50 protein-coding genes (1 of these 50 running past the window's edge) are annotated in these 57671 nt (G+C 70.6%); 41 read left to right on the plus strand and 9 right to left on the minus strand.

Annotation, left to right across the window (positions count from 1 at the left end; all coding sequences use genetic code 11):
- Window positions 1-348: 348 nt before the first annotated feature.
- A complete protein-coding gene (locus tag KIP79_RS33420; protein WP_250214248.1) occupies window positions 349-1905 on the minus strand; it encodes a glycoside hydrolase family 10-like protein in 1557 nt (518 codons plus the stop codon).
- Window positions 1906-2062: 157 nt separating this feature from the next.
- Entirely contained in the window at window positions 2063-4180 is a 2118-nt protein-coding gene (locus tag KIP79_RS33425) for an elongation factor G-like protein EF-G2 (RefSeq protein WP_214108964.1), read from the minus strand.
- A 197-nt stretch (window positions 4181-4377) separates the two neighbouring features.
- Here KIP79_RS33425 and pgsA point away from each other — a divergent pair, with 197 nt between their 5' ends.
- The 17 genes from pgsA (at window position 4378) to KIP79_RS33510 (ending at window position 21114) form a co-directional block, all read left to right on the plus strand.
- The gene (gene pgsA / locus KIP79_RS33430; protein WP_214108965.1) at window positions 4378-4977 is read left to right on the plus strand and encodes a phosphatidylinositol phosphate synthase; all 600 of its coding nucleotides are present in this window, start codon (window positions 4378-4380) and stop codon (window positions 4975-4977) included.
- Window positions 4974-5885, plus strand: a complete 912-nt coding sequence (locus KIP79_RS33435; RefSeq protein ID WP_214108966.1) for a phosphatidylinositol mannoside acyltransferase — start codon at window positions 4974-4976, stop codon at window positions 5883-5885. The genes pgsA and KIP79_RS33435 overlap by 4 nt, the downstream gene beginning before the upstream one ends.
- Window positions 5882-7012, plus strand: a complete 1131-nt coding sequence (locus tag KIP79_RS33440; protein WP_214108967.1) for a glycosyltransferase family 4 protein — start codon at window positions 5882-5884, stop codon at window positions 7010-7012. Before KIP79_RS33435 ends, KIP79_RS33440 begins: the two co-directional genes overlap by 4 nt.
- Entirely contained in the window at window positions 7009-7536 is a 528-nt protein-coding gene (locus KIP79_RS33445) for a LemA family protein (protein WP_214108968.1), read from the plus strand. Before KIP79_RS33440 ends, KIP79_RS33445 begins: the two co-directional genes overlap by 4 nt.
- An 87-nt stretch (window positions 7537-7623) precedes the next feature.
- A complete protein-coding gene (locus KIP79_RS33450) occupies window positions 7624-8628 on the plus strand; it encodes a DUF3048 domain-containing protein (RefSeq protein ID WP_214108969.1) in 1005 nt (334 codons plus the stop codon).
- Window positions 8629-8740: 112 nt separating this feature from the next.
- Window positions 8741-9631 (plus strand): pyridoxal 5'-phosphate synthase lyase subunit PdxS, encoded by an 891-nt coding sequence (gene pdxS, locus KIP79_RS33455; protein ID WP_214108970.1) that lies wholly within the window; start codon window positions 8741-8743, stop codon window positions 9629-9631.
- Window positions 9625-10206, plus strand: a complete 582-nt coding sequence (gene pdxT / locus KIP79_RS33460; RefSeq protein ID WP_443611868.1) for a pyridoxal 5'-phosphate synthase glutaminase subunit PdxT — start codon at window positions 9625-9627, stop codon at window positions 10204-10206. The genes pdxS and pdxT overlap by 7 nt, the downstream gene beginning before the upstream one ends.
- 3 nt (window positions 10207-10209) lie before the next feature.
- A complete protein-coding gene (locus KIP79_RS33465) occupies window positions 10210-10989 on the plus strand; it encodes a YebC/PmpR family DNA-binding transcriptional regulator (RefSeq protein ID WP_214108971.1) in 780 nt (259 codons plus the stop codon).
- 54 nt (window positions 10990-11043) lie between these two features.
- Complete coding sequence (locus KIP79_RS33470) at window positions 11044-12198, plus strand: GNAT family N-acetyltransferase (RefSeq protein ID WP_308170029.1); 1155 nt, start codon at window positions 11044-11046, stop codon at window positions 12196-12198.
- 104 nt (window positions 12199-12302) lie between these two features.
- Window positions 12303-12851 carry a crossover junction endodeoxyribonuclease RuvC gene (gene ruvC, locus KIP79_RS33475; RefSeq protein WP_214109017.1) on the plus strand — a complete coding sequence of 183 codons (549 nt, stop codon included), beginning with the start codon at window positions 12303-12305 and terminating at the stop codon, window positions 12849-12851.
- Window positions 12848-13462 carry a Holliday junction branch migration protein RuvA gene (gene ruvA, locus KIP79_RS33480; RefSeq protein WP_214108972.1) on the plus strand — a complete coding sequence of 205 codons (615 nt, stop codon included), beginning with the start codon at window positions 12848-12850 and terminating at the stop codon, window positions 13460-13462. Before ruvC ends, ruvA begins: the two co-directional genes overlap by 4 nt.
- A 37-nt stretch (window positions 13463-13499) precedes the next feature.
- Complete coding sequence (ruvB, locus tag KIP79_RS33485; protein WP_214108973.1) at window positions 13500-14537, plus strand: Holliday junction branch migration DNA helicase RuvB; 1038 nt, start codon at window positions 13500-13502, stop codon at window positions 14535-14537.
- Between the two features lie 268 nt (window positions 14538-14805).
- The gene (gene yajC, locus KIP79_RS33490; protein WP_214108974.1) at window positions 14806-15174 is read left to right on the plus strand and encodes a preprotein translocase subunit YajC; all 369 of its coding nucleotides are present in this window, start codon (window positions 14806-14808) and stop codon (window positions 15172-15174) included.
- A 96-nt stretch (window positions 15175-15270) separates the two neighbouring features.
- Window positions 15271-16938: a protein translocase subunit SecD gene (gene secD / locus KIP79_RS33495; protein ID WP_308170030.1), complete on the plus strand. Its 1668-nt coding sequence runs from the start codon at window positions 15271-15273 to the stop codon at window positions 16936-16938.
- Window positions 16938-17972 carry a protein translocase subunit SecF gene (secF, locus tag KIP79_RS33500; protein ID WP_214108975.1) on the plus strand — a complete coding sequence of 345 codons (1035 nt, stop codon included), beginning with the start codon at window positions 16938-16940 and terminating at the stop codon, window positions 17970-17972. The genes secD and secF overlap by 1 nt, the downstream gene beginning before the upstream one ends.
- 89 nt (window positions 17973-18061) lie before the next feature.
- Window positions 18062-18568, plus strand: a complete 507-nt coding sequence (locus tag KIP79_RS33505) for an adenine phosphoribosyltransferase (protein ID WP_214108976.1) — start codon at window positions 18062-18064, stop codon at window positions 18566-18568.
- A gap of 365 nt (window positions 18569-18933) precedes the next feature.
- A complete protein-coding gene (locus KIP79_RS33510) occupies window positions 18934-21114 on the plus strand; it encodes a RelA/SpoT family protein (RefSeq protein ID WP_250214263.1) in 2181 nt (726 codons plus the stop codon).
- Between the two features lie 51 nt (window positions 21115-21165).
- Here KIP79_RS33510 and KIP79_RS33515 read toward each other — a convergent pair whose 3' ends face one another.
- Window positions 21166-22389 (minus strand): DUF349 domain-containing protein, encoded by a 1224-nt coding sequence (locus KIP79_RS33515; protein ID WP_214108977.1) that lies wholly within the window; start codon window positions 22387-22389, stop codon window positions 21166-21168.
- A gap of 59 nt (window positions 22390-22448) precedes the next feature.
- On the minus strand, window positions 22449-23279 hold the full coding sequence (locus KIP79_RS33520) for a peptidylprolyl isomerase (protein ID WP_308170031.1): 831 nt from the start codon (window positions 23277-23279) through the stop codon (window positions 22449-22451).
- A 145-nt stretch (window positions 23280-23424) separates the two neighbouring features.
- On the opposite strand from KIP79_RS33520, the gene KIP79_RS33525 reads away from it, so the two are divergent.
- The 3 genes from KIP79_RS33525 to aspS are packed head-to-tail and all read left to right on the plus strand — an operon-like array spanning window position 23425 to window position 27137.
- Window positions 23425-24114, plus strand: a complete 690-nt coding sequence (locus tag KIP79_RS33525) for an MBL fold metallo-hydrolase (protein ID WP_214108978.1) — start codon at window positions 23425-23427, stop codon at window positions 24112-24114.
- Window positions 24115-24138: 24 nt separating this feature from the next.
- Complete coding sequence (gene hisS / locus KIP79_RS33530) at window positions 24139-25395, plus strand: histidine--tRNA ligase (protein WP_214108979.1); 1257 nt, start codon at window positions 24139-24141, stop codon at window positions 25393-25395.
- Entirely contained in the window at window positions 25392-27137 is a 1746-nt protein-coding gene (gene aspS, locus KIP79_RS33535; RefSeq protein WP_214108980.1) for an aspartate--tRNA ligase, read from the plus strand. The genes hisS and aspS overlap by 4 nt, the downstream gene beginning before the upstream one ends.
- A gap of 39 nt (window positions 27138-27176) precedes the next feature.
- On the opposite strand, the gene KIP79_RS33540 is transcribed toward aspS, so the two are convergent.
- From KIP79_RS33540 to KIP79_RS49765, 3 genes are all read right to left on the minus strand, one after another.
- Complete coding sequence (locus tag KIP79_RS33540) at window positions 27177-27986, minus strand: SAM-dependent methyltransferase (RefSeq protein ID WP_214108981.1); 810 nt, start codon at window positions 27984-27986, stop codon at window positions 27177-27179.
- A gap of 110 nt (window positions 27987-28096) precedes the next feature.
- Window positions 28097-29302: a cytochrome P450 family protein gene (locus KIP79_RS47645; RefSeq protein WP_214108982.1), complete on the minus strand. Its 1206-nt coding sequence runs from the start codon at window positions 29300-29302 to the stop codon at window positions 28097-28099.
- A 68-nt stretch (window positions 29303-29370) separates the two neighbouring features.
- Complete coding sequence (locus KIP79_RS49765; protein ID WP_308170032.1) at window positions 29371-30243, minus strand: peptidylprolyl isomerase; 873 nt, start codon at window positions 30241-30243, stop codon at window positions 29371-29373.
- Window positions 30244-30353: 110 nt separating this feature from the next.
- Between KIP79_RS49765 and KIP79_RS33555 the strand changes: the two genes are divergently transcribed.
- A complete protein-coding gene (locus KIP79_RS33555) occupies window positions 30354-33608 on the plus strand; it encodes a S41 family peptidase (RefSeq protein ID WP_250214249.1) in 3255 nt (1084 codons plus the stop codon).
- A gap of 26 nt (window positions 33609-33634) precedes the next feature.
- Here the strand turns inward: KIP79_RS33555 and KIP79_RS33560 are convergent, their stop codons facing one another.
- The gene (locus KIP79_RS33560) at window positions 33635-35734 is read right to left on the minus strand and encodes an MMPL family transporter (RefSeq protein WP_214108984.1); all 2100 of its coding nucleotides are present in this window, start codon (window positions 35732-35734) and stop codon (window positions 33635-33637) included.
- A 127-nt stretch (window positions 35735-35861) separates the two neighbouring features.
- Between KIP79_RS33560 and KIP79_RS33565 the strand changes: the two genes are divergently transcribed.
- The 20 genes from KIP79_RS33565 to KIP79_RS33660 all read left to right on the plus strand — a co-directional run bounded on the left by KIP79_RS33565 (window position 35862) and on the right by KIP79_RS33660 (window position 57548).
- Window positions 35862-36308, plus strand: coding sequence for a DUF2231 domain-containing protein (locus KIP79_RS33565; RefSeq protein ID WP_214108985.1), 447 nt, complete (start codon window positions 35862-35864; stop codon window positions 36306-36308).
- Between the two features lie 74 nt (window positions 36309-36382).
- Window positions 36383-37621: a replication-associated recombination protein A gene (locus KIP79_RS33570; RefSeq protein ID WP_214109022.1), complete on the plus strand. Its 1239-nt coding sequence runs from the start codon at window positions 36383-36385 to the stop codon at window positions 37619-37621.
- A gap of 71 nt (window positions 37622-37692) precedes the next feature.
- On the plus strand, window positions 37693-38070 hold the full coding sequence (locus KIP79_RS33575) for a DUF948 domain-containing protein (protein WP_214108986.1): 378 nt from the start codon (window positions 37693-37695) through the stop codon (window positions 38068-38070).
- Entirely contained in the window at window positions 38067-38315 is a 249-nt protein-coding gene (locus KIP79_RS33580) for a hypothetical protein (protein ID WP_214108987.1), read from the plus strand. The genes KIP79_RS33575 and KIP79_RS33580 overlap by 4 nt, the downstream gene beginning before the upstream one ends.
- Window position 38316: 1 nt before the next feature.
- Window positions 38317-40989: an alanine--tRNA ligase gene (alaS, locus tag KIP79_RS33585; protein WP_214109023.1), complete on the plus strand. Its 2673-nt coding sequence runs from the start codon at window positions 38317-38319 to the stop codon at window positions 40987-40989.
- 25 nt (window positions 40990-41014) lie between these two features.
- Window positions 41015-41503, plus strand: coding sequence for a Holliday junction resolvase RuvX (gene ruvX / locus KIP79_RS33590; RefSeq protein ID WP_214108988.1), 489 nt, complete (start codon window positions 41015-41017; stop codon window positions 41501-41503).
- Window positions 41500-42645 (plus strand): endolytic transglycosylase MltG, encoded by a 1146-nt coding sequence (gene mltG / locus KIP79_RS33595; RefSeq protein ID WP_308170034.1) that lies wholly within the window; start codon window positions 41500-41502, stop codon window positions 42643-42645. The genes ruvX and mltG (KIP79_RS33595) overlap by 4 nt, the downstream gene beginning before the upstream one ends.
- 144 nt (window positions 42646-42789) lie before the next feature.
- A complete protein-coding gene (gene mltG, locus KIP79_RS33600; protein ID WP_250214250.1) occupies window positions 42790-43938 on the plus strand; it encodes an endolytic transglycosylase MltG in 1149 nt (382 codons plus the stop codon).
- A gap of 25 nt (window positions 43939-43963) precedes the next feature.
- Entirely contained in the window at window positions 43964-44785 is an 822-nt protein-coding gene (locus KIP79_RS33605; RefSeq protein ID WP_214108990.1) for a shikimate dehydrogenase, read from the plus strand.
- A 325-nt stretch (window positions 44786-45110) separates the two neighbouring features.
- Complete coding sequence (gene infC, locus KIP79_RS33610) at window positions 45111-45794, plus strand: translation initiation factor IF-3 (RefSeq protein WP_308170035.1); 684 nt, start codon at window positions 45111-45113, stop codon at window positions 45792-45794.
- Window positions 45795-45928: 134 nt separating this feature from the next.
- Window positions 45929-46123 carry a 50S ribosomal protein L35 gene (rpmI, locus tag KIP79_RS33615; RefSeq protein WP_214108991.1) on the plus strand — a complete coding sequence of 65 codons (195 nt, stop codon included), beginning with the start codon at window positions 45929-45931 and terminating at the stop codon, window positions 46121-46123.
- A 21-nt stretch (window positions 46124-46144) separates the two neighbouring features.
- Window positions 46145-46525, plus strand: coding sequence for a 50S ribosomal protein L20 (gene rplT / locus KIP79_RS33620; RefSeq protein WP_214108992.1), 381 nt, complete (start codon window positions 46145-46147; stop codon window positions 46523-46525).
- Between the two features lie 75 nt (window positions 46526-46600).
- Window positions 46601-47398: a TrmH family RNA methyltransferase gene (locus KIP79_RS33625; protein WP_214108993.1), complete on the plus strand. Its 798-nt coding sequence runs from the start codon at window positions 46601-46603 to the stop codon at window positions 47396-47398.
- A 95-nt stretch (window positions 47399-47493) separates the two neighbouring features.
- The gene (locus KIP79_RS33630; protein ID WP_372453731.1) at window positions 47494-48603 is read left to right on the plus strand and encodes a sensor histidine kinase; all 1110 of its coding nucleotides are present in this window, start codon (window positions 47494-47496) and stop codon (window positions 48601-48603) included.
- 90 nt (window positions 48604-48693) lie between these two features.
- Complete coding sequence (gene pheS, locus KIP79_RS33635; protein ID WP_250214252.1) at window positions 48694-49791, plus strand: phenylalanine--tRNA ligase subunit alpha; 1098 nt, start codon at window positions 48694-48696, stop codon at window positions 49789-49791.
- The gene (locus tag KIP79_RS33640; protein ID WP_214108995.1) at window positions 49791-52343 is read left to right on the plus strand and encodes a phenylalanine--tRNA ligase subunit beta; all 2553 of its coding nucleotides are present in this window, start codon (window positions 49791-49793) and stop codon (window positions 52341-52343) included. The genes pheS and KIP79_RS33640 overlap by 1 nt, the downstream gene beginning before the upstream one ends.
- Window positions 52344-52522: 179 nt before the next feature.
- Window positions 52523-54487 (plus strand): ATP-binding protein, encoded by a 1965-nt coding sequence (locus KIP79_RS33645; protein WP_214108996.1) that lies wholly within the window; start codon window positions 52523-52525, stop codon window positions 54485-54487.
- Between the two features lie 42 nt (window positions 54488-54529).
- Complete coding sequence (locus tag KIP79_RS33650; protein ID WP_214108997.1) at window positions 54530-55243, plus strand: GntR family transcriptional regulator; 714 nt, start codon at window positions 54530-54532, stop codon at window positions 55241-55243.
- A gap of 42 nt (window positions 55244-55285) precedes the next feature.
- Window positions 55286-56143 carry a phosphotransferase family protein gene (locus tag KIP79_RS33655; RefSeq protein WP_214108998.1) on the plus strand — a complete coding sequence of 286 codons (858 nt, stop codon included), beginning with the start codon at window positions 55286-55288 and terminating at the stop codon, window positions 56141-56143.
- A gap of 76 nt (window positions 56144-56219) precedes the next feature.
- Window positions 56220-57548: an MFS transporter gene (locus tag KIP79_RS33660; protein WP_308170036.1), complete on the plus strand. Its 1329-nt coding sequence runs from the start codon at window positions 56220-56222 to the stop codon at window positions 57546-57548.
- Window positions 57549-57618: 70 nt separating this feature from the next.
- Here KIP79_RS33660 and KIP79_RS33665 read toward each other — a convergent pair whose 3' ends face one another.
- Window positions 57619-57671 carry the 3' portion of a hypothetical protein gene (locus KIP79_RS33665; RefSeq protein WP_214108999.1) on the minus strand. 229 nt of this gene lie beyond the right edge of the window, so only the last 53 of its 282 coding nucleotides appear in the window; its start codon lies off the right edge, out of view — the gene reads right to left on this strand; its stop codon occupies window positions 57619-57621.

Raw genomic sequence — 57671 nt, forward strand, 5'->3', positions numbered from 1 at the left:
GGCGGAAGCCGGCCCCGGACCCGGAGGGTCAAATGGGTGGGTGGGCGGGAGGTCACCGGCGACTGACCCTCCCAGCGGGGTCGGGTCCGGACCTGGAGGGGTCAAAGGGCTGGGTGGGTGCGAGCACACGGCAACCAGGACTTCCGCGTGCCGGACCGCCACCGCGCCCACCCCGGCGGAGCCGAACCCCCGACCGGAGGTCGAACAAGGGTGGGTGGGCGCGAGCACACGGCAACCAGGACTTTCGCGTGCCGGACCGCCACCGCCCACCCCGGCGGAGCCGGGCCCCCGACCGGAGGTCGAACAAGGGTGGGTGGGTGGGAGTTCCCCGGCAACCAATTTGTGTCTTTAGGGCAGCTTGGTGTTCGTGGAGGCGGGGGTGCTTTCGTTGCCGAGGCGGTCGAGGGCGGTTACGTGGAAGATGCCGTCTTTTTTGATGGGGAAGGATGGCTTGTTGGCGGCTGGGACGATTGTGACCAGGTTTTCGGCTCCGGCGGTGGCGCAGGAGTCGGGGGTGTTGGTGCGGTAGATGGCGTAGTTGCGGGCGCCGGGTTGGGGGTTCCAGACCAGGGTGTTGCCGGACTTCTTCACGCCGGTGGGGGCGGGAAGTTTGGCTGTGGGCATGTCCTCGATCAAGGGGAGCAGGGCCGGGGTGGGGTAGTGCTCGGTGGTGATGCGGTCCATGACGCCGAGGGGGTTGGCGCGGACGTTTTTCGCGCTGAAGTAGACGTCGCCTTGGACTTCGGGATATTTCCGGTTCAGGGCGAGGTGAGCGGGGAGTTCGCCGGGTTTGGTCCAGGCGTCGGCGGTGCCGACCTGGTAGAGGGCCTGACCGATGTAGAGGTCCACTCCGGTGCCGCGGACCGCTTTGGCCCACCAGGGAACCAGGACCTTGTAGTCGGCGACCGCCAGGCCGCGAGGCCAGTAGAGCTGCGGAATGAGGTAGTCAACCGTCCGGGCCTTGATCCACGCCAACGGATCCGCATAAATCTGGTCATAGGCGGACATGCCGTTCGTGTTGGACCCGGCCGGGTCCTGGGCCTTGTTCCGCCAGATGCCGAACGGGCTGATCCCGAACTTCACATGAGGCCGAACCCCGTGCACCGCCTTGGACACCTGGGCGACCAGCTTGTTGACATTCTCCCGCCGCCAGTTGGCCAGGCTCTTCCCGTCGCCGTACTTCCGGAAGGCGGCCTGGTCGTTGAACGGCTTCCCCTGCCCCGGATACGGATAGAAGTAGTCGTCGAAGTGGACCCCGTCCACGTCGTACCGCTTCACCACATCGGTGACCACCCGCGTGACGTGGTCACGCACCGACGGCAGCCCCGGGTTGTAGTAGAGCCGCCCCTCATGCCGGACCGTCCACCCCGGATGCACCCGAGCCGGATGATCCGCCGGCAACTTCGACACATCATCGGTGTACGCCGCCCGGTACGGATTGAACCACGCGTGGAACTCCAGCCCCCGCCGATGCGCCTCAGCGACCAGGAACGGCAGCGGATCCCACCCGGGGTCCTTGCCCGCCGTCCCCGTCAGATACTGCGACCACGGCTCCAGCGACGACCGGTAGATCGCATCCGAGGCCGGCCGAACCTGCACGAACACCGCGTTCAGGTTCCGCCGCACGGCGGTGTCGAGCAGTTGCACGTACTCCGCCCGCTGCCGCTCCGGCGACAGCCCCGCCTTGGACGGCCAGTCGATGTTCATCGTTGTCGCGATCCACATGCCGCGCAGCTGCCGCTTGGGCACGTCCACGGTGCACGCCTTCCCGGTGACGGTGCTCTCGGTGTTCCCCCCTTGGGAAGTGACCGCGGCAACCGGCTCCTCCGTCCCCGGCCCCACCACGTATGCCACGGTGGCCGCGGTCGCGGCCACCGTCACCGTGGCGATCACCCGACGTTTCATTGAGCCTCCCGTGCGCATGGCTCCCCAGTTTCACATGGGCGAACGCATGCTTTGGCCCAATAAAAGAAATCGGTTTGTGATACGCATGTGACGAAAGACACGAGCGGGAAATTCCCACCCGCCGGCCGTGCGAAACGGCCGGCGGCCGGAATCGCCGCTAGTCAGCGGCGTTGGTCACCTTGCCGGCGAGATGCGAGGGCAACGGCTCATACCGGAGGAAACCCCGGTGGAACGACCCCGTCCCGTGCGACATCGAACGTAGATCTATCGCGTACCGGGTGATTTCCAGCTCGGGCACCTCCGCCCTGACCAGGGTACGGCCGGTGCCCACCGGCTCGGTGCCGAGCACCCGCCCGCGCCGGGAGGACAGGTCCGACATGACCGCCCCGACGTACTCGTCGGCCACCAGCACCGACACCTCGTCCACCGGCTCGAGCAGCAGCGCGGGCACCTTGGCGGCGGCCTCGCGGAGCGCCAGCTGCCCGGCGATCTGGAAGGCCATGTCGGAGGAGTCCACCGAGTGGGCCTTGCCGTCGTACAGGGTGACCCTGATGTCCACCATCGGGTAACCGGCCACCACACCGCGGTCCATCTGGGCGCGCACGCCCTTCTCCACCGACGGGATGAACTGGCGCGGCACTACGCCGCCCACGATCTTGTCCACGAACTCGAACCCGCCGCCGGAGGGCAGCGGCTCCACCTCGACGTGGCAGATCGCGTACTGCCCGTGCCCGCCGGTCTGCTTCACGTTGCGGCCCATGCCCTGGGCCCTGCCGCCGAAGGTCTCCCGGAGCGGCACCCGCAGTTCGACCTTCTCCACCTCCACGCCGTGCCGCCGGGACAGCCGGTCCAGCAGCACGTCCGAGTGCGCCTCGCCCATGCACCAGAGCACCAGCTGCCGGGTCTCGGCGTTGTTCTCCAGCCGCAGCGTCGGGTCCTCGGCCACCAGCCGGGCCAGCGCCTGCGACAGCTTGTCCTCGTCGGCCTTGGACTTGGCCCGGATCGCCACCGGCAGCAGCGGGTCGGGCATCTCCCAGGGCGTCATGAGCAGCGGGCGGTCCTTGTCGGAGAGGGTGTCCCCGGTCTCGGCGTGGGACAGCTTGGCCACCACGCAGATGTCCCCTGCCACGCACTTGGCCACCGGCCGCTGGGTCTTGCCGAGCGGCGAGGTGAGTGCGCCGATGCGCTCGTCCACGTCGTGCTCGTGGTCCTGGATGTGCCCGGAGACGTGCACGGTCATATCCGGGCGGAGCGTGCCGGAGAAGACCCGGACCAGGCTGATCCGTCCCACGTACGGGTCGCTGGTGGTCTTCACCACCTCCGCGACCAGCGGTCCGTCCGGGTCGCAGACCGGTACGGTGACCGGCCTGCCGTCCAGTGTGGTGATCTCGGGCAGCCGGTGCTCCGGCGGCGAGGGGAAGCCCTGGGTGATCACTTCGAGCAGTTCGAGCAGCCCCACCCCGGGCGCGGTGGCCAGCACCGGGTAGAAGCTGCCCCGCGCGATGGCCTTCTCCAGGTCGTCGATGAGCACCTTGGCGTCGATCTGTTCGCCTTCGAGGTACCGGTCCATCAGGGACTCGTCCTCGCTCTCCTGGATGATGCCCTCGATCAGCTCACCCCGGTACTGCTCGACCAGCTCCAGCTGGTCCGCGCTGGGCTCCCGCTCGGCCCGGCTGCCGCCCGAGTAGTCGAAGAAGCGCTGGGACAGCAGCCCCAGCAGGCCGGTGCCGTCCACCGGCAGGTAGAGGGGGGCGACGCCGTCGCCGAAGGCGTCCTGGCAGGCGGTGAGCACCTCGTCGAAGTTGGCCCGCTGGTGGTCGATCTTGGTGATCACCACGGCGCGCGGCATGGCGACCCCGGCGCACTCCTCCCAGAGCATGCGGGTGACGCCGTCGATGCCCTCGGCCGCCGAGACCACGAACAGGGCGGCGTCGGCCGCGCGCAGCCCGGCCCGCAGGTCGCCGACGAAGTCCGCGTAGCCGGGGGTGTCCAGTAGGTTGATCTTGATGCCGTTGTGGGCCACGGGGGCCAGCGAGAGGTTCACCGAACGCTGCTGCCGTACCTCGATCTCGTCGAAGTCGCTGACCGTGGTGCCGTCCTCGACCCGGCCGGGCCGCTGGATGGTGCCCGTGGCCGCCAGCAGCGCCTCGACCAAGGTTGTCTTGCCCGCTCCCGAGTGGCCGACCAGCACGACATTACGCACCATGTCCGGCCGGTCGGCCGTGGGTGCCCTGCCCGCGGCTCCCGAGGTTCCTCCGACTGATTTCTCCGCCACATCGCCTCCCAGAGTTTTGAGAGAGAGTGGCCTCCCAGGCCGCAGGGACCCGAGCGGCCACCCACTAGGCCGCTTCGCGCCCGTCCGCACCCCCGGTACTTAAGGCGCGTGTTACCCACCCTTAACCCATGTGCCGCAGATCACAAGACCCAGACAACGATTGTTGGTCCTGGTGCTTGCCCTAGGATCGAACCGCGATGTTGAACGTTCTCCGCCCCGCGATCGCCCGAGTCATGACCCCGCTGGGCCGGGTGCTGGCCCGGCACGGAGTCTCGCCGAATGTGATCACCGCTGTCGGCACGCTCGGCACGGTCGCCGCGGCCCTGTGGTTCTATCCGCGCGGGCAGTTGGTCTGGGGCACTCTGGTCATCACCTTCTTCGTCTTCGCCGACATGCTGGACGGGGTGCTCGCCCGCCTCACCGGCACCGGTTCCACCTGGGGGGCCTTCCTGGACTCGACCCTGGACCGGCTCGGCGACGCAGGCATCTTCTCCGGACTTATCGTCTATTTCATCCTGTTTGACCAGTTTATCCTCGCCGGTGTCGGCCTCTACTGCCTGGTCTCCGGTGCGCTCGTCTCGTACGCCAAGGCCCGCGCGGAAGGGCTCGGCCTCACCGCCAACGTGGGCATCGCCGAGCGCGGCGAACGGCTGCTGATCGCCCTGGTGGCCGCCTTCCTGGACGGCCTGGGCGTGCCGTACGTGCTGGCCGTGGCGCTCTGGGCGCTGGCGGTGGCCAGCACGATCACGGTGATCCAGCGCATGGTCACCGTCTACCGGCAGGCGGTGACCCAATGAGCTTTACCGACCGAGTGGTGGCCGGGCTGTACGCGGTGGCCTGGACCCTGGTGAAACTGCTGCCCGAACGGGTCGCCGCCGCGATCTTCCAGGCCATCGCCGACGTCATGTGGCGGCGCAGGGGCAAGTCCGTGCTCCGCCTGGAGTCCAACCTGGCCCGGGTGGTCGGCCGCGACAAGTCCGATCCGTACGTCCGGGACCTGGCCCGTCAGGGCCTGCGCTCCTACTTCCGGTACTGGATGGAGATCTTCCGCCTGCCCGCCATGGACCCCCGCAGGGTCGTCGAGGGCACCCACGTCGCCGGCGAGGAGCACATCTTCGACACCGTCGCGGCCGGGCGCGGCGTGGTGATCGCCCTGCCGCACATGGGCAACTGGGACGCCGCCGGAGTCTGGCTGATCGGCCGGGGCCACCCGTTCACCACGGTCATGGAGCGGCTCAAACCCGAGTCGCTCTTCGAGCGCTTCGCCGCCTTCCGCCAGGGCATCGGCATGGAGGTGCTGCCCCTCACCGCCCGGGGCGGCGGCACCGCGCACGCCTTCGGCACCCTGGCCCAGCGGCTCCGCGCGGGCAAGGTGGTCTGCCTGCCCGCCGAGCGCGACCTGAACTCCACCGGGGTGGCGGTCGACTTCTTCGGCGCCAAGACCCGGATGGTGGCCGGGCCCGCGCTGCTGGCGATCCAGACCGGGGCCGCTCTGGTGCCCGCCGTCATGTGGTTCGAGGGGAGAGAATGGGGGCTCCGGCTCCATGAGGAGATCCCCGTTCCCGCCGAGGGATCCAGACAGGAGAAGGTCGCCGTGATGACCCAGCAGCTGGCGAACGTCTTCGAGAAGGGCATCGCCGAGCACCCCGAGGACTGGCACATGCTGCAACGCCTCTGGCTGGACGACCTGGAACCGCGGTCGTGAGGATCGGCATCGTCTGCCCGTACATGTGGGATGTGCCGGGCGGTGTGCAGGCGCACGTGCGCGACCTGGCCGAGGCGCTGATCGACGACGGCCACAAGGTGTCGGTGATCGCCCCCGCGGGGGACGACGCCCCCCTGCCGCCCTACGTGGTGTCGGCCGGGCGTGCGGTGCCGGTGCCGTACAACGGGTCGGTGGCCCGGCTGACCTTCGGGTTCCTGTCGGCGAGCCGGGTCCGCAAGTGGATCAAAGAGGGCCGGTTCGACGTGCTGCACGTGCACGAGCCCGCCGTGCCGTCGCTGGGCGTGCTGGCCGTCTGGGTGGCGCGCGGGCCCATCGTGGCCACCTTCCACGCCTCCTACCAGCGGTCCAGGGCCATGTCGGTGGCCGCCCCCATGCTGCAGAGCGCGCTGGAGAAGATCACCGGCCGGATCGCGGTCTCCGACGCGGCCCGCAAGACCCTGGTGGAGCACCTGGGCGGCGACGCCGTGCTCATCCCGAACGGCGTCACGGTCAGCCGGTACGCCGAGGCCGAGCCGCTCCCCGGCTGGGGCCCGGACGGCAACGTGCTCGGCTTCCTGGGACGCATGGACGAGCCGCGCAAGGGCCTGCCGGTGCTGCTGGAGGCCTTCGCCAAGCTCGCCCCGGAACGCCCCGAGCTGCGGCTGCTGGTGGCCGGGCCCGGCGACGCCGACGAGGTCTACCAGCGGGTGCCCCGCGAACTGCACGCCCGGGTGGGGCTGCTCGGCCTGGTCAGCGAGGCCGACAAGGTGCGCGCCTACCACTCGGTGGACATCTTCTGCGCGCCCAACCTGGGCGGGGAGAGCTTCGGCATCGTGCTCACCGAGGCCATGTCGGCCGGGGCTCCCATCCTGGCCAGCGACATCCCCGCCTTCCGCCGGGTGCTCGGCGAAGGCCAGGCCGGGGCGCTGTTCGCCACCGGCGACCCCGGCGCGCTGGCCCGCGAGGCCGCCCGCCTGCTGGACGACCCCGCGCTGCGCGCCAAGCTCTCCACCGAGGCCCGGCTGGCCGTCCGCAAGTACGACTGGTCCACGGTCGCCCGGGACGTGGTGCGGGTGTACGAGACCGTGGCCGGCGCCCCCGTCGGGGTGGAGGACGTAGCGTTGTGAACACCACCGTGGTCCTGATCGCGGGCGCGATCGTGCTGCTGCTGGCCGTCTACATCTCCTGGCGGGCGGGCAGGCTGGACCGGCTGCACATCCGCCTGGAGACCGCCCAGGCCGCGCTGGACGCCGCGCTGCTGCGCCGCTCGGCGGTCTGCCTGGAACTGGCCGGGTCCCGGCTGCTCGACCCGGCCACCTCGCTGGTGCTGGCCGCCGCCGCCCACGAGGCCCGTACGGCGGGCCCCGACGAGCGGGAGCACGCCGAGAGCGACCTGTCCGGGACCCTGCGCGCGGTGGTCGACCAGGAACGTTTCCGGGAGAAGGTACACGCCCCCGAACTCCTCGACGAGCTGGACAGCGCGGTGGCCAAGGTCGTCTACTCGCGCCGCTTCTACAACACGGCGGTGGCCGTCACCCGCGTCGCCCAGCGCCGCTGGCTGGCCCGTACGCTCCGGCTGGCCGGGCACACCGACTACCCGAGCTTCTTCGAGATCGACGACGCCCCCCCGAAGGCTTTGGCCGCCGAATAGGATTTACCGGCGGATAACACACTTCGGTCGATTTCCCGGCCGACCCCGGTAAGCTCTTGCCCGTTTCATATCGGGAGGAGTAGTTCAGTGCGGGCAAATCGGGTCATCGGCGTCGCTCTGGCTTCGGGACTGGCGCTTCTGGCCGCGGCCTGCTCCTCCAAGGGCGAGGACCCCGGCAGTCAGCCACAGGCCGCCAGCGTGAGCGAGTCGCCCACCCCGCCGCCGGAACACCCCTTCACCGGCATGCCCGTCGCCGCCCGGCGCCCGGTGCTGGCCGTCAAGATCGAGAACACCTCGGCGGGGAAGCCGCAGATCGGGGTGGACAAGGCCGACATCGTCTACGTCGAGCAGGTCGAGGGCGGCCTCACCCGGCTGATGGCCATCTTCTCCACCCGGCTGCCCAAGGAGGTCGGCCCGGTCCGCTCGGCCCGCATCTCCGACCTGCACATCCTGCCGATGTTCGGCAAACCGGCGCTGGCCTACTCCGGGGTCCAGAGCAAGATGATCCCGTTCGTCCGGGAGGCGTCGCTGTTCGACGTGTCCGACAGCGCGGCGCCGGGGGCCTACTTCCGCTACCCGGGCAGGTACGCGCCGTACAACCTGGTGGCCACGCCGCGCAAGCTCCTCCAGCAGGCGCCCAAGGCGTCCAAGGCCACCGACATCGGGTTCGTGTTCTCCGACGAACCCCCGGCGGGCGGGGTGCCCAAGAAGACCTTCAGCGTGAAATATCCGGCGGCGCGCTTCGCCTTCGGCTGGAGCGAGGCCAAGAAGCGCTGGCTGATCTGGCAGGACGGGGCCAAGGACATGGCGGCCGGGGGCGGCCAGCTGGGCGCCGCCACCGTGGTCATCCAGTACACCAAGACCGAGCGCTCCCAGTTCCACGACTTCACCGGCAGCTACACTCCGCTGGTGCACTCCACCGGCAAGGGCACCGGCATCGTGCTCAGGGACGGCCAGGCCTATAAGGTCAACTGGGAGCGGGAGTCGGAGGAGGAAGGGACCACCTTCACCACGCCGACCGGCGAGCGCATGACCTTCGCCCGCGGGCCCGTCTGGGTGGTGCTCGCCTCGCGCAAGCCTGTCCAGCCCTAGTACATCCTGTCCATGTTTGGCAAGGGGCTCTGACAGGGTGGAGCGTCGGAGTCGCCCGAGCGCACGGCCTACCATGGGGGAGAACCGTCTATTTCCCCTGCGAGGTATAGCCATGTCCAGTCCTTCTGTTGGAACCCCCCGGGTCAAGCGCGGCATGGCCGAGATGCTCAAGGGTGGCGTGATCATGGACGTCGTCACCCCCGAGCAGGCGAAGATCGCCGAAGACGCCGGGGCGGTCGCGGTGATGGCGCTGGAGCGGGTGCCCGCCGACATCCGCGCGCAGGGTGGCGTGTCCCGGATGAGCGACCCCGACATGATCGACGGGATCATCTCCGCGGTGTCCATCCCCGTGATGGCCAAGGCCCGGATCGGGCATTTCGTCGAGGCCCAGGTGCTGATGTCGCTGGGCGTCGACTACATCGACGAGTCCGAGGTGCTGACCCCGGCCGACTACGCCAACCACATCGACAAGTGGAAGTTCACCGTGCCGTTCGTGTGCGGGGCCACCAACCTGGGCGAGGCGCTGCGCCGCATCAACGAGGGCGCCGCCATGATCCGCTCCAAGGGCGAGGCCGGCACCGGCGACGTCTCCAACGCGGTCACCCACATGCGCACCATCCGGGCCGAGATCAAGCGCCTCACCTCGCTGCCCGAGGACGAGCTGTACGTCGCCGCCAAGGAACTCCAGGCGCCGTACGAGCTGGTCGCCGAGGTGGCCAAGACCGGCAAGCTGCCGGTGGTGCTGTTCACCGCGGGCGGCATCGCCACCCCCGCCGACGCCGCCATGATGATGCAGCTGGGCGCCGAGGGCGTGTTCGTCGGCTCCGGCATCTTCAAGTCCGGCAACCCGGCCGAGCGGGCCGCCGCCATCGTCAAGGCCACCACCTTCCACGACGACCCCGACGTGATCGCCAAGGTCTCCCGCGGCCTGGGCGAGGCCATGGTCGGCATCAACGTCGACGACATCCCGGCCCCGCACCGGCTGGCCGAGCGCGGCTGGTGACCCGGGTGAAGGTCGGCGTACTGGCCCTCCAGGGGGACGTGCGGGAACACGTGCGCGCCCTGGCCGAGGCCGGGGCGGAAGGCGTCGCGGTGCGCCGCCCCGAGGAGCTGGCGGCGGTGCACGCCCTGGTCATCCCGGGCGGCGAGTCCACCACCATGTGGAAGCTGGCCACCGCCTTCGACCTGCTCGAACCGCTCCGGCTGCGGATCAAGGAGGGCCTCCCCGCGTACGGCTCCTGCGCCGGGATGATCATGCTGGCGGACCGCATCGAGGGCGGCGTCGAGGGGCAGGAGACCCTGGGCGGCATCGACATGGTGGTCCGGCGGAACGCCTTCGGCCGCCAGGTCGACTCCTTCGAGGCCGATCTCGACTTCGCGGGCCGCCCGGTCCGGGCGGTCTTCATCCGGGCGCCCTGGGTCGAATCGGTCGGACACGATGTCGAAGTGCTGGCCCGCGCTGGCGATAGGATCGTCGCCGTCCGACAGGGCCCGCTGCTCGCGACATCCTTCCATCCGGAGCTCACGGGTGACGCGCGGGTTCATTCGTATTTCGTTGAGATGGTAAGGGAGCTCTAGGCGATGTCCGGCCACTCCAAATGGGCGACGACGAAGCACAAGAAGGCCGCGCTCGACTCCAAGCGCGGCAAGCTCTTCGCCAAGCTCATCAAGAACATCGAGGTCGCCGCCCGGACGGGCGGCCCTGACCCGGACGGCAACCCCACCCTCTACGACGCCATCACCAAGGCCAAGAAGAGCTCCGTCCCCAACGACAACATCGAGCGCGCCCGCAAGCGCGGCGGCGGCCTGGAGGCCGGCGGCGCCGACTGGCAGACCATCATGTACGAGGGGTACGGGCCGAACGGCGTCGCCGTGCTCATCGAGTGCCTCACCGACAACCGCAACCGGGCGGCCTCGGAGGTCCGGGTGGCGCTGACCCGCAACGGCGGCTCGCTGGCCGACCCCAACTCGGTGTCGTACATGTTCAACCGCAAGGGCGTCGTCCTGGTGCCCAAGCTGGTCTCCGAGACCAAGACCGGGCGGGTCGAGCTGACCGAGGACCAGGTGCTCGAAGTGGTCCTGGAGGTGGGCGCCGAAGAGGTCAACGACCTCGGCGAGTCCTTCGAGATCGTCTCCGAGGCCGGCGACCTGGTGCCGGTGCGCAAGGCGCTCCAGGACGCCGGGATCGACTACGACTCGGCGGAGAGCAGCTTCCTGCCCAGCATCAGCGTGCCGGTCGACGAGGAGGGCGCCCGCAAGGTGTTCCGCCTGATCGAGGCGCTGGAGGACTCCGACGACGTGCAGAACGTCTGGGCGAACGTGGACGTCTCCGACGAGATCCTGGAAAAGCTGGACGCCTGACGCATTGATTATTGACTGGCCTTCGCTCCCGAGCGCTGCCTAAGGTGGTCGGCTGTGGAGATTCGCGATCTGACCGTTGACGATCTGGACGCCGTGCGGGATGCCAGGACCCGGGCGTTCGGGCCGCTCTCCCCGGCCACGGCCGCCGTCTGGCGGCGCATGGTGGAGCCGTTCCTGGCCGAGGGCAGGGTCCTCGGCATCTTCGACGGGCCACGGCTGACCGGGACCGCGCGGATCAATCCGTACCGGCAGTGGTGGCACGGCCGGGAGCTGTCCATGGGCGGGGTGGCCAGCGTCACCGTCCTGCCCGAGGACCGGGGGCGCGGGGTGGGGCGGCAGCTCATGCTGGCCGCCATCGACCGCGCCGTCGAGCTCGGCCACCTGGTCTCCGCGCTCTACCCGGCCACCACCCACCTGTACCGGCGGCTGGGCTGGGAGCACGCGGGCGCGCAGCTGATCGCCACGCTGCCCGCCGAGGCCGTGCGCACCATCGGGGTCACCGAGCCGGTCAAACTCCGCCGGATGGGCCCCGACGACGCGGCCGAACTGCTCGCCGTCGCCGCGCGGGTGCACACCGCCACCCGCGCCAGCGGCCCGCTCGGCTGGGACGAGCGCACCACCCGGCTCTGGCTGGAGGACGAGGACGACTTCTGCTACCTGGCCGAGGACGGGTTCGTGGTCTACCGCTGGGACGGCCAGGACATCGAGATCGACAACCTGGTGGCGGGCTCCGAGGCGACCGCCCGCGCGCTCTGGTCCCTGGTCGGCAGTTCGGCCACCATCGCCAAGAAGATCACGGCCTGTGTGGCGCCCGACGACCCGATCTTCTGGATGCTCCGCGAGCGTGGCAAGAGCGACGACGTGCGGGCGGTGCGGTGGATGTTCCGCCTGCTCGACCTGGTCAAGGCGGTCGAGGGGCGCGGCTATCCCGCCGCCGTCACCGCCGCCGCCGTGGTCCAGGTCCAGGATCCCGAGCGGCCGGCTAACACCGGCGGCTGGCGCATCGAGGTCACGGGCGGCGCCGGGACCGCCATCCCCACCGCCTCGGCGGACGGTCCCCGGCTGAGCATCAACGGCATGTCCGCGCTGTACGCGGGGGTGCCGTCCGCCACCCTGCGGCGCTCGGGCGCCATGACCGGGCCCGATCTGTACGACGAGGTGTTGGACGCGGCTTTCGCGGCCCGGCCTTACATGATCGACTACTTCTGATTCCCGGCGCCGGCCGTGTCGGGCGTGCCTTCCGCGGTGGGGAGGAGTAGAGTGCGGGCCGAACAGATGTTCGGTTGTCGTTTGTTGGGGGGTCCGTGCTCAACGTGCGCAGGGTGCTGGGGGTCGACCCCGGGCTGACCCGGTGTGGCCTCGGGGCCGTGGAAGGGCGGCCGGGGTCTCCGCTCAGCCTGGTCGCCGTCGGGGTGGTCCGCACCCCCGCCGACGACGACATCGGCGCGCGGCTGGTCGCCGTCGAGACCGGCATCGAACGCTGGCTCGACGAGGTCCGCCCCGACGCCGTCGCCGTCGAACGGGTCTTCGCCCAGCACAACGTCCGCACCGTGATGGGCACCGCCCAGGCCGCCGCCGTCGCCATCGTCTGCGCCGCCCGCCGTGGGCTGCCGGTCGCCCTGCACACCCCCTCCGAGGTCAAGGCCGCCATCACCGGCAGCGGCACCGCCGACAAGAAGCAGGTCGGCGCCATGGTCACCCGTCTGCTCCGCCTCGACGCCATGCCCAAGCCCGCCGACGCCGCCGACGCCCTGGCCCTGGCCATCTGCCACGTCTGGCGCGGCGCCGCGCAGAGCCGCCTCGCCGAAGCCCTCGCCCGCGCCGGCGCGGCCACGACCGCCCAGCGGAAGGCCGGATCATGATCGCAACCGTCTCGGGCCTGGTCACCGCGCTCACCCCCACCTCGGCCGTGATCGAGGTCGGCGGCGTCGGCATTCTGGTCCACTGCACGCCCGGCACCCTGGGCGCCCTCCGCGTCGGCGAACCCGCCCGCCTGGCGACCTCCCTCGTCGTCCGGGAGGACTCCCTCACCCTCTACGGCTTCGCCACCGACGACGAGCGCACCGTTTTCGAACTCCTCCAGGGCGCCAGCGGCATCGGCCCCCGCATCGCCCTCGCCATGCTGGCCGTGCACACCCCCAACGCGCTCCGCGTGGCCGTCGCCTCCGCCGACCTCAAAGCCCTCACCCTGGTCCCCGGCATCGGCCAGAAGGGCGCCCAGCGCATCGTCCTCGAACTCAAAGACAAACTCGGCACCCCCGAGCAGATCCTCACCCCCGCCCTGAACGGCCACTCGGCCCCCTGGCGCGACCAGGTCCACTCCGGCCTCGTCGGCCTCGGCTACTCCACCCGCGACGCCGACGAGGCGATCGCCCTCATCACCCCCGAAGCCGACACCGCCCTGGCCGCCGGCCGGCAACCCCAGATCGCCGCCCTCCTCAAATCGGCCCTCCGCGTCCTCAGCGTCAGGTGACGGGGGAGAATCACCGTGAATCTTTCAAGGGGACGTCGTGGGGTTTGAGCGGGAGATCGTGTCGGCCGAGGCCGACGGCGACGAGCAAGTGGTGGAAGCCGCGCTGCGGCCCAAGCGGCTGGAGGAGTTCATCGGGCAGGCGCGGGTCAGGGAGCAGCTCTCGCTGGTCCTGCAGAGCGCGCTGTTGCGGAACCGGCCGCCTGACCATGTGCTGATGAGCGGGCCGCCCGGGCTGGGGAAGACCACGCTGGCGATGATCATCGCGGCGGAGCTGGGGGCTCCGCTCCGGGTCACCTCGGGGCCCGCGCTGGAGCGGGCGGGGGATCTGGCGGCCATCCTGAGCACGCTCGCCGAGGGCGAGGTGCTGTTCATCGACGAGATCCACCGGATGGCCAGACCCGCCGAGGAGATGCTTTACCTGGCGATGGAGGACTTCCGGGTGGACATCGTGGTCGGCAAGGGCCCGGGGGCCACCGCGATCCCGCTGGACATCGCGCCGTTCACCCTGGTCGGGGCCACCACCAGGGCCGGACTGCTGCCCGCGCCGCTGCGGGACCGGTTCGGGTTCGTCGCGCACATGGACTTCTACGACGACAGGGAACTGGAGCAGGTGCTCTACCGGTCGGCCCGGCTGCTGGCGATGGACCTGCCCGTCGAGGGCGCCGAGGAGATCGCTCGCCGGTCCAGGGGCACCCCGCGCATCGCCAACCGCCTGCTGCGCCGCGTCCGCGACTTCTCCGACGTGCGCGCCGAGGGCCTGATCACCCGGGACATCGCCGCCGCCGCGCTCAACCTCTACGAGGTCGACGCGGAAGGCCTGGACCGTCTGGACCGCGCCGTCCTTACCGCCCTGCTCCGCAAGTTCGGCGGCGGCCCGGTGGGCCTGTCCACTCTGGCCGTGGCCGTGGGGGAGGAGCCGGAAACCGTCGAGGTGGTGGCGGAACCCTTCCTGGTGCGCCAGGGGCTGCTGGCCCGCACCCCCCGAGGGCGGGTCGCCACAGCGGCGGCGTGGACGCACTTCGGTCTCATCCCACCCCCAGGCGCATTCGGCGCTTTACCCGACGACTCCGAATAGTTTTACGAACGTGACCTTCCCAGGAGGCCCCGTGGTGGGCGAAAGCCGTACACGCATGCCATAGGGTGTGCTACGGATCACAGATCGGTTGCAACGGGCGTGAACCAGGAACTTTCCCGCGTGCCTATGCGTGGGTTCGTTGCCGGGCTTCGAACCGCTCGCCTACACTGCGTGGCTTGGCTGGCTGTGTAGGCTGACGTGCTAAGAGCGGCCACCTGTGTGACCTCCGGCGATTGGGCCGGTCATCTCGTATACGAAGGAGAGCCCCGTGAACGGGCTTGGGCAGTTCCTCCCGATCATTCTGCTGATCGTGGTGTTCTACTTCCTGTTGATCCGTCCGCAGCGCAAGCGGCAGCAGGAACAGATCGCGATGCAGAATTCGCTCGCCGTCGGCTCCCGCGTCATGACCACGACCGGTCTGTTCGCCACTGTCGTCGGTTTCGCCGACGACGACGTGCTGCTGGAGGTGGCGCCCGGCGTGGAGACCCGCTGGGCCAAGGCCGCGATCGGCCGCGTGATCACCCCTGTCGACGACGCCGACGACGCCGCCGAGGACCCGGGTGACGAGGCCGATGACGCCGAGGACGCCACCGCCGACGCCCCTGAGAAGGGGGATTCGAGCACCAAAAAGTCCTGACCACCTTTGAACACCCCTTGACGGAAAGACTGACCACCAGTGGCCCCACCGACAAGTAGCCAGATCAAGCCAGGACGCACCCTCCTGGTCCTTCTGGTGATCATCCTCGCCATGGGCGCGGCGACGTTCCTGCAGAAGGCGTTCATCCCCAAGTTCGGCCTCGACCTGGCCGGCGGCACGACGGTGACCCTGTCGCCGAAGACGCTGGACAACACGGCGCCGTCCGATGAGAGCCTCAACCGGGCCGTCAACATCATCCGGGACCGTGTCAACGGCACCGGCATCTCCGACGCCCAGGTCGCCAGGGCGGGCTCCAACATCCTGATCCAGATCCCTGGGGCGGGTCAGGAAGAGGCCCTGAAGCTGGTGTCCACCACCGCCGAACTCCGCTTCCGTCAGGTGCTGGCCGTCGGTCCCGCCCAGGACCAGCCCGCCGCGCTGCCCAGCGAGGCCCCCAGCGGCGCCCCGTCGAGCTCCCCGGCCGCCAGCAGCGAGCCCTCGGCCAGCAGTTCGCCCGCCGGCCGTACCGTCGCCAAGGCGCTGGCCAACCCGTCACCGAGCGGTGAGCCCAGCGCGCAGGCCAGCCCGGAGCCCAGCGCGTCGGCCACCTCCGCGGGGTCCGACGCCCTGACGCCCAGCAGCCCGGCCCCCAACACGGGCAACGAGGACCCGCTGGCCGGTCAGGACCTCTCCGGCATCGACCCGCAGGTGATCACCGAGTTCCGCGCCCTGAAGTGCTCGGCCACCAACTTCGGCCAGGGCGTCCAGGACGACCCGGACAAGCAGTACGCGGCCTGTGACACCAGCGGCCAGGTGAAGTACATCCTGGACAAGGCCTCCGTGCGTGGCACCGAGCTGGCCGGGGCCTCCGCCGGCACCGACTCGACCACCGGTGAGTGGATCGTCCAGGTCGACTTCAAGAGCGCGGGCGCCAGCCAGTTCGCCGACATCACCCGCCGCATCACCAGCCTGCCCGCGCCGCGCAACCAGCTGGCCACGGTGCTGGACGGCGCGGTCATCGTGGCCCCGACCATCAACGAGGCCATCCCCGGCGGCAAGGCCCGCATCTCCGGCGGCTTCACCCAGACCTCCGCCACCCAGCTGGCCGACCAGCTCAAGTACGGCGCGCTGCCGCTGAAGTTCGTCACCAGCTCGGTCGTCTCGGTCTCCTCGACCCTCGGCGCCGACCAGCTGCGCGGCGGCCTGATCTCCGGCGCCATCGGCCTGGCGATCGTCATGATCTACCTGCTGCTCTACTACCGCGGCCTGGGTCTGGTCGGCATCGCCAGCCTCGGGGTGGCCACCGTGTTCACCTACCTGTCGGTGGCCGTGCTGAGCGAGAACGCCGGGTTCCGGCTCTCGCTGCCGCACATCATCGGTCTGGTGGTCTCCATCGGCATCACCGCCGACTCCTTCATCGTCTTCTTCGAACGCATCAGGGACGAGATGAAGGAGGGCCGCCGCTCGCTGCGGACCGCGGTCGAGGTGGCCTGGAAGCGGGCCCGCCGGACCATCATGGTGGCCGACGCGGTCATGCTCATCGCGGCCATCGTGCTGTACTTCCTCGCCGTCGGTGACGTGGCGGGCTTCGCGTTCGCGATGGGCCTGACCACGGTGGTCGACGTCGTGGTGGTGTTCCTGTTCACCAAGCCGCTGATGTCGCTGGTGGCGCGCACCAAGTTCTTCGCCAAGGGGCACAAGCTGTCCGGTCTGGACGCCGAGCGCATGGCCCGTTCCGAGACCCAGACCCTGCAGGAGGCGTGATGTCCGGGGTCGTCAGCCGCCTCTATCGCGGCGACATCAACATCGACTTCGTCGGCAAGCGGAAGCTCTGGTACGGCCTGTCGGCCTTCCTGCTGATCGTGTCGATCGCCGGCCTGCTGTTCAAGGGCCTCAACCTGGGCGTGGAGTTCAAGGGCGGTTCGGTCTTCGACTTCACCCGCACCACCAACTCCACCGTCCAGGAGGTCCGGGAGACCATCCAGGACACCGGGGTGCACCAGGTCATCGTGCAGGAGGCCGGCCCCAACTGGCGGGTCACCACCGAGAGCCTGCAGGGCGCCGAGGTGACCAAGGTCCAGCAGGCCGTCGCCGACAAGTTCGGGGTGGACCGGGAGCAGGTGAGCACGCAGGTGATCGGTGCCACCTGGGGTGGCGAGGTCTCCAACAAGGCCATCATCGGCCTGATCGTGTTCATGATCGCGATCATGCTCTATCTGAGCATGGCGTTCGAGTGGCAGATGGCCCTGGCGGCCATCGTGGCCCTCATCCACGACCTGGTGATCACCGCCGGTGTGTACGCCTGGTCGGGCTTCGAGGTCACCCCGGCCACCATGCTGGGCTTCCTCACCATCCTCGGCTACTCGCTGTACGACGCGGTCGTGGTCTTCGACATGATCAAGGAGGTCACCGCGAAACTCGGCACGTCCGCGCGGATGACCTACACGCAGGCGGCCAACAACGCGCTCAGCCACACCCTGATCCGGTCGCTGAACACCTCCCTGGTGGCCATCCTGCCGGTGGCGGCGATCCTGTTCATCGGGACCACGCTGCTCGGCGCGGGCACCCTGAAGGACCTGTCGCTGGCGCTGTTCGTCGGCATGCTGGTCGGCACGTACTCCTCGATCTGTGTGGCCACGCCGATCCTGGTGTCGCTCAAGGAGCGCGAGCCGCAGTGGCAGGCCCTCGCCCGCCGGGTGGCCCAGCGTGAGGCCTCGGAGGCCAAGCAGGGTGCCAAGCAGCAGCCCAGGGCCAAGAAGGAGCCGGTCGGGGCCAGCAACGACAAGCCCAAGAAGTAACGGCGAGCCCGGAAAACAGGGCGGGCACCCCGCGTCCGGAACGGGACGCGGGGTGCTGCTTGTTTCAAGAGTGCTTTAAGGTAGGCGACGTGACCGACTGGATCTCGCTGATCAGGGATGTGCCGGACTATCCGAAGCCCGGCATCCTGTTCAAGGACATCACGCCTCTGCTGGCCGAGCCGAAGGCGTTCACCACCGTGGTGGACGGGCTGGCCGCCGGTCTGGCCTTCGACAAGGTGGTCGGGATCGAGGCGCGCGGGTTCATCCTGGCCGCCCCGGTAGCGATCAGGAACGCCGCGGGATTCGTGCCGGTGCGTAAGAAAGGCAAACTGCCTGCCGAGACGTTTGAGGCGTCCTACGATCTGGAGTACGGCTCCGCCACCATCGAGGTGCACACCGATGCCTTCGCGCCCGGCGACCGGGTGCTGATCGTGGACGACGTGCTCGCCACCGGCGGCACGGCGGCCGCCACCGTGGAGCTGGTCCGGCGGACGGGCGCGCAGGTGGTGGCGGTCTCGTTCCTGATGGAGCTGTCCTTCCTCTCCGGCCGGGAGAGGCTGCCCGGGCTGGACGTCCGGTCCCTGGTAACCGTGTGACCATGAGCCATACCCCGGCACGGATACACTGAGGACCTGGACTCGAGGTGTAAGGAGTCTGCGTGTCCCGTGAAGCGGCCGCCCCCGGCGGCGTGACCTCCGAAGCGCCCCCGGCGGGCCCGGAGCCCACGTCGGCGGACGCGAGCGCGCCGCCCGCGGGCGTGCGGGCGACCGAGCGCCCAGCCGACCCGGCCGCCAAACCGGCCGAACGACAGCCTGACCGACAGGCCGAACGACAGAACGCGAAACCAGCCGCCAGAACCGAGCCGCCCAGAGCCGCGACCCGGTCCGAGGCGGGCCCCGACACTCGGCCCGCTCCGGCCGTCCGGCGCAGGCTGGCCCGGTTCGGCGGGCAGTGGGGGGCGATGAATCCGGTTCTGGAACCGCTGTTCAAAACGGTGCGGGCCAGCCATCCCAAGGCTGACCTGCGCCTGATCGAGCGCGCCTACGACGTGGCCGCGTTCCACCACCGCGACCAGAAGCGCAAGAGCGGCGACCCGTACATCACCCACCCGCTCGCGGTGGCCACCATCCTGGCCGAGTTGGGCACCGACGACGAGACGCTCTGCGCCGCCCTGCTGCACGACACGGTGGAGGACACCGCCTACAGTCTGGACGAATTGCGCGCCGACTTCGGCGAGAACATCGGCCTGCTGGTGGACGGTGTGACCAAGCTGGACAAGGTCAAGTTCGGCGACGCCGCGCAGGCCGAGACGGTCCGGAAGATGGTCGTGGCGATGTCCCGGGACATCCGGGTGCTGGTCATCAAGCTCGCTGACCGGCTGCACAACATGCGCACCATGCGTTACATGCCCGAGCACAAGCGGCAGCAGAAGTCCCGGGAGACCCTGGAGATCTTCGCGCCGCTGGCCCACCGGCTGGGCATGAACACCATCAAGTGGGAGCTGGAGGACCTCGCGTTCGCCATGCTCTACCCGAAGCGGTACGACGAGATCGCCCGCATGGTCTCCGAGCGCGCCCCCCGGCGGGACGTCTTCCTCCAGGAGGTCATCGAGAACGTCGGGGCCGACCTGCGCGAATCCAAGATCCGGGCGACCGTCAAGGGTCGCCCGAAGCACTATTACTCGATCTACCAGAAGATGATCGCCCGGGGCGTGGCCTTCGACGACATCTACGACCTGGTGGGCATCCGGGTGCTGGTCGACACGGTCCGGGACTGCTATGCGGCGCTGGGAACGATCCACGCGCGATGGAACCCGGTGCCCGGCCGGTTCAAGGACTACATCGCGATGCCCAAGTTCAACATGTACCAGTCGCTGCACACCACGGTGATCGGCCCCGAGGGCAAGCCGGTCGAGCTGCAGATCCGCACCCGCGCCATGCACAACCGCGCCGAGTACGGGGTGGCCGCGCACTGGAAGTACAAGGAGGAGATGACCGCCGCCGGCTCGGCCAAGGTCAAAGAGGTCAACGACATGGCCTGGCTCCGGCAGTTGCTGGACTGGCAGAAGGAGACCTCCGACCCGGGCGAGTTCCTGGAGTCCCTCCGCTTCGACCTGTCGGTCTCGGAGGTGTTCGTCTTCACCCCGCGCGGCCAGGTCGTCGCCCTCCCCGACGGCGCCACCCCCGTCGACTTCGCGTACGCGGTGCACACCGAGGTCGGCCACCGATGTATCGGCGCCCGCGTGAACGGGCGGCTGGTGCCGCTGGAGTCCCGGCTGGGCAACGGCGACACCGTTGAAATCTTCACCTCCAAGTCGCCCGACGCGGGCCCGTCCCGGGACTGGCTGAAGTTCGTCAAGAGCGGCCGGGCCCGGAACAAGATCCGGCAGTGGTTCTCCAAGGAGCGCAGGGAGACCGCGATCGAGGCCGGCAAGGAGGCCATCGGCCGGGCCATGCGCAAGCAGGGCCTGCCGTTGCAGCGCCTGATGTCCGGCGAGGCGCTGCTGGCGCTGGCCCGCGACCTGCGCTACCCGGACGTCTCCGCGCTGTACGCGGCCGTCGGCGAGGGCCACATCGCGGCCCAGAGCGTCGTTCAGAAGCTCGTACAGGCCCTGGGCGGCGTGGAGGGTGCGGAAGAGGACATCGCCGAGGCCGCGGTCGTCACGCGGCTCAAGGGGCGTCCCAGGGCCAATTCTCACGCGGGCGTCAACGTGGCGGGGGATCCGGACGTCTGGGTCCGGCTCTCGCGCTGCTGCACGCCGGTGCCGGGGGACGAGATCATCGGTTTCGTGACCCGCGGCCACGGCGTCTCGGTGCACCGGGTCGACTGCGCCAACGTCGGCCAGCTCCGCAGCCAGCCGGACCGCCTGGTCGCGGTGGCCTGGTCGCCGGGCGACGACTCGGTCTTCCTGGTGGCCATCCAGGTGGAGGCCCTGGATCGCCCCCGGCTGCTCTCCGACGTCACCCGGACGCTCTCCGACCAGCACGTGAACATCCTGTCGGCCTCGGTGACCACCTCAAGGGACCGGGTCGCGGTGAGCAAGTTCACCTTCGAGATGGGCGACCCCAAACACCTCGGCCACGTGCTGAAGGCGGTCCGCAACATCCAGGGCGTCTACGACGTCTACCGCGTGACCTCCTGAGACGGAAAAACCCCCGCCAGAGGCGGGGGTTTTCGCCGATATCAGCAGATATCAGGAGAATTCGGCGAGGGTGCGCTCGGCTTCCTGGAGCCAGGAGCGGCGGGCCGCGATGGCCTCTTCGGCCTCCTTGGCCGCCTTGCTGCCGGGCTGAGCCTTGGCCAGGCGGTTCTCCAGCTGCTGGATGGACTTGCGGAGCTGGTTCACGGTGTCCTGCGCCCGCGCCCTGGCCTCGGGGTTGGAGCGCCGCCACTGCTCCTCCTCGGCCCGGCGGACCGCGTCGTCCACCTTGCGCAGGCCGCCCTCCAGCCGGTCCCGCTGCTCGCGCGGCACCGGCCCGACGGCCTCCCAGCGCTCCACCAGGGCGCGCAGGGCGCTGCGCGCGGTCCGCACGTCGGTGACGGGGAGCAGCTTCTCCGCCTCCACCAGGAGCTGGTCCTTGGCCTCGGCGTTGGCCGCGAACGAGGCGTCCCGCTCGGCGAACACCGCGGACCTGGCCTGGAAGAACTGGTCCTGGGCGCCCTTGAAGCGCGTCCACAGGTCGTCCTCGGCCTCCCGGGAGGCCCGGCCCGCCGACTTCCACTGCCGCATCAGCTCGCGGTAGGCGGCGGCGGTGGCGTTCCAGTCGGTGGAGGTGGCCAGCGCCTCCGCCTCGGCGACGATCCGCTCCTTCTGCCCGCGCACCTGGTCGCGCTGCTCGTCCAGCGAGGAGAAGTACGCCTTGCGCCGCTTGGCGAACGCGGTGCGCGCGGCGGACAGCCGCTTCCAGAGCCCGGCCTCGGTGGCCCGGTCGATGCGCTCGGCCGCCTTCCACTCCTCCACCAGCTGCCGGAGGCGCTCGCCGCCGGACTTCCAGTGGGTGGCGTCCTCGGCGATGCGCTCGGCCTCGGCGACGATCCGTTCCTTGATCTCCTTGGCCTGCGTCCTGGCCTGGTCGCGGGCGGCCCTGACCTCCTCGCGGCGCTTGCCCACCAGCTCCGACAGGGCGCCCAGGCGGTCGTTGAGCGAGGCGAGGTCGCCCACGGCGTGCGCCTCCGCCACCGCTTCGCGCAGCTTCAGGATGCTCGCCTCAGCCTGCGCGGGCGGCAGGTCGGTGCCGCGTACCCGCTGTTCCAGCAGCTGGACCTGGCCGGCCAGCTCCTCGAACTTACGGTGGAAGTAGGCCAGTGCCTCTTCCGGCTCACCGGCCTGCCAGGACCCGACGGCCCGTTCTCCCTCAGCCGTACGCACGTAGACGGTGCCGTCGTCGTCTACCCGGCCCCACGGGTCGGTGGTCACCGTGTCCTCCCGCACTCGAATCAGCCTCCAGGGCCCAAATGTCCCTTGGTTGTATTACGTCAGCTCTTGCTGGTGATTGTCACGTCTTTGATGTCGACGGTGGTCTTGGGCTGGCCGTCCGCGCCACCGCCTTCGACCCCATCTTTGGCGATCTTGTCCACTACGTCCATGCCCTTGGTGATCGTGCCGAAGGGGGTGTAGGCGTCCTGCAGCGCCGCGTCGGTCTCATCGCCGTACACGATGAAGAACTGGCTGCCGTTGGTCCCGGGGCCGCTGTTGGCCATGGCCAGCACGCCGCGCTTGTAGCTGGCGCCGTCCAGGTTCTCGTCGGTGAAGCGGTAGCCGGGGCCGCCGCTGCCGGTGGCGGTCGGGTCGCCGCACTGGAGGACCTTGATGCCCTCGGTGGTGAGCCGGTGGCACTTGGTGTCGTTGAAGTACTTCTTCTCCGCCAGGTACTTGAACGAACCCACCGTGCAGGGGGCCTTGGCGCCGTCCAGGTCGGCCTCGATGGTGCCCACGCTGGTCTTGATGGTCATCACGGCCGGGGCCGCGTCCACCTTGGCGGGCGGCTGGCCCACGTCCTTGGCGGCCTGGCCGTCGGCCAGGAACTCACAGGTGCCGGAGGCCGGGTCGTACGCCTTCGGGCCGGCGGGAGCGCTGGCGTCGCTGCTGGGCGCGGCCTCCGGGGTGGCCGCGGCCTCGGTCGTGCCGTTGCCACCGCCCAGGAACGCCGCCGCGGCCACGATGCCGCCGATCACCACGAGGACGCCGATGCTGGTGCCGATGGCCGCGGTCCGCTTGGCGGCGCGCTCTCGCTGGATGCGCGCGGCCATCTGGCGCTCGTAATGCTCGCGCGCGAGTTGCTTCTGGCGGTCCTTACCGCTGACCACTTCGTCCTCCCGACTGTCCAAGAATGACTATTGAGGTGGGCGAATCGTATCGGCACACGGGTATTGATTCGCAGCCCGCCGACCCGCACCGGTACCCTTCGGTTACATTCGCTCGCGCAATCCTTGAGACACCGAGGCTCTTCCGTTGTTCATCGCCGCGTTCCCCGCTGGGTCGTTTCAGGCAAACTGTTATGTGATCGCGCCCTCGGCCGGGGCCGAATGCGTGGTCGTCGACCCAGGTCAGGACGCTACCGGACCGCTCGACGAGGTGTTGCGCGAGCACCGGCTGAAGCCCGTCGCGGTGGTGCTGACGCACGGTCACCTGGACCACGTGTGGTCGGTGGCGCCGGTCTGCGGCGCCCGAGATATTCCTGCATGGATTCATCCGGACGACCGCGCGCTGCTCTCCGATCCCGCCAAGGGCATCTCTGCCCAGGCTACCCAGCTGTTCGGAGGGCTGGAACTGAGCGAGCCCGACGACGTCCGGGAGCTCACCGACGGGGCCACGCTGAAGCTGGCCGGTCTTGAGCTGACCGTCGACCACCGGCCCGGCCATACCCGAGGGTCGGTGACGTTCCGTTTGCCCGAGAGTGGGGAGCTCCCCTCGATCCTGTTCTCGGGTGACCTGCTGTTCGCCGGCTCCATCGGGAGGACCGATCTGCCGGGCGGCGACCACGCGGCCATGCTGCGCAGCCTCGCCGCCACCATGACGCTGCCGGACGAGACGGCCGTGCTGCCCGGTCACGGGCCGCAGACCACCATCGGCCACGAGCGGGTGAGAAATCCGTACCTTACGGATCTGCCGCCCGCGCGCGGCCCGCACAGGGGACTTTAGGCTTCACAGCACAGGGGAATTCTGATGACTTTTCAGGCGCCCAAGGGCACCTTCGACTGGATGCCGCCGCGCTCGGAGCGGGCTCTCGCCGTCCGCGACGCGCTGGCCGGCCCGGTCCGCCGCGCCGGGTACGGCTACATCGAGACGCCCGCCTTCGAGGACACCGGCCTGTTCTCCCGGGGAGTCGGCGAGTCCACCGACATCGTCACCAAGGAGATGTACACCTTCCTCGACAAGGGCGGGCGCTCCATCACGCTCCGCCCGGAGGGCACCGCCTCGGTGATGCGCGCGGTGATCGAGCACGGCCTGCCCGGCGGCCCGCTCCCGGTCAAGCTCTGGTACTCCGGCAGCTACTACCGGTACGAGCGCGCCCAGAAGGGCCGCTACCGGCACTTCTCCCAGGTCGGCGCGGAGGTCATCGGGGCCGAGGACCCGGCCCTGGACGCCGAGCTGATCGTGCTGGCCATGGACGGCTACGCGGCGCTCGGCCTGACCGGGGTGCGGCTGCTGCTCAACTCGCTCGGCTGCGCCCAGTGCCGCCCGGCCTACCGGAGCGCGCTCCAGGACTTCCTGCGCGGCCTCGACCTGGACGAGCAGACCCGCCAGCGCATCGAGATCAACCCGCTCCGGGTGCTGGACGACAAGCGTCCCGAGGTGCAGGCCCAGCTGGCGGGGGCGCCGCTGGTGACCGACCACCTCTGCGCGGCCTGCAAGGCCTACCACGAGGAGGTCCGGGCGCTGCTGACCGGTTCCGGGGTGGCCTTCGAGGACGATCCGCGGCTGGTCCGCGGGCTGGACTACTACACCAGGACCACCTTCGAGTTCCTGCACGACGGGCTGGGGGCGCAGTCCGCGGTGGGCGGCGGGGGCCGCTACGACGGGCTGAGCGAGATGATCGGGGGCCCGCCGCTGCCGAGCGTCGGCTGGGCGCTCGGGGTGGACCGCACCGTGCTGGCGATGGAGGCCGAGGGCCTGTTCGAGGCGGTGCCGACCACGGTGGAGGTGTTCGGGGTGCCGCTCGGCGAGGAGGCCAGGCGGGTGATCTTCGGCCTGGTGGCCGATCTGCGCCGGGCCGGGATCTCGGCCGACATGGCGTTCGGGGGGCGTGGGGTCAAGGGGGCCATGAAGGCCGCCGACCGCAGCGGGGCACGGTTCGCGCTGATCCTGGGGGACCGGGATCTGGCGTCGGGAGCCGTACAACTGAAGGAACTGTCCACTGCCGAGCAGACCGCGGTGCCGCTTGCCGAGGTCGTCGACACCCTGAAAGGGAAACTCTCGTGATCCGCACCCACGGAGCAGGAACGCTCCGCCCGGAGCACGCCGGCCAGCAGGTGACGCTGGCCGGCTGGGTAGCCCGCCGCCGTGACCACGGCGGCGTGGTCTTCATCGACCTGCGCGACGCCTCCGGCTCCGCCCAGGTCGTCTTCCGCGAGGAGGACGACGCGCACGGGCTGCGCTCGGAGTACTGCGTGAAGGTGACCGGCGAGGTCCGGACGCGCCCCGCGGGCAACGAGAACCCCGACCTGCCGACCGGCGGCGTCGAGGTGGTGGCCACCTCCGTGGAGGTGCTCAGCGAGGCCGCGCCGCTGCCGTTCCCGATCGAGGGCAACACCGAGGTGTCGGAGGAGTCCCGGCTGCGCTACCGGTACCTGGACATCCGGCGGCAGCAGGCGGGCGACGCGCTGCGCACCCGCTCCCGGGCCACCTACCTGGTGCACGAGGTCATGCGGGAGCGGGACTTCGTCTACGTGGAGACCCCCAACCTGACCCGCTCCACCCCCGAGGGCGCCCGCGACTTCCTGGTCCCGGTCCGGCTCCAGCCCGGCAACTGGTACGCGCTGCCACAGTCCCCCCAGCTGTTCAAGCAGCTGCTCATGGTGGCCGGACTGGAGCGCTACTACCAGCTGACCAAGTGCTTCCGCGACGAGGACCTGCGGGCCGACCGCCAGCCCGAGTTCACCCAGATCGACATCGAGATGTCCTTCGTGGACCAGGACGACGTGATGGAGCTGGGCGAGGCCATCATCGGCCGCGTCTGGAAGGAGACGCTCGGCTACGAGCTGCCTTCCCCGCTGCCCAGGATGACCTACGCCGACGCGATGGCCAGGTACGGCTCCGACAAGCCCGACCTGCGCTTCGGCTGCGAGCTCGCCGACCTGACCGAGTACTTCTCCGGCACGACCTTCCGGGTCTTCCAGGCGCCGTACGTGGGGGCCGTGGTGATGCCGGGCGGGGCCGCCCAGACCCGCAAGGAGCTGGACGGCTGGCAGGACTGGGCCCGCTCGCGCGGCGCCCGCGGCCTGGCGTACGTGCTGGTCCAGGAGGACGGGTTCGGCGGCCCGGTGGCCAAGAACCTGTCGGAGACCGAGCTGGGCGGCCTGGCCGAGGCGACCGGGGCCAAGCCCGGCGACGCGGTCTTCTTCGCGGCCGGCGACCGGCACGAGTCCAGGGAGCTGCTCGGCGCGGCCCGGCTGGAGATCGGCCGCCGGTGCGGCCTGATCGACGAGTCCGCCTGGTCGTTCCTGTGGGTGGTGGACGCCCCCATGTTCGAGCCGGACGGCGAGGGCGGCTGGACGGCGGTGCACCACCCGTTCACCGGCCCCAAGCCGGAGTACGCCGACACCTTCCAGGACAACCCGGGCGAGGCCCTGGCCTACGCCTACGACATGGTCTGCAACGGCATGGAGATCGGCGGCGGCTCGGTCCGTATCCACCGGGCCGAGATGCAGCAGCGGGTCTTCGAGGTGCTGGGCATCTCCAAGGAGGAGGCGGAGAGCAAGTTCGGCTTCCTGCTTGAGGCGTTCAAGTACGGCCCGCCCCCGCACGGCGGCATCGCCTACGGCTGGGACCGGGTCTGCATGCTGCTGACCGGCAGCGAGTCGATCCGGGACGTGATCGCCTTCCCGAAGACGGCCTCCGGCTTCGACCCGCTGACCGGCGCGCCGACCCCGATCACGGCCGAGCAGCGCAAGGAGGCCGGGGTGGACGCCAAGCCCCGCGCCCAGGAGCCCGCTCCCGCCTGACAAGCTCACCTGAAGCCCCGGGGTTCGCCCCCCGGGGCTTCAGCGTTGGTGCCCTACCGCGCCGAGGAAACCCGCCTTGTCCCAGTCCGGGAGGACGTCGTACTCGGGCCGCCAGGCCTCCACCGGGACCAGGCCGGGCTCCAGGAGCTCCAGGCCGTCGAAATAGGCCAGGATCTGCTCAGGACTCCGAGGTGTGAGGTTGCCTGCCTTGGTGGCCTTGTAGGCGTCCCGGACGAGGGCTTCGTCCTGCTTGCTCACCCGCCCGGCGTGGCCGTGCGAGATGATCACGTAGCTGCCGGGCGCCAGCCGCTCCCTGAGCTGGGCGACGATGGCGGCGGCCTCCTCGTCGTCGGCCACGAAGTGCAGCACGGCCAGCAGGAGCAGCGCCACCGGCTGGGAGAAGTCCAGCCGGGAGCGGACCTCGGGGTGGTCCAGCAGGGTCTTGGGCTCGCGCAGGTCGGCCTGGACCACGGTGGTGAGCGGGTTCTCGGCCAGCAGGGCGCGGCCGTGCGCCAGCACGATCGGGTCGTTGTCCACGTAGACCACCCGGGAGTCGGGGGCGGTCTGCTGGGCCACCTGGTGCACGTTCTCCCGGGTGGGCAGCCCGGAGCCGATGTCCAGGAACTGCCGCACCCCGGCGTCGGCCACCAGCCGGACCGAGCGGGACAGGAAGGCGCGGTTGTCCCGGGTGAAGTCCCGCACGTACGGCATGACGGCGAGGATGTGGTCGGCGGCCTCCCGGTCGGCGGCGAAGTTGTCCTTGCCGCCGAGATAGTAGTCATACATCCGGGCCACACTCGGCACATGGGGGTTGATCACCCAGGCCGGAGCCTGCTCGTGGTCGGTCACATCCTCGCCTTAGGTCACGACTTTTCCGGAACTTGCGTGAAATGGTACGGCCCGCTGGTGGTGCGAACCGTACCAGACACCAGTGTCATCAGAACGGTCAGAAACGCCGGTCAGAAACGGACGGGGAGGGCGTTCAGCCCCCGCGTCACCGCGCCGGTGATCTTGTACTTGATCTGCTCGAGCGGCGCCCCCAGCTCAAGGCCGGGAAACCGCTCCAGCAGCGTGCCGATCGCGATCTGTCCCTCCAGCCGGGCCAGCGGCGCCCCCAGGCAGTAGTGGATGCCGTGCCCGAAGGCCAGGTGCCGGTTGTCGGAGCGGGTGATGTCCAGCTGCCCGGGGTCGGTGAAGACGGCGGGGTCGTGCGCGAGCGCCCCCAGCGAGATGTGCACCATGCTCCCGGCCGGGATGGTCACCCCGCCGAGCTCGAGCTCCTCGGCGGCGAACCGGGGAGTGGAGCGCTCGACCGGGCCGTCGTACCGGAGGAACTCCTCGATGGCCGAGGGCAGCAGGGTGGGGTCGTCGCGGAGCAGCTTCAGCTGGTCCGGGTTGCGCAGCAGCGCGAACACGCCGTTGGAGATCAGGTTGACCGTGGTCTCGTGTCCGGCGATCATCAGCAGGCTGAGCGTGGAGAGCATCTCCTTGTCGGTCAGCCCGCCCTCCTCGTGCACGGCCAGCAGCCCGCTGATCAGGTCGTCGCCCGGCTCGGCCCGGCGCCGCTCGATCATCTCGGCGAAGTACTCGTTGGTCTCCCTGGTGGCCTGCGCCCGGGAGCGCTTGTCCTCCTCCGAGTACCCCGGGTTGATCAGCAGGGTCGACCAGTCGCGGAGCCGGTCACGGTCCTCGACCGGCACCCCGAGCAGCTCGGAGATGACGATGATCGGCAACGGGAAGGCGAGCGCCTCGATCAGGTCCGCCTCGCCGTGCGGCGCCATCGCGTCGAGGAGTTCGTCGGTGAGCTGCTGGACGCGCGGCCGGAGCGCCTCCACCCGGCGGGCCGTGAACGCCTTGGAGACCAGCTTCCTGAGCCGGGTGTGGTCGGGGGGATCGGCGGTCAGCATGTTGGCGTCGAAGACGATCTCGTCCTCGCCGGTGGTCCGCCGGAAGTAGTCGCGGTAGTACTCGACGCTCTTGGAGAGCCGGGGGTCGGTCAGGGCCGCGCGGCCCAGCTCGTGGTCGATAACGATGAACGCCGTGAAGCCGGGCGGGAAGTCGATCGGGTGGACGGGACCGAGATCCCGGATGGCGTCGTAGGCACGGTAAGGGTCGGCGCCGAACGCGGGCGTGAGCACGAACTCGAACGGGAGTTTTTCTGGCACGTGTGCCGCTCCTCGGTAGGGGGTTCAGTACCTTTCATGATCCCCTACCGAGGGCGGCGATGGGCGGGCTAGCGGACGATCACGTCCTTAATCTCGACGCGGATCTTGGGCGCGTTGGAGCCGCCTTCGTCGCTGGTGATGTCGATCCCGTCCTTGGCGGTGTTCACCCCGCCGGCGGCCACCTTGTCCACGATGTCCATGCCCTTGACCACCACGCCGAACGGCGTGTACGCGGCCGGCAGCTGGGCGTTCTCGTCGTTGTAGGAGATCGCGAACTGGCTGCCGTTGGAGTTGGCGGCGTCCCCGCCCTGGGCCATGAAGACCACTCCGCGCACGTACTGCGGCCCGAGGTTCTCGTCCGGGAACAGGTAGCCGGGGCCGCCGGTGCCGTCGGTCAGGTTCTCCCCGTCGCCCTTGGCCTGCGGGTCGCCGCACTGCAGCAGGTAGATCCCGTTGGTCTCGGCGGTGGTGAGCCGGTGGCAGACGGTGTTGTCGAAGTAGTTCTTGGAGGCCAGGAACGCGAAGGAGTTCACCGTGCACGGCGTGTACGGGGTGAGCTCGATCACGATGTCGCCCAGGTTGGTCTTGATCGTCATGTTCTTGGCCCGCAGCGAGGCCTTGGTGGGCTTCTTCGGCGGGAAGCCGACGAACTTGGCCGGGCTGCCGGTGTCGTCCTTGCGGTACTCGCAGGTCACCTTGCTGGGGTCCTGCGGCTCCGCGGAGGCGCTCGGCTCGGCCAGTTCCGAGGGGACCGCCGAGACCTCGGCGTCGGGCGTGGGGGTGGCGGAGATCGAGCTCTCGGCCCCGGCGTTGGTGCTCGCGTCGCCACCGCTACAGGCCGTCAGGACGAGCAGCGAGAGGATCGTCAGCCCGACGCCGAGGGTGGTGCCGCGCCTCTTCGCGAGCCGATGCGCGTGCTTCTGCCGAATCGTGTCGGTCACCGCTATGCCTTCCCGAAAAATTAACGTTGTCTGACCAGTGCGATGCGCAACTCTATCCGCGTTCCTGTTCGGTTCGCGTAAGACAGGCCCCCGCGGCCCCGTCCGCACCGATGGCCCCGTTAGTCACGATCTTTGCGGCGATCGGGGGGCCGATTAGCATTGTGTGGGTGACGAGTGGGTCATACCTCCGCTTTCCCCACATTCACCGTGACCTCCTGACGTTTGTCGCGGAAGACGACGTGTGGATCGCTCCGCTGGACGGGGGCCGCGCCTGGCGGCTCACCATCGACCGCGTCCGCGCCGCCCAACCACGGATCTCCCCGGACGGCACCAGGGTGGCCTGGACCAGCTGGCGCGACTCCGATCCCGAGGTGCACATCGCCCCCGTGGCGGGTGGGGCGGCCACCCGCGTGACGTACTGGGCCAACTACCGGACACGGGTGCGCGGCTGGGCCGACCCGGCCACCGTGCTGGCCACCGCCTCGCACGACCAGCCGTTCCACTTCTGGACCTGGGCCTACCGGGTGCCGGTGGACGGGGGAGCGGCCACCCGCCTGCCGTACGGGCCGGTGTCGGACCTGCACGTGGCCGACGGCCGTACGGTGCTGCTCACCGGGTCGGCCAGCCACGATCCCGCGCACTGGAAGCGGTACCGGGGCGGCGGAACCGGGCGGCTCTGGCTGGACGGCGAGCGCGTCCCGCTGCCCGGCGTGGACGGGCAGCTGGCCGCGCCGATGCTGGTCGGCGGCCGGATCGTGTTCCTCTCCGACCACGAGGGCAGCGGCAACCTGTACTCGTGCGCGCCGGACGGCACCGACCTGGTCCGGCACACCGCGCACACCGACTTCTACGCCCGCCAGGCCGCCACCGACGGCGAGCGCGTCGTGTACGCCAGGGCGGGCGAACTCTGGCTGCTGCCCGACCTGGACGGCAGCCCTCCGGAGCGGCTCCAGGTGACCCTCGGCGGGGCCGGGCGGGGGCGGCAGCCGTACCCCGCCCACGTGTACGTGCGGGACCTGGCCTGCGACACCACCGGCCGGGCCAGCGCGGTCGAGGTGGCCGGCACCGTGCACTGGCTCACCCACGAGGACGGCCCCGCCCGCGCGCTCTCCGACCGGCCCGGCGTGCGCGCCCGGCTGCCGATCGTGCTCGGCGCCCACGAGCCGCCCGAGGAGGAGGAGAAGGCCGACAACAGCGAGGCGGAAGAGACCGAGGAGGACACCGACAAGCCCAAGAAGCTGGGCAAGCGGATCAACGGCCCCGCCGCCTGGGTCTCCGACGCCACCGGCGAGGACGCCATCGAGCTGGCCGAGCCCGGCGGCACGGTGCGCACCATCGCGGCCGGTCAGCTGGGCCGGGTGCTCCGCATGGAAGCCGCCCCAGACGGCTCGCTGATCGCGGTCGCCGCGCACGACGGCCGTCTGCTCCTGGTCCGGGTGGCCACCGGCGAGGTGGCCGAGCTCACCCGCACCGAGCACGGCCGGATCAGCGGCCTGGGCTTCGACCCGCGCTCGGAGTGGCTGGTCTGGTGCCATCCCGTCGAAGGCGGCTCCGCCGCCATCCGGATGGCCAAGCTGCCCGAGTGGACCGACGAGACGCCCTTCGAGGCGCCCGCCGTCGTGGAGGTCACCGACGGCAGGTTCGTCGACACCTGGCCCGCCTTCACCGCCGACGGCCGCAACCTCGCCTTCCTGTCCAGACGCGGCTTCGACACCGTCTACGACGTGCACAGCTTCGACCTGTCCTTCCAGCTCGGCTCCCGGCCCTACCTGCTGCCGCTGGCCGCCGACGCGCCCAACCCGTTCGCCCCCTCGGTGGGCGGGCGCCCGGTGGACAGCCCCAACGGCGACACCCCCGTCGAGATCAGCGTCGACGGCCTGGCCGGCCGGATCATCGCCCTGCCGGTGCCCGAGGCCCGCTACTACGGCCTGCGCCCGGTCAAGGGCGGCCTGGTCTGGCTGCGCTGGCAGCCCGGGGAGCACCCCGCCCTGGAACGCTTCGACCTGGAGAAACGAAAGGCCGAGGAGCTCTCGGACGCGGTGGACGACTTCTCGGTGAGCGGCGACGGCGCCCGCATCGTGGTGGTGGACGGCCACGAGGTACGGGTGATCTCCGGCACCGCCAAGAACGGCGACACCGTCAGCGTGGACCTGTCCCGGCTGCGCGTCGAGGTGGACCCGGTACGCCGCTGGCGCCAGTCCTACGCCGAGGCCGGCCGGATCGTCCGCGACCACTTCTGGGTGGCCGACATGGCCGGGGTGGACTGGCCGGGCGTGCTGGACACCTACCGCCCCTGGCTGGACCGCATCGCCGGCGCCGACGACTTCGCCGACCTGCTCGCCGAGGCGGTCGGCGAACTGGGCGCCTCGCACGCGTACGTGCACGGCCGCGTCCGGGGCTCCGGCCGGTACGTCGGCATGCTCGGCGCCGACCTGGCCCCCGACACCGACGGCCTCTGGCGGATCCGCCGCATCTACCCGGCCGAGCTCTCCGACCCCTACGCCCGCTCCCCGCTCCAGGGCACCGGGGTCCGCCCGGGGGACGCCCTGCTGGCGGTGGACGGCCGCCCGGTGGACCCGCGCCGGGGCCCGGCCGAACTGCTGGTGGAGACCGCGGAACGGACCGTGGAGCTCACCATCGAGTCCGGCGGCACGGTCAAGCGGGTCGCCGTGGTCCCCGTCATCGACGACGTCCAGCTGCGCTACCACGCCTGGGTGGGGGAGCGCAGGGCCCGCGTGCGGCGGCTGTCCGACGGCCGCGTGGGCTACCTGCACGTGCCCGACATGGGCCCCTCCGGCTGGGCCCAGCTCCACCGCGACCTGACCAGGGAACTGGCCAGGGACGGCGTGGTGGTGGACGTGCGCGGCAACCGCGGCGGCCACACCTCCCAGCTGGTGGTGGAGAAGCTGTCCCGGCGCATCGTCGGCTGGAACATCTCCCGGCGGCGCGAGCCGGTCAGCTACCCACGGGACGCCCCGCGCGGCCCCGTGGTGGTCGTCTGCGACGAGGAGACCTGCTCGGACGGCGACGTGATCACCGCCGCCGTGCAGTCGCTCGGCCTCGGCCCGGTGGTGGGCGCCCGCACCTGGGGCGGGGTGATCGGCATCGACGGCTGGCACCTGCTCGGCGACGGCACCATGATGACCGTGCCCGGGTACGCGTACTGGATCGGGAACTACGGCTGGGAACTGGAGAACCGGGGCGCCACCCCCGACCAGGAGGTGCTCATCACGCCCACCGACTGGTCCCGCGGCGCCGACCCCCAGCTCGACACCGCCGTACGGCTGGCCCTGGACGCGCTGGCCGGGCAGCCGGCCGGGGGTCCCCCCGATCCCGCCACCCGGCCCTTCCGGGGTCGTTACTAATGGGAAACCTGCTCATCAGACTGCCATTAGTAGCCCACCGCGACGGGGTCCTTCGGGGTGTCGTCCTCGCGCAGGCCGTACCGGTCGTACAGGCGGCGCAGCGGGCCCGGCGCCCACCAGTTCCACCGGCCAAGCAGCGTCATCGTGGCGGGCACCAGCAGGCAGCGGACCAGGGTGGCGTCCACCGCGATGGCGATGGCCAGGGCCAGGCCGAGTTCCTTGATGCCGATCATCTGCCCGGCCGCGAACCCGCCGAACACCACCACCATGACCAGCGCCGCCGAGGTGATGATCTTCCCGGACCGCTGCAGGCCGACCACCACCGCCCGATCGCTGGACAGGCCGCCGTCGTAGAACTCCTTGATCCGGGCCAGCAGGAACACCTCGTAGTCCATGGACAGCCCGAAGGCGAACATGAACACCAGCACCGGCACCCAGGTCTCCAGCCGGCCGGTCGGGGTGAACCCGAGCACCTCCGCCAGCCAGCCGTCCTGAAATATCAGGACGATGGCGCCGAAGGCCGCGCCGAGCGAGAGCGTGTTCATGATCAGCGCCTTCAGCGGCACCAGCACCGACCCGGTGAGCAGGAACAGCATCACGAACGTGCCCAGCGCCACCACGCCGATCGCCCACGGCAGCCGGTTGGCCATCTCGGCCCGGAAGTCGATCAACCCGGCCGCGCTGCCGGTGAGGTAGGTGGGGAAGTCAGGACGGTGGGCGCGCAGCCAGGTCACCGCGTCCTGGGCCGCCTCGTCCCGGCCGGTGCCCGTCGTGTGCACCTCGGCGACCGCCAGGTCGGGGGCCAGCTGCCGCGCCGGGCTCACCGAGGACAGGTTCGGGACCTCGCCCAGCGTGTCCAGGTAGCCCTGTAACCCGGCCTGCGAGGTGCGGGCCACCACCTGGATGGGGGCAGACCCCTGGTCAGGGAACCGGGCCAGCATGAGGTCGGACGCCTGGCGGCTCTCGAAACTGGTCGGCAGCAGCTCCGCCCCGCCGTTGCCGAAGCGCACGCCCAGGAACGGCAGCGCCGAGACCGCCAGCACCAGCGCCACCACCCCCGCCGTACGGCCGGGCCGCCGCTGCACCCACCGGGCCAGCCGGGCGAACCGGCCCTCGTCGGCGGCCTCGCGCTGCGCCTTGATCCGCCCGCCGAACACGCCGAGCAGGGCAGGGGTCAGCGTCAGCGAGGCCAGCACCGCCACCGCCACCACGCTCACCCCGGCCGCGCCGATCGCGTGGTAGAAGGGCGACTGGAAGACGAACAGACCGCCCAGCGACACCCCGACGATGACCGCCGAGTAGCCGACCGCCCGCCCGGCGGTGGCCGCCGCCCGCTCGATCGCCTCCGGCACGTCCAGCGCCCTGCGTTCCTCCCGGAACCGGCTCACGTACAGCAGCGCGTAGTCCAGGGACAGGCCCAGGCTGAGCACCGTGGTGACCGGGATGACGTTCGGATCCAGGTCGCCCAGCGCGGAGAAGCCGTACAGGGTGAGCAGCGCCCCCGCGATCGAGCAGATCGCGCCGATCACCGGCACCCCGGCGGCCAGGAAACCCCCGAAGACCAGCACCATCACCACCAGCGCGGCCGGGATCGAGATCAGCTCGCCCACCATGGTGTCCCGGGCGACCTGCTGGTTCACCTCCCGGTTCACCAGGGCCCCGCCGCCGGCCAGCACCCGCAGGCCGGGCGCCTCGATGGCGTGCAGATGGTCCGCGATCGACGCCACGGCCGCGTTGTTCCGCTCCCGGGGCAGGTGGTTGACCAGGTCCACGATGATCAGCCCTGCCCGCCCGTCGGACGAGGTGAGGCCGGGGGTGTCCCAGGCCGTGCGCACCGTGTGCACGCCGTCGACCCGGCGCAGCTCCCCGGCCGCGGCCAGGGCCGGCCCCCGTACGGCCGCCACCGGCGGCCCGTCCAGCACGCCGATCACCCGGCCGCCGGTGGGGGAGTGCTCGTCGAGCAGCTCGGCGCCGCGCACCGACTCGAACACCGGCGAGGCGCGCTGGCCTTCAAGACGGCTGAAGACCTGGCTGCCGAACCCGAAACCCGCAAGCAGCAGCCCGACCCAGCAGACCAGGACCAGACGGCGGTGGCGGTAGCTGAAACGTCCGATAGCGGCGAACATGTCTCCGAGTCTGGCGGGATCACGCGGCCCCTGCATCCACCGGCAGGAGGACCGAGATCGTCCTACTTTCTGAGAACCTGTTGGCGATCATTTACGTATCAGGGGAAGACACAAGGAGCGCACCCATATGTTCGATGAGATTCTCGGCCTCCCCCTGCACCCCCTCGTGGTCCACGGCGCGGTCATCTTCACGCCGCTGCTGGCTGTCGTCTCCATCGCGTACGCGCTGATCCCGCGCCTGCGCCCGCGCCTGGACTGGGCGGTCGTGCTGCTCGCCCTGGCCGCCCCCGTCACCGTGTTCGTGGCCAAGGAGAGCGGCGAGTCCTTCAAGACCCGCCTGTTCCGCGACCAGACCCCGGCACCGGTCGCCGCCCACGAAGCCCTCGCCACCCCGCTGCTCATCGCCGTCATCGCACTCGGCGTGCTGGCCCTGCTGCTGGTCTACGCGGCCAACCGGTCCACCCGGAGCTCCGCAATGATCCTCAGCGCGCTCACCGTGGTGGCCGCCGCGGTCGCCGGCTACTACGTGTTCCGGGCCGGGCACACGGGCGCGACGGCGGTCTGGGGCGCCTGAGCTAGGCTCTCGGTGTGGAGAGCCTGTTCGATTCCGCGGCCAGGGAGGCCACTCCCGAGCCGCTCGCGGTCCGCATGCGCCCGCGCACCCTCGACGAGGTGATCGGCCAGCGCCACCTGCTCGGCCCCGGCACGCCCCTGCGCCGCCTGGTGGAGAGCGAGGCCCCCATGTCGCTGTTCCTGTGGGGCCCGCCAGGCACCGGCAAGACCACCCTGGCGTACGTGGTGTCCAACGTGACCCGGCGCCGTTTCGTGGAGATCTCCGCGGTCTCCGCCGGGGTCAAGGAGGTGCGCGCCGCCATCGACGCGGCCCGCAGCGAGCTGGGCCTGACCGGCCGCCAGACCGTGCTCTTCGTCGACGAGGTGCACCGCTTCAACAAGGCGCAGCAGGACGCGCTGCTGCCCGCCGTGGAGAACCGCTGGGTCACCTTCATCGGCGCCACCACCGAGAACCCGTTCTTCTCGGTCATCTCCCCGCTGCTGTCCCGCTCCCTGCTGCTCACCCTGGAACCCCTCGCCGACGCCGACATCGGTGCGGTGGTGGACCGCGCCGTGGCCGACGAGCGCGGCCTGTCCGGCCGGGCCACCCTGCACCCCGACGCCCGCGACCAGCTGGTCAGGCTGGCCGGCGGCGACGCCCGCCGCTCCCTCACCTACCTGGAGGCCGCCGCCCTGCTGGCCGACGACATCACCGTCGAGGTGGTGGAGAAGGCCGCCGACAAGGCCGCCGTGCGCTACGACCGCCAGGGCGACCAGCACTACGACGTGATCAGCGCCTTCATCAAGAGCATGCGCGGCTCCGACGCCGACGCCGCCGTGCACTACCTGGCCCGCATGGTGGAGGCCGGGGAGGACCCGCGCTTCATCGCCCGCCGCATCGTCATCTTCGCCTCCGAGGACGTCGGCCTGGCCGACCCCAGCTGCCTCCAGGTCGCGGTGGCCGCCGCCCAGGCCGTGGAGTTCATCGGCCTGCCCGAGGGCCGCATCAACCTCACCCAGGCGGTCCTGCACTGCGCCCTGGCCCCCAAGTCCAACGCCGTCGTCAAGGCCATCGGCGCCGCCGTCGACGACGTCCGCCGGGGGGCCATCGGCCACGTCCCCGCCCACCTGCGCGACGCCCACTACCCCGGCGCCCGCAAGCTCGGCCACGGCGCGGGCTACCAGTACCCGCACGACTTCGAGCACGGCCTGGTCAAGCAGGAATACGCGCCCGCCGAACTGCGCGAGCGCCGCTACTACGAGCCCACCACGCACGGCGCCGAGGCCCGGTTCGCCGAGCGGTGGGCCAGGATCCGGGCTTTCCTGCGAGGGTGAGGTCCCGCGGGCACGATAGGGTCTTGCCATTCACGCCAGGACCGTCTAAAGGCGCGTTGCTAGGAGGCCGCATGCTCACCGCGGGAGAGGTCGCGGGCCTGATCGTCGCCCTGTTCTGGGCCATCCTGGTCTGCTTCCTGGCGTACGTGCTGGTCAAGCTGGCCCGCTTACTCACCGAGACCACCCAGGCGGTGGCCCAGCTGGGGGAGCGGGTCGGGCCGCTGCTGGACGAGATCGGCCACACCGTCGCCGAGACCAACCGCCAGCTGGTCGCCGTCGAGGAGATCACCGAGAACATGCGCCACGCCAGCGGTGACGTCGCCAAGCTCACCGGGGTCGCCTCCACCCTGGTGGCCACCCCGCTGGTCAAGCTCTCCTCGCTGGCCCACGGCGTGCGCGCCGCGCTCACCCGCCGCCGCCCCCGCATGCTCGGCCGGGGGCGGTCATGATCCGCCGCCTGTTCTGGCTGGGGCTCGGCGCGTACCTGGCGCTCTGGGTGGAGCGTAAACTGCGCGCATTGGCACCTGACCACCTGGCCCGGCGCACCGCCGGGGAACTGGCCGGCTTCGCCGCCGACGTCCGGGACGCCGCGCTCACCAGGGAAAACGAGTTGCGTGCCCGGTACGCCTTGGACACGCTAGGTAACAAGCGCCCTCAAACACACCACTACCACGACGTAAGGGATGGCCGCTGATATGGAGTCGGCAGAGATCGCCCGCCGCTTCCTGCGCTTCTTCGAAGAGCGCGGGCACACCGTCGTGCCCTCGGCCAGCCTGATAGCGGAGGACCCCACTCTGCTGCTGGTCCCCGCGGGCATGGTGCCGTTCAAGCCCTACTTCCTGGGCCAGCGCACGCCCCCGGCCAAGCGCCTGGCCAGCTGCCAGAAGTGCGTGCGCACCCCGGACATCGACGAGGTCGGCAAGACCACCCGGCACGCCACCTTCTTCCAGATGCTCGGCAACTTCTCCTTGGGCGACTACTTCAAGGAAGACGCCATTCCGTACGCCTGGGAGCTGCTCACCAAGCCCGAGTCCGAGGGCGGCTTCGGCTTCCCCGAGGACCGCATGTGGGTGACCGTCTACCTGGACGACGACGAGGCCGCCGACATCTGGCACAAGAAGGTCGGCATCCCCGTCGAGCGCATCCAGCGCCGCGGCATGGCCGACAACTACTGGTCCATGGGCGTGCCGGGCCCCTGCGGCCCCTGCTCGGAGATCTACTACGACCGCGGCCCCGAGTACGGCGCCGAAGGCGGCCCGATCGCCGACGAGAACCGCTACCTCGAAGTGTGGAACAACGTGTTCATGCAGTTCGAGCGAGGCGCCGGCGGCACCAAGGACGACTTCCCGATCCTCGGCGACCTGCCCAGCAAGAACATCGACACCGGCATGGGCCTGGAGCGGATGGCCGCCATCCTGCAGGGCGTCGACAACATCTACGAGATCGACACCACCTACAAGATCCTCGAGCGCGCCGCCGAACTCACCAAGTCCCGCTACGGCCGCGACCCGCGCGCCGACATCAGCCTCCGGGTGGTGGCCGACCACGTGCGCACCGGCACCATGCTGGTGGCCGACGGCGTCATCCCCAGCAACGAGGGCCGGGGCTACGTGCTCCGCCGCATCCTGCGCCGCTCCATCCGCAACCTGCGCCTGCTCGGCTCCGGCGAGGACCGGTACATACACGAGCTCACCGGCGTCGCCATCGACGTGATGGGCGAGCAGTACCCCGAGCTGAAGGCGGACGCCCCGCAGATCCACGGCGTCATCGACGCCGAGGAGGCCACCTTCCTGGGCACCCTGCGCACCGGCACCGCCATCTTCGACGTGGCCGTGGAGGAGACCAAGCGCAAGGGCTCCGCCACCCTCGCGGGGGAGCAGGCGTTCCAGCTGCACGACACCTACGGCTTCCCGATCGACCTCACCCTGGAGATGGCCGCCGAGCAGGGCCTGCAGGTGGACGAGGAGGGCTTCCGGCGGCTGATGAAGGAGCAGCGCGACCGGGCCAAGGCCGACGCCAAGGCCAAGAAGACCGGCAACGCCGACATCTCGGTCTTCGGGCAGCTGCTGGAGCGCACCGGCAAGGTGGAGTTCCTCGGCTACGACCACGTCGCCGCCGAATCCGAGGTGGTCGGCGTGCTGGTGGACGGCGTGTCCGTCCCGGCGGCCGGGGCCGGCAGCACGGTGGAGGTCGTGCTGGCCCGCACCCCCTTCTACGCCGAGGGCGGCGGCCAGCTCGCCGACCAGGGCGTGATCCGCACCGACGCCGCCGAGATCGACGTGGTGGACGTGCAGACCCCGCTGGCCGGCGTGGTGGTGCACCGCGGCAAGATCAGGTCCGGCGAGCTCCGGGTCGGCGACCTGGCGCACGCGGAGATCGACATCGAGCGCCGCCGCGCCATCTCGCGCAGCCACACCGCCACCCACCTGGTGCACCGCGGCTTCCGCAACGCGCTCGGCGAGACGGCGGCCCAGGCCGGTTCGGAGAACTCGCCCGGCCGCTTCCGGTTCGACTTCACCGCGGCCGGGGCGGTCCCGCCCTCGGTGCTCCGCGACGTGGAGGACGAGGTCAACGCGATCCTCATCAACGACCTGCAGGTCAACGCCTTCCACACCTCGCAGGCCGAGGCCCGCGCCATGGGCGCGCTCGCCCTGTTCGGCGAGAAGTACGGCGACGTGGTGCGCATCGTCGAGGTCGGCGACTACTCCCGCGAGCTCTGCGGCGGCACCCACGTGGCCAGCTCAGGCCAGCTGGGCCTGGTCAAGGTGCTCGGCGAGTCCTCCATCGGCGCCGGCGTGCGCCGGGTGGAGGCCCTGGTCGGGCTGGACGCGTTCCGCTTCCTGGCCAGGGAGAGCGTGCTGGTCTCCCAGCTCAGCGAGCAGCTCAAGGCCCGCCGCGAGGAGCTCCCCGAGCGGGTGGAGGGCATCGTCACCCGGCTGCGGACCGCCGAGAAGGAGCTGGAGCGGCTGCGCTCGGCCCAGGTGCTCGCGGTGGCCGGGGAACTGGCCGCCGGCGCGGAGGACCTGTCCGGCGTCGCCCTGGTGGCGCACCGCGCGCCTGCTGGCACCACCCCCGACGACCTGCGTAAACTCGCCCTCGACGTGCGTGGTCGGTTCGCGTCCGACCGCGCTGCGGTGGTCGTCGTGGCCGGTGTCCCCTCAGACCGGCCGGTCGTGGTCGCCGCTGTGAACGAGGCGGGGCGCGGTCGTGGCCTCAAGGCTGGCCGGCTGGTCGGCGTCGCCGCCAAGGCGCTGGGGGGTGGCGGTGGCGGCAAGGACGATGTCGCGCAGGGCGGCGGAGCCCGTCCGGAGGCGATCGAGGAGGCGCTGCGCGCCGTGCGGTCGGCGGTCGCCGCGGCCCTCACATGATCCCTGTCTCGATCCGATGGATCCGATGAGACGCGGCGTCCGCCTGGGCGTGGACGTCGGCTCGGTCCGCGTCGGCGTGGCCCGCAGTGACCCTTCGGGGCTGCTGGCCACGCCGGTGGAGACGGTGCGGCGCGGCAAGGGCGATCTGGATCGCATCGCCGCGCTGGCCGCCGAGCACGAGGCGATCGAGATCGTGGTCGGCCTGCCGGCCTCGCTCTCCGGCCGCGAGTCGCACGCCGCCGAGGCGGCCCGCGCGTTCGCGGCCAAGCTCGCCGCCCGGGTCGCCCCGCTGCCGATCCGCCTGTACGACGAGCGCCTGACCACCGTCACCGCCCAGCAGGACCTGCGCGCCAGCGGCGTGCGGGCCAAGCGGCAGCGGGACGTCATCGACCAGGCGGCGGCCGTGGTGCTGCTGCAGGCCGCCCTGGACCGCGAAAAGGCCACCGGGCAACCACCAGGCCATCCCCTCGACCCGCCCCCCGGTGGAGAAACGAGCGGCGGGATCCTCAGGTGACCCCGCCCGTCCCGTCATCGGGAAACTCGGGAGACCTGGGAGATTCGGGAGACGGGGCCGCTTTCCTGCTCACGGACGGCGAACCGGAACGGCCGAGACGCCGCCCTCGCCGGGGCCGAAAACGGCTGATCCTGGCCGGCTGCGCCGCCGCGTGCACCCTGGCCGCCGTGCTGGGCGTGCGCTCGGTGCTGCTGCCGCTGATCCGGCCCGACGACTTCGAGGGCGCAGGGACCGGCGCGGTCACCGTCGAGATCAAGCCAGGGCAGAGCGCCGGCCAGATCGCCGACACGCTCGCCGAGGCCGGGGTGGTGGCCACCTCGCGCTCCTTCGTGAAGGCGGTCAGGGAACGCGCCAAGGAGAACAGCCTGCGCCCCGGCCGCTACCGGCTGGCCCGCGGCATGGCCGCCGGCGCCGCGCTGGACCGGCTGCTGGACGAGAGCTCCCGGGTGGTCCGCCGGGTCGCCGTGCCGGAGGGCCTGTGGGCGGGGGAGGCACTGTCCCGGCTGGCCAAGGGCTCCGGCATCCCGCTGGCCCAGCTCCAGCAGGTGGTGGCCGCGCCGCACGGCCTGGGCCTGCCCGCCTACGCCGGCGGGGTGGAGGGCTACCTGTTCCCCGCCACCTACGAGGTCGAGCCGAACACCACCGCCAAGGACCTGGTCCGGGCCATGGTCACCCGGTTCCGCCGCACGGCCGAGGAGCTCCGGCTGGACCAGGCCGCCACCGGGGTTAAGCTCACCCCCCGGGAGGTGGTCGTCGTGGCCAGCATCATCCAGGCGGAGGGCGGCCGGGACGAGGACTATCCGAAGATCGCTAGAGTGATCTACAACCGGCTGGCCAAGGGCCGCAAGCTGGAGATGGACTCCACGGTCAACTACGTCCAGGGGCGCCGCACGCTCCGGGTCTCCGAGAAGGACATCAAGGTGGCCTCGCCGTACAACACCTACCGCTACGCGGGCCTGCCGCCGGGTCCGATCGGCAGCCCCGGCGAGAAGGCGCTCAAGGCCGCGCTGCACCCGGCCGAGGGTGATTGGTACTGGTTTGTCACCACAGATCCAGGACGTAGAATCACCAAATTCACTGACAGCGAAGGCGAGTTCGTGAAATATCGGGAAGAGCTGAACAGATACCTAGGGGCCGACTAGGCCGACTCCCCGCACCCCCGCCACCACGGGGGACGGGCCAAGCGACCAATCCGACGCCTGTATCCCCCGCTCGTTCCGCTTGCTCGCTTGACGTGAGGCAGGTCGGACCGAGAGATTGGCCTGCGCACTATGAACGATCTCGACATGGACTCACTGCTTGGTGGCGCCGAGGACGAAGGGCCGTCCCGGCGGCGCTCGCGTGGTCCCAGCCGGCGGCAGCAGGGCCGCAGCCGCAAGCGGCGCCGCCGTACCCGGCGCAAGGGCGCCGCGGCCTCGGTCATCGCCCTGGTGGTGATCGTCGGCATCCTGGGCGGGGGCGGGTACCTCGCCTACACCTGGGTGCGCGGCGTCATGATCCCCAAGGACTACACCGGCCAGGGCAGCGGCGAGGTGGTCATCGAGATCAAGGAGGGCTCCTCCGCCTCCGACGTGGCCCAGACCCTGGAGGACGAGGGCGTGGTGGCCAGCACCCGGGCGTTCATCAACGCCGTGGACGCGGCGGGCAAGGGCGCCTCGCTGCAGCCCGGGACCTACACCATGCGCCGCCAGATGTCCGCCGAGGCCGCGGTGACGCTGCTCGACCCCGAGAAGCGGGTGCGCTCCAGCCTGCCCATCCCCGAGGGCTACCGGCTCAGCAAGATCTTCACCGTGCTCTCCACCGCCACCGGGCTCCCGGTGGACGACTTCAAGCAGGCCGCCAAGAGTGACATCGGCCTCCCCGAGTACGCCGGCGGCAGGCTGGAGGGCTTCGCCTTCCCGGCCACCTACGAGCTCAACCCCAACATGACGGCCGGCGCGATCCTCAGCCGCATGGTGGAGAGGTTCAACGAGACCGCCGTCAAGGTGGACCTGGAGAACCAGGCCAAGAAGATCGGCTTCACCCCCAGGGACATCATCATCATCGCCAGCATCGTCCAGGCCGAGTCCGGCAGCGCCGAGGACATGCCCAAGGTGGCCCGCGTCATCTACAACCGCCTAGGCCTCAACCCGCCGATGGAACTGAAGATGGACAGCACGTTGATGTACGGCCTCAACAAGTACGGCATCGCGGCCACCGACGCCGAGACCAGAAGCAACAACAAATACAACACCTACAAGTTCCACGGCCTCCCGCCCGGACCCATCTCCAACCCCGGCGACCACGCGATCGAGGCGGCGCTCCACCCGGCCAAGGGTGACTGGCTCTACTTCGTCACCACCGACCCGGAGAAGGGCATCACCAAGTTCACCGCCAGCGAGGCCGAGTTCTGGAAGTTCCGCGACGAGTTCAACCGCAACCACAACAACCAATAACCAGCATCCAGCTAACCTGGGACAAATGACCAGAACAGGCGTCTGCCGCGCGGCCGTCCTCGGCTTCCCGGTCAAGCATTCGCTCTCCCCGGTCCTGCACCGGACCGCGTACGCGGCGCTCGGCCTGACCGGCTGGCGCTACGACGCCATCGAGTGCGCCGAGCACGAGCTGGCCGGCCTGGTGGCCGGGTGCGGCCCCGAGTGGGCCGGCCTGTCGCTCACCATGCCGCTGAAGCGGGTGGTCTTCCCGCTCCTGGACACCGTGGACGACCTGGCCGTCCAGGTCGGCGCGGCGAACACGGTGCTCTTCAGGGACGGCGCCAGGCACGGCGCCAACACCGACGTGTACGGGATCGTGACGGCGCTGACCGAGGCCGGGATCACCCGCCCGGCCACCGCCACCGTGCTGGGCGGCGGCGCCACCGCGGCCTCCGCCCTGGCGGCCCTGCGCCAGCTCGGCCTGGCGGAGGTCACCCTGGTGGTCCGGGAGCCGGCCCGGGCGGAGGAGACCCTGGCGGTGGCCGACCGGCTCGGGGTGGGGGTGACCGTGCAGGGCTTCGAGAAGTTCGACGCCGAGGTGGACCTGCTGATCTCCACACTGCCGTCCGGCGCGGCCGACGCCCTCGCGACCGAGGCGACAGCGGCCCGGGCGGTCTTCGACGTGGTCTACTCGCCCTGGCCCACCCCACTGGCGGTAGCCGTACGGGCAGCGGGACGCAAGGTGGTCGGCGGCTTCCCGATGCTCCTGCACCAGGCCGCCCGGCAGGTGGAACTGATGACCGGGAGCTACCTGGCCCCGGTCGCCGAGATGCGCCGGGCGGGGGAGCAAGCGCTCGCCGGGTCCTGACCGCCTCCGGGAATGAATCCGGTTCCACGTTCCGTTTGTCGAATGTAGGGTTTGCCCGGCCGCTGCCGGTGTCTGGACTGAACGCAGGGAGCGCAGCGACCGGAGAGAGGGAAGACACCGGCTGCGGAGCGGCCGGGCCGGCCTGCCGGAGGCGGGCCCATAGATACTGTGGTAGTGTTGCCAATCGATCGGTCTGGCATACCAGCTGGACGCGCAAGCGGAGGTCAACCTCCCACCTGATCGGCCGAGAGGCCGACGGGTCAAGGATCACAGCAGAGTTCTGAAGAACAACCGTTAAGGACTCAGTGGCCCCGCATTGCGTGACGTGTGGGGTCTTTTGGCATTTTCTCCACACGGTCGAGCACCTAAGCGGAAGTCCCTTGGAGGTCCCATCAGCACCGAGCCCCGCATCAATGATCGTATTCGTGTGCCCGAGGTTCGCCTCGTCGGCCCGAACGGCGAGCAGGTCGGCATCGTGTCGATCCACGACGCGCTGAAGCTGGCCCAGGAGGCCGATCTCGACCTGGTCGAGGTCGCGGCCACCGCTCGCCCGCCCGTGTGCAAGCTCATGGACTACGGCAAGTTCAAGTACGAGTCGGCCATGAAGGCCCGCGAGGCACGCCGTAACCAGGCACATACGATCATCAAGGAGATCAAGCTCCGGCCGAAGATCGACCCGCACGACTACGAGACCAAGAAGGGTCACGTCGTGCGCTTCCTCAAGGCGGGGGACAAGGTCAAGGTCACCATCATGTTCCGCGGGCGCGAGCAGTCCCGTCCGGAACTGGGCTTCCGGCTCCTGCAGCGGCTCGCCGAGGACGTCACGGAGCTGGGCTTCGTCGAGTCCCAGGCCAAGCAGGACGGCCGGAACATGATCATGGTGATCGGTCCGCACAAGAAGAAGGCCGAGGCCAAGGCCGAGCGGGCGGCGGCCAAGGCCCAGCGTGCCGACGAGCCGGGTGACGACGCCCCGGTGTCCTCGGCCGTGGACTCCATACCGGAGTCGTAGCCGCGGCGCTGGCCGCGGCGGCAGAACCATCGCGGAACCCGTGCGGTTCCGATCGAGTCAGGCATGCCGTGGCTCGGGCCTGTCGAAAACAGGCCCGGGCAGCGGCACGGGAACAACGAGGGAGAGACGGCTACATGCCGAAGATGAAGACGCACAGTGGTGCGAAGAAGCGGTTCCGGGTGACCGGTTCCGGCAAGATCGTTCGCCGGCGGGCCAACCGGAAGCACCTTTTCGAGCACAAGCCGTCCACTCGTACGCGCAGGCTTGAGAGCGACGTCGTGATTTCCGACGCCGACGCCAAGAAGATCAAGAAGCTGCTCGCCAAGTAACCCCCGGGGAGATAGATACACATGGCACGCGTGAAGAGGGCGCTCAACGCCAAGAAGAAGCGCCGGGTCGTCCTTGAGCGGGCGAGTGGCTACCGGGGTCAGCGGTCGCGGTTGTACCGCAAGGCCAAGGAGCAGATGCTCCACTCGATGACCTACGCCTACCGGGACCGCAAGGACAAGAAGGGCACCTTCCGGCGCCTTTGGATCCAGCGGGTCAACGCGGCGGCCCGGGCCAACGGCATGACCTACAACCGGTTCATCCAGGGCCTGCGCCTGGCCGGCATCGAGGTGGACCGCAAGATCCTGGCCGACCTCGCCGTGAACGACGCCCCGACCTTCGCCACCCTGGTCGAGGCCGCCAAGAAGGCGCTCCCGGCGGACGTGAACGCGCCGGTCGCCTGATTACCGAGCAATCGCTGAGGGGCTCACCGGCCGTCCGGTGGGCCCCTCGGCGTGTCCAGGACTAAGGTCGAGATCATGTCCGAGCTCACCAATATCAAGTCGCCCCGGGTGAAGGCGGCGCGGCGGCTGACCAAGCGCGCCTTCCGGGACCGGGACCGCGCGTTCCTGGCCGAGGGCCCGCAGGCGGTACGGGAGGCGCTGGCGCTGGACGGGGTCACGGTGGAGCTGTTCGCCACCGCCGAGGCCGAGCTGCGGCATCCCGAGATCATCACCGCCGCCAAACTGGCCGGGGTGCCGGTCTTCCGGGCCAGCGGAGAGGTGATGGCCGAGCTCGCCCAGACCGTCACCCCGCAGGGGCTGCTGGCGGTCTGCCGGTTCGTGCACGTGCCGCTGGAGGAGGCGGTGGGGGAGCACGCCCGGCTGGTGGCCGTGCTGGCCCACGTGCGCGACCCGGGCAACGCCGGAACCGTGCTCCGCACCGCCGACGCCGCCGGGGCCGACGCGGTGGTGTTCACCGACGCCTCGGTCGACCCCTACAACGGCAAGTGCGTCCGGGCGAGCGCGGGCAGCCTCTTCCACCTGCCGGTGGCCACGGGCGCGCCGGTGGCCAAGGCCGTACAGGATCTGAAGACCCGGGGCCTGCGGGTGTTCGCCGCGGACGGAACCGGCCGCCGCACCCTGGACGAGGTGGACCTCTCGGGCCCCACCGCCTGGCTGTTCGGCAACGAGGCCTGGGGCCTGCCCGCCGACCTGCTGGCCCTCGCTGACGAGGTCGTCCGCGTCCCGATCTACGGCCGCGCCGAGAGCCTCAACCTGGCCACCGCCGCCGCCGTCTGCCTCTACGCTTCCGCCGGAGCGCACCGGCGCGGGTGAATTCTGGTGGAAGAGGTTTGTACCCCGGAACGCCGAGGCTGCCAGAGGGCTTGGGAAAACCGCTATTGTCGGCCGTGATGGCTCAAATAACAGGTGTGGAAGCGGATTCCCGGCTGGAGGCCTTCTTGCGTGGCGTGAACACCCATGACCGGGGTTTCGACCCGGCGAGTGTGATCGCTGTCGATGATCTCCCCGATGGCCTGGTTGCGGTGGACGACGCCGGACGGGTGGTGTCGGTGAACCGGGCCGCCGAGCGGCTCACCGGGGTGCCCCGGGAGCGGGCGATCGGCGCCGACGTCACCGACGTGCTGCCACTGCGGGACGCGGAGGGCCGCGACTGGTGGAAGTGGCTGGATCCCTACGGCGGGCTGTCGATCCGCAGCCGCCAGGTGGAGCTGCCGCTGCTGCTGGACCGGCGCGAGCTGCTGGTGGCCGCCCGCTTCGTCCGGTCACCTGCGCGCGGGGGCCGGGTGGTCCGCGTGGTCGTCACGCTGCGCGACGCCGCCGCCCGGCACCGCCTGGAGCGCAGCCGCGCCGACCTGGTGAGCACCGTCGCCCACGAGCTGCGCTCCCCGCTGACCAGCGTGAAGGGCTTCACCGCCACGCTGCTGGCCAAGTGGGAGAGGTTCAACGACGCGCAGAAGCTGGTCATGCTGCAGACCGTCAACGCCGACGCGGACCGGGTCACCCGGCTCATCACCGAACTGCTGGACGTCTCCAGGATCGAGTCGGGGCGGCTGGAGATCCGCCGCCAGGTGGTGGACATCCCGGCCAGGGCGCGGCGCATCATCGCCGGGCGGGTCGCGGCCGGCGAACCCGAGGACCGGTTCGTGCTCACCGTCAACGAGCCGCTCCCGGAAACCTGGCTGGACCAGGACAAGATCGATCAAATCCTGGCCAACCTGCTGGAAAACGCGGTGCGGCACGGGCGCGGTAAAGTGACAATCGTCGTAGAACCCGTGGAATGGGGAGTGGCCGTGTCCGTGCGCGACGAGGGCGAGGGTGTCGCACCCGAGCTGGCCTCGCGCGTCTTCCGCCAGTTCTGGCGCGGCAACGGCCGCCGCCGCGGCGGCACCGGGCTCGGCCTGTTCATCGTCAAGGGCCTGGTCGAGGCGCACGGCGGCACCATCGGCGTCCAGCGCGCGCCCGGCGGCGGCGCGGAGTTCCGATTTACCGTGCCCACTGGGGCCCCAGACTTCGCCTGACTTTTTCGGGCCTGGGTTCGGGTCGCGCCGGTGGGCTTTCCCCGCGCACTAGACTCATGCACGCTCAAGCCCTGGATACGGAGCCCTCACTTGTCTGATTACGACCCGGTCGAGGTGACGCCGCTGCACGCCGACGAACTGGCGCGCGCGGAGGCCGACGCCCTCGCCGCCATCAAGTCGGCGGCGGATCTCGACGCACTCAAGCAGGTACGGCTCGCCCACGCCGGCGACCGTTCCCCCATCGCGCTGGCCAACCGGGAGATCGGCGCGCTGCCGCCGGCCGCCCGGGCCGAGGCCGGCAAGCGCATCGGCGCCGCCCGCCGGGCGGTGGCCGAGGCCCTGGCCGCCCGGCAGGCCGAACTGGAGGCCGAGCGCGACACCAAGGTCCTCATCGAGGAGACCGTCGACGTCACCCTGCCCTGGGACCGCGCCCCCCGTGGCGCCCGCCACCCGCTGACCACGCTCCAGGAGCGCGTCGCCGACTGCTTCGTCGCGATGGGCTACGAGGTCGCGGAGGGCCCCGAGCTGGAAGCCGAGTGGTTCAACTTCGACGCGCTCAACATCGCGCCCGACCACCCGGCCCGCTCCGACCACGACACCTTCTTCGTGGAGTCCACCGAGTCCGGCAAGGTGCTGCGCACCCAGACCTCCCCGGTGCAGATCCGCGCCCTGCTCGCCCGCGACCTGCCGGTGTACGTGATCTCGCCCGGCAAGGTGTTCCGCACCGACGAGCTGGACGCCACCCACACCCCCGTCTTCCACCAGGTGGAGGGGCTGGCCGTGGACAAGGGCCTGACCATGGCCCACCTGAAGGGCACCCTGGACCGGTTCGCCGAGGTGATGTTCGGCGAGGGCATCAGCACCCGGTTCCGCCCCAACTACTTCCCGTTCACCGAGCCGTCCGCGGAGATGGACCTGCGCTGCTTCGTCTGCCGGGGCGCCTCCGCCGTGCCGGGCAACCCGCCGTGCCGTACCTGCAAGTCCGAAGGCTGGATCGAGTGGGGCGGCTGCGGCATGGTCAACCCGCGGGTGCTCATCTCCTGCGGTGTGGACCCGTCGGTCTACTCCGGGTTCGCCTTCGGGATGGGCATCGAGCGCACCCTGATGTTCCGCCACAACGCCGAGGACATGCGCGACATGGTGGAGGGCGACATCCGCTTCACCCTGCCGTTCGGAATGGAGGTCTGATGAAAGTCCCGCTTTCCTGGCTGCGGGAGTTCGCCGATCTCCCCGCCGTCACCGCGCACGAGGTGGCCGACCGGCTCACCGAAGCCGGCCTCAAGCTGGAGGCCATCACCTCGCACGGCCACGACCTCAAGAACGTGGTGGTCGGCCGGGTGCTGGAGATCGAGGAACTGGCCGGCTTCAAGAAGCCGATCCGGCACTGCAAGGTCGAGGTCGGCGAGGCGATGCCCCGCGAGATCGTCTGCGGCGCCACCAACTTCGAGCCCGGCGCCGTGGTCCCGGTGGCGCTGCCCGGCGCGGTCCTGCCCGGCGGCTTCGAGATCGCCTCCAGGAAGACCTACGGCCGCCTGTCCGACGGCATGATCTGCTCGGAGGCCGAACTCGGCATCGCCGACTCCTCACCCGGCATCCTGGTGCTGCCGCAGGACACCCCGATCGGCGCCGACGTGGTCGAGCTGCTCGGCCTGCGCGACGAGGTGCTGGAGCTGGAGATCACCCCCGACTGCGGCTACGCGCTGTCCATCCGCGGCGTGGCCCGCGAGGCCGCCACCGCCTTCGGGGTGGCCTTCCACGACCCGGCCGCGATCGACTACCCGGTCTCCGGCGGTCCTTCGCACCCGGCCTCGATCGCCGACCCGACCGCCTGCGACCGCTTCGTGCTGCGCGCCGTCTCCGGCTTCGACCCCGCCGCCGAATCCCCGCTCTGGATGCGGGTACGGCTCGCCCGGGCCGGCATGCGCCCGGTCTCGCTGGCCGTGGACGTCACCAACTACGTGATGCTGGAGCTCGGCCAGCCCCTGCACGCCTTCGACCGGGCCACCCTGCAGGGGGAGATCGTGGTCCGCCGGGCCGAGCCGGGGGAGACCCTGGAGACCCTCGACCACGTGGTGCGCGAGCTGCACCCGGAGGACATCCTCATCACCGACGACTCCGGCCCGATCTCCATGGCCGGGACCATGGGCGGCCTGGCCACCGAGATCTCGGCGAACTCCGCCGACATCCTCATCGAGGCGGCGCACTTCTCCGCCACCGGCATCGCCCGCGAGTCCCGCCGCCACAACCTGGTCAGCGAGGCGTCCAAGCGCTTCGAACGCGGGGTGGACCGGGAACTGCCGCTGGCCGCCTCCTGGCGCGCGGTGGAGCTGCTGGTCTCGCTGGGCGGCGGCACCGCCGAGCCCGGCGTCACGCACGCCTCGGTGGACGTCGCGCCGGTGGCCATCGCCATCCCGTCCGGGCATCCGAGCGCGGTGGCGGGCGTGCCGTACCCGCGGGAGACCGTGATCAGGCGGCTGGAGCAGGTCGGCTGCCGGGTCGTGGACGGCGAGGTCGCGGTGAGCGGCGGGCCGCGTGGTGTGGCCGCCACCGGTGTGGTGTCCAGTGACGACCTGGCCGAGAAGCTGACCGTGCGCGGCGACGACATGATCACCGTCTACCCGCCGTCCTGGCGGCCCGACCTGACCGACCCCAACGACCTCGCCGAGGAGGTCATCCGGCTGGAGGGCTACGGCAACCTGCCCTCGGTGCTGCCCGCCGCCCCCGCCGGGGCCGGTCTCACCGAGACCCAGCGGCTGCGCCGCCGGGCCGGGCGGGCGCTGGCCGTGTCCGGGTACGTCGAGGTGCTGGCCTACCCGTTCATCGGCGTACGGGACCTGGACAACCTCCAGTTGCCAGCGGGCGACCCGCGCAGGGCCGCCACCCGGCTGGTCAACCCGCTCAGCGAGGACGAACCGCTGATGCGGACCACGCTGCTGCCCGGGCTCCTCAAGACCCTGGTCCGCAACGTCGGCCGCGGCTTCACCGACCTGGCCCTCTTCGAGGTCGGCCTGGTCTACCGTCCCGCCCCCGACGCTCCGGCCACCGCGCCCATCCTGCGGGTGGACCGGCTGCCCACCGAGGAGGAACGGGCCTGGATCGAGTCGGCGCTGCCCGCCCAGCCGGTCCGGGTCGCGGCCGTGCTCGCCGGGCAGTTCGAGAAGTCCGGCTGGTGGGGGCCCGGGCGGGCCGCCATCTGGGCGGACGCCATCGAAGCCGCCCGGATCGTGGCAGGGGAGGCCGGGATCGCCCTTACCGTCAAGGCGGACCGGCACGAACCCTGGCACCCCGGCCGGTGCGCCGCCCTGTACGCAGGGGACACCCTGGTCGGCCACGCCGGTGAGCTGCATCCGCGCGTCATCGAGGCGTACGGGCTGCCGCCGCGCACCTGCGCGATGGAACTGGAACTCTCCCGGCTGACCCCGTCCGGACCGCCACAGGCCCCGCCGGTCTCCGGCTACCCGGTGGCCACCCAGGACGTGGCGCTGATCGTCTCCGCCGACATCCCGGTCACGACGGTCGAGGCGGCACTCCGGGAGGGCGCGGGCGAACTCCTGGAGTCCATCCGGCTCTTCGACGTGTACGCCGGGGCCCAGGTAGGCGAAGGCCGCAAGTCCCTCGCCTACACGCTGCGCTTCCGCGCTCCCGACCGCACCCTGACCGTCGAGGAGACCACCGCGGCCCGCGACGCGGCGGTATCGGTGGCCACCGAACGCACCGGGGCCCGGCTGCGCGGCGCGTAGCGGGTCTTTCGCGCGCTCTGGACTGCGCGCCCAGTGACGGGCCCTTCGCCCGGGCTGAGCTGCGCGCCCAGTAGCGGGCTTCTCGCCCTGGGTGGCGGAAACGCCCGGCCGGGAGGAGAATCACCCTCCTGGCCGGTGCGCTTTCCCCCTCATGCGCCCGGCCCAGGGGGCGAAAGTTGATGGACGAGCTGATCGGGCGCGACTCCGAGGTCGCGGGGGTGGTCGCCGCGCTTGATCGCGCCCGGCTGGTGACCGTCACCGGGCCGCCGGGCGTGGGCAAGACCGCACTGGCCCGGCGGGTCGGGGAGCTGATCGGCGGCCGGGTCACCGTGGTCGACTTGGATCAAGTGGGCGACCTGTCGCGGGTGACCGAGCTGCCACAGACGGCTGAGCTGTCGCAAGTGGCCGAGCTGCCTTGGGCGGCTGGGCTGTCGCGGATGGCTGACCTGGACTCGGCGGGTGATCTGGTGCGGGCATCCGACCTGCAGCAGTCCGTGGGCGGGTTGCCCGAGGTGGTCGCCGGTCTGCTGGTGGTGGACGGCTGCGAGCGGCTGCTGGATGAGGTCGCGCCCTGGGTGGGGGCGCTCATGCAGGCGAACCCGGGGCTGCGGGTGCTGGCCGCCAGCCGGCAGTCGTTGAGCCTGCCCGGCGAACATGTGATGGTGCTCGGCGAGCTGACCGTCCCCGACCGGCTGGCGCTGCTGACCCGGCTTGCCGGGGACGCGGCCTCCGCGGAGGTGTTGGCGGCCGAGTCGGCGCGCTTCGACGGCCTGCCGCTCACCGTGGAACTGCTCGCGGCGGCGTTGCGGCGCGGGACCCTGGTCGACCCCGGCTGCCTGGACTCGCTCACCGATCCCGCCAGGGGCCGATCGCTGCGGGCCGCCATCGACGCCGCCCACCGGCTCTGCACCCCGGCCGAACAGCTGCTCTGGGCCCGGGCCTCGGCGTTCGCCGGATGTTTCGACCTGGATGCCGTCCGAGAAGTGTGCGGGGGCCCGCCGCTGGACGCGGACGAGGTGCTCACCGCCGTCGCGGGGCTGGTGGACAAGTCGGTGCTGCTCCGGATGGACGGGCTGCTCGGGGTGCGATTCCGGTTGGTCGGGTCGCTGCGGGTGTTCGGGGGCGAGTCGCTGGCACGGCTCGGCAAGGCGGCAGCCGTACGGGAACGGCATTTCCGGCACTTCCTGGGGCTGGCGCGGCAGGCTGAGGTGGCCTGGCAGGAGGATCAGGTCGCCTGGTACCGGCGCATCCGGGCCGAGGCCGCCGAGTTCGGGGCCGCGCTGGAGTGGCGCCTGGCCGATCCCGGGCGTGGCGGCACGCAGGCGCAGGACCTGGCGGGGTCGCTGTGGTTCCTGTGGGCGTGCTGCGGCCTCCAGCGGGAGGGTGCCGCCTACCTCGACCGCGCGCTCGCCCTGCCCGCCCCGCCTGGAGCGGTCCGGGAGAAGGCGTTGCTCGCCTCCGGCTGGCTGCACAGCGTACTGGGCGACATGGACGCCGCCGCAGAGCGGGTGGCCCAGTGCGCGCCCGGGCCGAGCGCCGCCCAGCTGGCCGCCGGGGTGGCGGCGCAGCGCGGCGACCTTCGCGAGGCCCTCCAGCTGATCGGCGAGGCCCGAGCCGGATACCGCCGGGACTCCGACCTCTTCCCCGGCTTCGTCTCCAGCTACGCCGTCCTCGGCACCATGCTGCTCCAGATGGGCAACCTGAGCGGGGCCACCACCGTGCTCCACGAGGGCCGCGAACTGTGCGCCAGCGCCGGAGAATCCTGGACCCGCTCCTGCCTGGACCACCTCCTCGCCCAGGCCCACCACCTGTCCGGCGACACCCACGCTTCCCTCACCCACGCCAGGTCCGCCCTGCGCACCGCCCGCCTCTTCGATGACGTGGCCGCCCTCACCGCGGGAATCGAGCTGATCGGCGCCGTCTCCGTACTCGCCGGCGACCCCGACTACGGAGCACCCCTCCTGGCCACCGCCGCCTCCATCTGGGGCACCTCCGATCCCCATACGCTACGCACCCCGGTGCTGGCCACGATCGCCACCCAGGCACGTGAGAAACACGCCGCCTCCGGAGAACCCCCGCAGCCTTCTCTTTCGCTTTCGCTGGAGGAGGCCGTGACACACGCCCTCCTCGATCATCTCGATTGAATCGCTTGACAGGGTAGCGGCATGCAATGTGCGATATATCGCATGCCGATTCCGAGCAGAGTGGCGGCGGTGCGGAGGTCCTTGTTGCGGGAGGACGCCTACCGGGCCATCAGGGACGCGATCGTGGATGGCACGCTCGCGCCCGGTGAGCGGTTGAACGACGGAGACCTGGCGCAGTGGCTGGGCGTCAGCCGTACGCCGGTGCGTGAAGCGCTGGCACGGCTTGAGGAAGCCGGTCTCGTGCAGACCAAGCCGGGCCGCTACACGATCGTCAGCCCGTTGGACGTGCGGGCGGCACGGTCCGCGCACTCGGTGACGTCGGCGATGCACGAGTTGGCCGTACGGGAGGCGCTGCCCAACCTGTCGGTGGCCGAACTCGATGCCATGCGCGCTGCCAACGCCCGCTTCGCCGAGGCGCTACGCGCGAATGACGTCGATGCGGCGCTCGCCGCGGACGACGAGTTCCACGGTGTCGTGGTCACGGCCTGCGCCAACTCCGCGGTGCATGCCGTGCTGGAGCAGTTCACCCCGTTGCTGCGGCGACTGGAGCGGCTGCGGTTCGCCTCGTTGAGCGGGCGCAGTTCGGTCGCCCAGCACGACCGCATCATCGCGCTGTGCGAGGCGGGGGACGTCGACGGGGCGGTCGCCGCCACCCGTGCCAACTGGGCGACGCTGGCCCAGCTCCTCGATGCCGCGCTCACGGACGGCGACGGCGACGATGCCGGCAGGGAGTCATTCGACAGATATGGGGGATGAGGAAGAGGTCCGGGTCCTGGTAGGAGGATCTAGAGTGCGGGGATGACCGATCAGATCCTCCGGTTAGTGGCCCGGCATCTGCCCGGGTATGAGATCAGGACGATTACCGGCCTGGGCGGCGGATTGGACAACATCGCGTACGAGCTCAACGGCGAGATGGTCGTCCGGCAGCGAAGGGACGACGACCCGGCCTCCCGGAGCGAGGCGACTCGGCGCGAGGCGGCCCTGCTGGCCGTCGTGAGCGAACTGTCCCCACTGCCGGTTCCGCGACCGATCTTCGTGGACGAGGATGAAGGCGTCCTCGCGTACGCGAAGGTCCCGGGCCTTCCGCTGAACCTGAATCCCGTGCCGGAGCCCGCACAACTGGCAGCCCCGCTGGGAGCCTTCCTCAACCGGCTTCACACGGCCCCCGCGGAGCGGGTGGCAGCACTGGTGCCGCGTGACGCCTACTCGTTGGAAGAACTACGGGAAGAGGCCGAGCGGGACTATCGCGACATCGTGCCGCACATTCCGGTGCCGTCTCGCCGCCACGTCGAGGACTTTCTCGCCCGCACGGCACCCCGGGAGCCCGACACGCTCACCTTCTGCCACAACGACCTGGGCAGCGAGCACATTCTCGTGAACGCCGAGACGAGCACCATCACGGGGGTCATCGACTGGAGCGACGCGGCCATCGCCGATCCCGCCCACGACCTCGCCCTGATCTTCCGGGACCTCGGTCCGGAGATCTTCGACCTGACGCTGGCGCACTACGAGGGCCCATTCGACGTCACCGCCCACGAGCGGGCCCTCTTCTACGCCCGGTGCGCGCTGCTGGAGGACATCGCGTACGGCCTCCGTACCGGAGGTCGGCAGTACTCCGACGCCGGTCTGGCCCACCTCGACCGGACCTTCTCCTAGCTCGCCCGCACCTGACCGACCCGGCGGGGGAAAACCGTTTGCTCGGCGGCAGGGAAACCGGCCACCATGACCCTCCGTGCCACAAAATCCCCCGCGGAGCCTCCGGGCGCTGCTGCGCCGGATGCGGATGGACGTCAGCCCGATCCGGGAAAGCCGGGACTTCCGGCTGTTACTGGGCTCGTCCATGATCACCATGTTCGGGTCCTTCGTCACGCTGGTGGCGGTGCCGTACCAGGCCAAGGAGTTGACCGGCTCCTACCTGGTGGTGGGGCTGCTGAGCGCGGCCGAACTGATCCCGATGGTGGTGTGCGGGCTGTGGGGCGGCGCGATCGCGGACGCGCTGGATCGACGCAAGATCATCGTGTACTCGGAGATCGGGCTCTGCCTGTCCGCGCTGGCGCTGCTGGTCAACGCGCTGCTTCCCGAGCCGCAGATCTGGGTGCTGTACGTGGCGGGCGCGGCCAGTGCGGGGCTCTTCAGCATTCGCGGGCCGAGCGAGCAGGCGGTGATCAACCGCGTGCTCAAACTCGACCAGATGGGGGCGGCCTTCGCGATCCAGGGGCTGGTGCGGAGCATCGGCTCGATCGCGGGCCCGGCCCTCGGCGGCGTCATGGTGGTCGCTCTCGGCCCCGCCATCTCCTACTCCGCCGACATCGTCTCCTTCCTGGTCTCGCTGCTCCTCCTGGTCCGGGTCAGAACGATGGCCCCACCCGAGGGCGCCGCCCCCGCCTCCCTGGATTCCCTGCTGGCGGGGGTCAGGTACGCGGTGGCCAGACCGGACCTGATGGGCACCTATCTGGTGGACATCGCCGCCATGGCCTTTGCCTTCTCCACCTCGCTCTTCCCTTTCATGGCGGAGCAGTACGGCGGCTCGCACGAGAGCCTCGCCCTGGGCCTGCTGGCGGCCTCCCCGGGCATCGGCGCCGTCCTCGCCTCCCTCACCTCCGGCTGGACGGCCCACGTGCACCGGCACGGCCTCGGAGTGATCATCTCCGCCCTGTTCTGGGGCGCGTGGGTGGCCGTCGCCGCCGTCATGCCCAGCATCTGGCTCATCATCGCCTGCCTGGTGGCGGCCGGGGCCGCCGACATGTACAGCGGCATCTTCCGCGGCATGGTCTGGAACCAGACCATCCCCGACGAGTACCGCGGCAGACTGGCCGGAATCGAGCTGCTCTCCTACTCGACCGGCCCCATGCTCGGCAACACCCGCGCAAGCCTGATGGCGAATCTGGGCGGCCTCCGCTTCTCCCTCGGCATCGGCGGCCTCCTCTGCATGCTCGGCGTCCTCACCCTCGGCGCCCTCCTCCCGAAGTTCCGCGCCTACGACGTCCGAACCAGCGACCACGCCCAGGCCGAACGCACCCGCCGCAGCGAACCGACCGCTGCCGGGGAGCTATCGATCTGATGCGGGGTATGACCGCCAATCTATGGATACCTCTACGAGGTAGTGATCGCTCGGGCCTGGGCTATGGCCCCTACTTGAGCGTGGCGTCGAAGCGCTTGGCCACCGCGACAAACTCGTAGCCCC

The sequence above is a fragment of the Acrocarpospora catenulata genome (genome assembly GCF_018476525.1).
In the GTDB taxonomy this organism is placed as follows: domain Bacteria; phylum Actinomycetota; class Actinomycetes; order Streptosporangiales; family Streptosporangiaceae; genus Acrocarpospora; species Acrocarpospora catenulata.

What these genes read in the sequence shown, in the direction of transcription:
- KIP79_RS33605 (WP_214108990.1), top strand. Translation starts at nt 43,964, where the DNA reads ATGACCAGAACAGGCGTCTGCCGCGCGGCCGTCCTCGGCTTCCCGGTC.
- KIP79_RS33565 (WP_214108985.1), top strand. Translation starts at nt 35,862, where the DNA reads ATGTTCGATGAGATTCTCGGCCTCCCCCTGCACCCCCTCGTGGTCCAC.
- KIP79_RS33580 (WP_214108987.1), top strand. Translation starts at nt 38,067, where the DNA reads ATGATCCGCCGCCTGTTCTGGCTGGGGCTCGGCGCGTACCTGGCGCTC.
- KIP79_RS33510 (WP_250214263.1), top strand. Translation starts at nt 18,934, where the DNA reads ATGAATCCGGTTCTGGAACCGCTGTTCAAAACGGTGCGGGCCAGCCAT.
- ruvX (WP_214108988.1), top strand. Translation starts at nt 41,015, where the DNA reads ATGAGACGCGGCGTCCGCCTGGGCGTGGACGTCGGCTCGGTCCGCGTC.
- hisS (WP_214108979.1), top strand. Translation starts at nt 24,139, where the DNA reads ATGACTTTTCAGGCGCCCAAGGGCACCTTCGACTGGATGCCGCCGCGC.
- KIP79_RS33555 (WP_250214249.1), top strand. Translation starts at nt 30,354, where the DNA reads ATGGCCCCGTTAGTCACGATCTTTGCGGCGATCGGGGGGCCGATTAGC.
- pdxS (WP_214108970.1), top strand. Translation starts at nt 8,741, where the DNA reads ATGTCCAGTCCTTCTGTTGGAACCCCCCGGGTCAAGCGCGGCATGGCC.
- KIP79_RS33420 (WP_250214248.1), bottom strand. Translation starts at nt 1,905, where the DNA reads ATGAAACGTCGGGTGATCGCCACGGTGACGGTGGCCGCGACCGCGGCC.
- KIP79_RS33570 (WP_214109022.1), top strand. Translation starts at nt 36,383, where the DNA reads ATGCGCCCGCGCACCCTCGACGAGGTGATCGGCCAGCGCCACCTGCTC.
- pgsA (WP_214108965.1), top strand. Translation starts at nt 4,378, where the DNA reads ATGTTGAACGTTCTCCGCCCCGCGATCGCCCGAGTCATGACCCCGCTG.
- alaS (WP_214109023.1), top strand. Translation starts at nt 38,317, where the DNA reads ATGGAGTCGGCAGAGATCGCCCGCCGCTTCCTGCGCTTCTTCGAAGAG.
- KIP79_RS33640 (WP_214108995.1), top strand. Translation starts at nt 49,791, where the DNA reads ATGAAAGTCCCGCTTTCCTGGCTGCGGGAGTTCGCCGATCTCCCCGCC.
- rpmI (WP_214108991.1), top strand. Translation starts at nt 45,929, where the DNA reads ATGCCGAAGATGAAGACGCACAGTGGTGCGAAGAAGCGGTTCCGGGTG.
- KIP79_RS33435 (WP_214108966.1), top strand. Translation starts at nt 4,974, where the DNA reads ATGAGCTTTACCGACCGAGTGGTGGCCGGGCTGTACGCGGTGGCCTGG.
- KIP79_RS33655 (WP_214108998.1), top strand. Translation starts at nt 55,286, where the DNA reads ATGACCGATCAGATCCTCCGGTTAGTGGCCCGGCATCTGCCCGGGTAT.
- KIP79_RS33465 (WP_214108971.1), top strand. Translation starts at nt 10,210, where the DNA reads ATGTCCGGCCACTCCAAATGGGCGACGACGAAGCACAAGAAGGCCGCG.
- KIP79_RS33625 (WP_214108993.1), top strand. Translation starts at nt 46,601, where the DNA reads ATGTCCGAGCTCACCAATATCAAGTCGCCCCGGGTGAAGGCGGCGCGG.
- ruvA (WP_214108972.1), top strand. Translation starts at nt 12,848, where the DNA reads ATGATCGCAACCGTCTCGGGCCTGGTCACCGCGCTCACCCCCACCTCG.
- KIP79_RS33645 (WP_214108996.1), top strand. Translation starts at nt 52,523, where the DNA reads ATGGACGAGCTGATCGGGCGCGACTCCGAGGTCGCGGGGGTGGTCGCC.
- KIP79_RS33560 (WP_214108984.1), bottom strand. Translation starts at nt 35,734, where the DNA reads ATGTTCGCCGCTATCGGACGTTTCAGCTACCGCCACCGCCGTCTGGTC.
- secF (WP_214108975.1), top strand. Translation starts at nt 16,938, where the DNA reads ATGTCCGGGGTCGTCAGCCGCCTCTATCGCGGCGACATCAACATCGAC.
- rplT (WP_214108992.1), top strand. Translation starts at nt 46,145, where the DNA reads ATGGCACGCGTGAAGAGGGCGCTCAACGCCAAGAAGAAGCGCCGGGTC.
- KIP79_RS33575 (WP_214108986.1), top strand. Translation starts at nt 37,693, where the DNA reads ATGCTCACCGCGGGAGAGGTCGCGGGCCTGATCGTCGCCCTGTTCTGG.
- mltG (WP_250214250.1), top strand. Translation starts at nt 42,790, where the DNA reads ATGGACTCACTGCTTGGTGGCGCCGAGGACGAAGGGCCGTCCCGGCGG.
- KIP79_RS33650 (WP_214108997.1), top strand. Translation starts at nt 54,530, where the DNA reads ATGCCGATTCCGAGCAGAGTGGCGGCGGTGCGGAGGTCCTTGTTGCGG.